This window comes from Blautia sp. MCC283 (assembly GCF_018785565.1).
Lineage (GTDB): Bacteria > Bacillota > Clostridia > Lachnospirales > Lachnospiraceae > Blautia_A.
The window spans coordinates 1-57,671 of sequence record NZ_WQQB01000045.1 but is presented as its reverse complement, the minus strand read 5'-3'; the positions used below and the strand labels follow the sequence as shown (position 1 = coordinate 57,671).

47 protein-coding genes and 1 riboswitch (1 of these 48 running past the window's edge) are annotated in these 57,671 nt (G+C 46.0%); of the genes, 39 read left to right on the top strand and 8 right to left on the bottom strand.

The features are described from left to right. The 4 genes from GPK81_RS12910 to GPK81_RS12895 form a co-directional block, all read left to right on the top strand. A protein-coding gene (locus GPK81_RS12910; protein ID WP_174088217.1) for an ABC transporter permease crosses the window boundary here: on the top strand, positions 1–1,964 show its 3' portion. It extends 352 nt beyond the left edge of the window; 1,964 of the gene's 2,316 nt are visible here — the last part of the coding sequence; the start codon falls outside the window, past its left edge; it ends in the stop codon at positions 1,962–1,964. Positions 1,965–2,138: 174 nt separating this feature from the next. Next, complete coding sequence (locus GPK81_RS12905; RefSeq protein ID WP_119248327.1) at positions 2,139–2,519, top strand: diacylglycerol kinase family protein; 381 nt, start codon at positions 2,139–2,141, stop codon at positions 2,517–2,519. 55 nt (positions 2,520–2,574) lie between these two features. Beyond that, a complete protein-coding gene (locus GPK81_RS12900) occupies positions 2,575–3,012 on the top strand; it encodes a hypothetical protein (protein ID WP_180214433.1) in 438 nt (145 codons plus the stop codon). 39 nt (positions 3,013–3,051) lie between these two features. Then, positions 3,052–4,650, top strand: coding sequence for an ABC1 kinase family protein (locus GPK81_RS12895; protein WP_021976907.1), 1,599 nt, complete (start codon positions 3,052–3,054; stop codon positions 4,648–4,650). 149 nt (positions 4,651–4,799) lie between these two features. Here the strand turns inward: GPK81_RS12895 and GPK81_RS12890 are convergent, their stop codons facing one another. Then, the gene (locus GPK81_RS12890) at positions 4,800–5,627 is read right to left on the bottom strand and encodes an AraC family transcriptional regulator (protein ID WP_174095929.1); all 828 of its coding nucleotides are present in this window, start codon (positions 5,625–5,627) and stop codon (positions 4,800–4,802) included. 1,005 nt (positions 5,628–6,632) lie between these two features. On the opposite strand from GPK81_RS12890, the gene GPK81_RS12885 reads away from it, so the two are divergent. Beyond that, positions 6,633–8,159, top strand: coding sequence for a glycoside hydrolase family 31 protein (locus tag GPK81_RS12885; RefSeq protein ID WP_174095931.1), 1,527 nt, complete (start codon positions 6,633–6,635; stop codon positions 8,157–8,159). Beyond that, positions 8,160–8,351: a hypothetical protein gene (locus GPK81_RS12880; protein WP_174088210.1), complete on the top strand. Its 192-nt coding sequence runs from the start codon at positions 8,160–8,162 to the stop codon at positions 8,349–8,351. Between the two features lie 353 nt (positions 8,352–8,704). Here the strand turns inward: GPK81_RS12880 and GPK81_RS12875 are convergent, their stop codons facing one another. Continuing rightward, positions 8,705–9,349 carry a YesL family protein gene (locus GPK81_RS12875; protein ID WP_148448712.1) on the bottom strand — a complete coding sequence of 215 codons (645 nt, stop codon included), beginning with the start codon at positions 9,347–9,349 and terminating at the stop codon, positions 8,705–8,707. A 556-nt stretch (positions 9,350–9,905) separates the two neighbouring features. Here GPK81_RS12875 and GPK81_RS12870 point away from each other — a divergent pair. From GPK81_RS12870 to GPK81_RS12825, 10 genes are all read left to right on the top strand, one after another. Continuing rightward, positions 9,906–11,159 carry an ABC transporter substrate-binding protein gene (locus GPK81_RS12870; protein ID WP_021650446.1) on the top strand — a complete coding sequence of 418 codons (1,254 nt, stop codon included), beginning with the start codon at positions 9,906–9,908 and terminating at the stop codon, positions 11,157–11,159. Between the two features lie 99 nt (positions 11,160–11,258). Further along, complete coding sequence (locus tag GPK81_RS12865) at positions 11,259–12,161, top strand: carbohydrate ABC transporter permease (protein WP_015526053.1); 903 nt, start codon at positions 11,259–11,261, stop codon at positions 12,159–12,161. 15 nt (positions 12,162–12,176) lie between these two features. Beyond that, positions 12,177–13,016 carry a carbohydrate ABC transporter permease gene (locus tag GPK81_RS12860; RefSeq protein ID WP_015526052.1) on the top strand — a complete coding sequence of 280 codons (840 nt, stop codon included), beginning with the start codon at positions 12,177–12,179 and terminating at the stop codon, positions 13,014–13,016. Positions 13,017–13,196: 180 nt separating this feature from the next. Then, positions 13,197–15,416 (top strand): alpha-galactosidase, encoded by a 2,220-nt coding sequence (locus GPK81_RS12855; protein WP_215707179.1) that lies wholly within the window; start codon positions 13,197–13,199, stop codon positions 15,414–15,416. Positions 15,417–15,566: 150 nt separating this feature from the next. Next, positions 15,567–16,487, top strand: a complete 921-nt coding sequence (locus tag GPK81_RS12850; protein ID WP_021976649.1) for an AraC family transcriptional regulator — start codon at positions 15,567–15,569, stop codon at positions 16,485–16,487. A gap of 311 nt (positions 16,488–16,798) precedes the next feature. After that, positions 16,799–18,124, top strand: coding sequence for an alpha-glucosidase/alpha-galactosidase (locus tag GPK81_RS12845; protein ID WP_118062740.1), 1,326 nt, complete (start codon positions 16,799–16,801; stop codon positions 18,122–18,124). Positions 18,125–18,447: 323 nt separating this feature from the next. Next, positions 18,448–19,542 (top strand): GntR family transcriptional regulator, encoded by a 1,095-nt coding sequence (locus GPK81_RS12840; RefSeq protein WP_129974599.1) that lies wholly within the window; start codon positions 18,448–18,450, stop codon positions 19,540–19,542. 180 nt (positions 19,543–19,722) lie between these two features. Then, entirely contained in the window at positions 19,723–21,222 is a 1,500-nt protein-coding gene (araA, locus tag GPK81_RS12835; RefSeq protein WP_118608113.1) for an L-arabinose isomerase, read from the top strand. An 18-nt stretch (positions 21,223–21,240) separates the two neighbouring features. Continuing rightward, positions 21,241–22,845, top strand: a complete 1,605-nt coding sequence (locus GPK81_RS12830) for a xylulokinase (RefSeq protein ID WP_215707178.1) — start codon at positions 21,241–21,243, stop codon at positions 22,843–22,845. A gap of 145 nt (positions 22,846–22,990) precedes the next feature. Continuing rightward, positions 22,991–23,134 carry a hypothetical protein gene (locus GPK81_RS12825; protein ID WP_174088200.1) on the top strand — a complete coding sequence of 48 codons (144 nt, stop codon included), beginning with the start codon at positions 22,991–22,993 and terminating at the stop codon, positions 23,132–23,134. Between the two features lie 68 nt (positions 23,135–23,202). Here the strand turns inward: GPK81_RS12825 and GPK81_RS12820 are convergent, their stop codons facing one another. Next, positions 23,203–23,730: a flavodoxin family protein gene (locus GPK81_RS12820; protein WP_119247792.1), complete on the bottom strand. Its 528-nt coding sequence runs from the start codon at positions 23,728–23,730 to the stop codon at positions 23,203–23,205. A 313-nt stretch (positions 23,731–24,043) separates the two neighbouring features. On the opposite strand from GPK81_RS12820, the gene GPK81_RS12815 reads away from it, so the two are divergent. Next, positions 24,044–24,844 carry an MBL fold metallo-hydrolase gene (locus tag GPK81_RS12815; RefSeq protein WP_215707177.1) on the top strand — a complete coding sequence of 267 codons (801 nt, stop codon included), beginning with the start codon at positions 24,044–24,046 and terminating at the stop codon, positions 24,842–24,844. A 307-nt stretch (positions 24,845–25,151) separates the two neighbouring features. Further along, complete coding sequence (gene larE / locus GPK81_RS12810) at positions 25,152–25,979, top strand: ATP-dependent sacrificial sulfur transferase LarE (RefSeq protein ID WP_215707176.1); 828 nt, start codon at positions 25,152–25,154, stop codon at positions 25,977–25,979. A gap of 145 nt (positions 25,980–26,124) precedes the next feature. Here larE and GPK81_RS12805 read toward each other — a convergent pair whose 3' ends face one another. Then, positions 26,125–28,089 carry an oleate hydratase gene (locus GPK81_RS12805; protein ID WP_215707175.1) on the bottom strand — a complete coding sequence of 655 codons (1,965 nt, stop codon included), beginning with the start codon at positions 28,087–28,089 and terminating at the stop codon, positions 26,125–26,127. 157 nt (positions 28,090–28,246) lie between these two features. Then, positions 28,247–28,831 (bottom strand): TetR/AcrR family transcriptional regulator, encoded by a 585-nt coding sequence (locus GPK81_RS12800; RefSeq protein ID WP_021976662.1) that lies wholly within the window; start codon positions 28,829–28,831, stop codon positions 28,247–28,249. A 141-nt stretch (positions 28,832–28,972) separates the two neighbouring features. Here GPK81_RS12800 and GPK81_RS12795 point away from each other — a divergent pair, with 141 nt between their 5' ends. The 9 genes from GPK81_RS12795 (at position 28,973) to GPK81_RS12755 (ending at position 40,399) form a co-directional block, all read left to right on the top strand. Continuing rightward, positions 28,973–30,001 (top strand): sugar ABC transporter substrate-binding protein, encoded by a 1,029-nt coding sequence (locus tag GPK81_RS12795; protein ID WP_215707174.1) that lies wholly within the window; start codon positions 28,973–28,975, stop codon positions 29,999–30,001. After that, positions 29,979–31,487 (top strand): sensor histidine kinase, encoded by a 1,509-nt coding sequence (locus GPK81_RS12790; protein ID WP_215707173.1) that lies wholly within the window; start codon positions 29,979–29,981, stop codon positions 31,485–31,487. The genes GPK81_RS12795 and GPK81_RS12790 overlap by 23 nt, the downstream gene beginning before the upstream one ends. Further along, positions 31,465–33,063 (top strand): response regulator transcription factor, encoded by a 1,599-nt coding sequence (locus GPK81_RS12785; RefSeq protein WP_144096175.1) that lies wholly within the window; start codon positions 31,465–31,467, stop codon positions 33,061–33,063. Before GPK81_RS12790 ends, GPK81_RS12785 begins: the two co-directional genes overlap by 23 nt. Positions 33,064–33,068: 5 nt before the next feature. Then, complete coding sequence (locus tag GPK81_RS12780; RefSeq protein WP_252196653.1) at positions 33,069–34,148, top strand: sugar ABC transporter substrate-binding protein; 1,080 nt, start codon at positions 33,069–33,071, stop codon at positions 34,146–34,148. Positions 34,149–34,456: 308 nt separating this feature from the next. Next, positions 34,457–35,485, top strand: coding sequence for a multiple monosaccharide ABC transporter substrate-binding protein (gene chvE, locus GPK81_RS12775; RefSeq protein ID WP_244094493.1), 1,029 nt, complete (start codon positions 34,457–34,459; stop codon positions 35,483–35,485). A gap of 85 nt (positions 35,486–35,570) precedes the next feature. Then, the gene (gene mmsA, locus GPK81_RS12770) at positions 35,571–37,109 is read left to right on the top strand and encodes a multiple monosaccharide ABC transporter ATP-binding protein (RefSeq protein WP_215707172.1); all 1,539 of its coding nucleotides are present in this window, start codon (positions 35,571–35,573) and stop codon (positions 37,107–37,109) included. A gap of 4 nt (positions 37,110–37,113) precedes the next feature. Next, positions 37,114–38,289 (top strand): multiple monosaccharide ABC transporter permease, encoded by a 1,176-nt coding sequence (mmsB, locus tag GPK81_RS12765; protein ID WP_119247797.1) that lies wholly within the window; start codon positions 37,114–37,116, stop codon positions 38,287–38,289. Positions 38,290–39,177: 888 nt separating this feature from the next. Next, positions 39,178–39,969: a ParA family protein gene (locus tag GPK81_RS12760; protein ID WP_215707171.1), complete on the top strand. Its 792-nt coding sequence runs from the start codon at positions 39,178–39,180 to the stop codon at positions 39,967–39,969. Then, the gene (locus GPK81_RS12755) at positions 39,956–40,399 is read left to right on the top strand and encodes a hypothetical protein (protein ID WP_215707170.1); all 444 of its coding nucleotides are present in this window, start codon (positions 39,956–39,958) and stop codon (positions 40,397–40,399) included. The genes GPK81_RS12760 and GPK81_RS12755 overlap by 14 nt, the downstream gene beginning before the upstream one ends. A 140-nt stretch (positions 40,400–40,539) precedes the next feature. Here GPK81_RS12755 and GPK81_RS12750 read toward each other — a convergent pair whose 3' ends face one another. Next, a complete protein-coding gene (locus tag GPK81_RS12750; protein WP_215707169.1) occupies positions 40,540–42,261 on the bottom strand; it encodes an ABC transporter ATP-binding protein in 1,722 nt (573 codons plus the stop codon). Positions 42,262–42,578: 317 nt separating this feature from the next. Here GPK81_RS12750 and GPK81_RS12745 point away from each other — a divergent pair, with 317 nt between their 5' ends. After that, positions 42,579–44,879 (top strand): PTS transporter subunit IIABC, encoded by a 2,301-nt coding sequence (locus tag GPK81_RS12745; protein ID WP_215707168.1) that lies wholly within the window; start codon positions 42,579–42,581, stop codon positions 44,877–44,879. Positions 44,880–45,118: 239 nt separating this feature from the next. Beyond that, a complete protein-coding gene (locus GPK81_RS12740) occupies positions 45,119–45,946 on the top strand; it encodes a PRD domain-containing protein (protein WP_148448678.1) in 828 nt (275 codons plus the stop codon). A 91-nt stretch (positions 45,947–46,037) separates the two neighbouring features. On the opposite strand, the gene GPK81_RS12735 is transcribed toward GPK81_RS12740, so the two are convergent. Continuing rightward, a complete protein-coding gene (locus tag GPK81_RS12735; RefSeq protein WP_173736840.1) occupies positions 46,038–46,916 on the bottom strand; it encodes a LysR family transcriptional regulator in 879 nt (292 codons plus the stop codon). A gap of 166 nt (positions 46,917–47,082) precedes the next feature. Here GPK81_RS12735 and GPK81_RS12730 point away from each other — a divergent pair, with 166 nt between their 5' ends. Continuing rightward, positions 47,083–47,730, top strand: a complete 648-nt coding sequence (locus tag GPK81_RS12730) for a YoaK family protein (RefSeq protein ID WP_118070799.1) — start codon at positions 47,083–47,085, stop codon at positions 47,728–47,730. Between the two features lie 15 nt (positions 47,731–47,745). Next, on the top strand, positions 47,746–48,501 hold the full coding sequence (locus GPK81_RS12725) for a DUF4866 domain-containing protein (protein WP_173739789.1): 756 nt from the start codon (positions 47,746–47,748) through the stop codon (positions 48,499–48,501). Between the two features lie 95 nt (positions 48,502–48,596). On the opposite strand, the gene GPK81_RS12720 is transcribed toward GPK81_RS12725, so the two are convergent. Further along, on the bottom strand, positions 48,597–49,895 hold the full coding sequence (locus GPK81_RS12720; RefSeq protein WP_173722816.1) for a threonine/serine ThrE exporter family protein: 1,299 nt from the start codon (positions 49,893–49,895) through the stop codon (positions 48,597–48,599). A gap of 351 nt (positions 49,896–50,246) precedes the next feature. On the opposite strand from GPK81_RS12720, the gene pckA reads away from it, so the two are divergent. The 8 genes from pckA (at position 50,247) to GPK81_RS12680 (ending at position 57,443) form a co-directional block, all read left to right on the top strand. Then, positions 50,247–51,851, top strand: a complete 1,605-nt coding sequence (pckA, locus tag GPK81_RS12715; protein WP_148448674.1) for a phosphoenolpyruvate carboxykinase (ATP) — start codon at positions 50,247–50,249, stop codon at positions 51,849–51,851. Between the two features lie 231 nt (positions 51,852–52,082). Then, positions 52,083–52,270, top strand: a riboswitch (NiCo riboswitch). A gap of 204 nt (positions 52,271–52,474) precedes the next feature. Further along, positions 52,475–53,404 (top strand): cation diffusion facilitator family transporter, encoded by a 930-nt coding sequence (locus GPK81_RS12710; RefSeq protein WP_021976237.1) that lies wholly within the window; start codon positions 52,475–52,477, stop codon positions 53,402–53,404. A 309-nt stretch (positions 53,405–53,713) separates the two neighbouring features. After that, a complete protein-coding gene (locus GPK81_RS12705) occupies positions 53,714–53,929 on the top strand; it encodes a hypothetical protein (RefSeq protein ID WP_021976238.1) in 216 nt (71 codons plus the stop codon). Positions 53,930–54,162: 233 nt separating this feature from the next. Beyond that, complete coding sequence (locus tag GPK81_RS12700; protein WP_118062721.1) at positions 54,163–54,495, top strand: rhodanese-like domain-containing protein; 333 nt, start codon at positions 54,163–54,165, stop codon at positions 54,493–54,495. 194 nt (positions 54,496–54,689) lie between these two features. Beyond that, on the top strand, positions 54,690–55,232 hold the full coding sequence (yfcE, locus tag GPK81_RS12695) for a phosphodiesterase (RefSeq protein WP_021976240.1): 543 nt from the start codon (positions 54,690–54,692) through the stop codon (positions 55,230–55,232). After that, a complete protein-coding gene (locus GPK81_RS12690) occupies positions 55,229–56,386 on the top strand; it encodes a THUMP domain-containing class I SAM-dependent RNA methyltransferase (RefSeq protein ID WP_021976241.1) in 1,158 nt (385 codons plus the stop codon). Before yfcE ends, GPK81_RS12690 begins: the two co-directional genes overlap by 4 nt. Continuing rightward, positions 56,383–56,967, top strand: coding sequence for an XTP/dITP diphosphatase (locus GPK81_RS12685; protein ID WP_021976242.1), 585 nt, complete (start codon positions 56,383–56,385; stop codon positions 56,965–56,967). The genes GPK81_RS12690 and GPK81_RS12685 overlap by 4 nt, the downstream gene beginning before the upstream one ends. After that, positions 56,964–57,443, top strand: coding sequence for a metallophosphoesterase family protein (locus GPK81_RS12680; RefSeq protein WP_021976243.1), 480 nt, complete (start codon positions 56,964–56,966; stop codon positions 57,441–57,443). The genes GPK81_RS12685 and GPK81_RS12680 overlap by 4 nt, the downstream gene beginning before the upstream one ends. Positions 57,444–57,671 lie beyond the last annotated feature (228 nt).

Sequence of the window (57,671 nt, the reverse complement as noted above, 5' to 3'; positions counted from 1 at the left end):
TGCCATCCGGTCAGGGGGAGATCGCCATTGACCGTATGTATGCGGATAACAACAGCCTTCAGGTAGGGGATACCCTCACCAGGGGCAAAAAGTTCTGGAAGATCACAGGTCTGGTGGCACTTTCGGATTACAGTGCCCTGTTTCAGAATAATAACGATTCCATGTTTGATTCTGTAAAATTCGGCGTGGGAATCGTAACTCCGGAAGAATTTGAAACTCTGGATCAGGAAAAGCTCCAGTACAATTATGCATGGATCTATGACCAGCAGCCGGTAGACGAAAAAGAAGAGAAAGAAGTTTCTGAGGATCTCATGGAAGACATTGGAAAAGTAGTAAACCTGGAGACTTTTGTCCCGCGTTATCTTAACCAGGCGATTATTTTTACGGGTGACGATATGGGCGGAGACAAGGCGATGGTCGTTATGCTTCTCTATATTGTGATCGTGATTATGGCTTTTGTGTTTGGAATCACCATCAGCAATACCATCCGAAAAGAAGCCGGTGTTATCGGTACTTTACGGGCATCCGGTTATACCAGGCGGGAACTGATCCTTCACTATATGACCCTCCCGGTGCTGGTAACCCTGATAGGGGCCCTGATTGGAAACATCCTTGGCTATACTGTGTTTAAGGGTGTATGTGCGGGAATGTATTACGGAAGTTATAGCCTGCCAACTTATGTGACCATATGGAATGCGGAGGCGTTTCTTCTGACAACGGTAGTGCCGGTTATCATTATGATCCTGATCAACTATGCAGTGCTCCGGTACCGTCTGCAGCTTTCACCCCTTAAATTCCTGCGAAGGGATTTTTCCGGAAAAAAACAGAAACGCGCCATGTATTTAAGCCCGAAGATCGGAATCTTTTCCAGATTCCGCCTTCGTGTGATCTTTCAGAATGTCAGCAATTATCTGGTGTTGTTTGTGGGCGTTATTTTTGCCAATCTGCTGCTGTTTTTCGGAATGCTCCTGCCGTCTGCGCTGGATCATTATCAGCTGGAGATCCAGGAGAACATGCTGGCGAAATATCAGTATATGCTGAGCGTTCCGGCAAGTGTTTCTTCAGGAAACAAGCTGGATGGCATGATTTCCCTTCTGGAATATTATATGGATACCAGAACGGACAATAAAGATGCGGAAAAATTTTCCGCCTATTCCCTGAATACCATGCCAGGCAAATATAAAAGCGAGGAGATCGTTCTCTATGGTGTGGAGCCGGAAAGCCAGTATATCCATGCAGATCTTTCCGGGGACGGGGTATATATTTCCAGTGCCTATGCAGATAAATTCCGGATCAAAGAGGGCGATACTATAATTTTGAAGGAAAAATACGAGAAGGATGAATATTCCTTTAAAGTAGACGGGATTTATGATTACACCGCAAGTCTCTGCGTATTTATGGAGCGGGATAAACTGAATGAGGTGTTTGACCTGGGAGATGATTATTTTGGCGGATATTTTTCCAATACGGAGATCAAGGATATCGATTCAAAATATATCGGTTCTGTCATCGACCTGGAATCTCTTACAAAAATATCCAGACAGCTGGATGTTTCCATGGGAGATATGATGGGAATGATGTATGGATTTTCCGTGATCATTTTCCTGGTGGTGATCTATCTGCTTTCCAAAGTCATTATTGAAAAAAATGCCCAGGCGATATCTATGACAAAGATTCTCGGCTATACCGATGGCGAAATCAGCCGGCTGTATATACTTTCCACTTCTCTTGTGGTGGTGATCTGCCTGCTGTTAAGCCTTCCTATTGAGCGGCAGATCATGGAAGTTCTGTTCCGCGAGATGATGCTTTCCAGCATCTCAGGCTGGATTACTATGTGGGTGGATCCGATGATCTATGTAAAAATGATGGCAATCGGAATCGCGACTTATGCAGTGGTAGCAGTGCTGGAATTTCGGAGAATCCGTCATGTGCCTATGGATGAAGCACTGAAAAATGTGGAATAATATAGGATAAGATCGGGAGTATATGTGGTTGAAAGTTGTCTGTGAATAACCGCATATACTCCTTAAATATTCATAAATTTTCTGAAATACTGGAAATATTCCTGCAAACTTGTTATAATAATTCCATAATTCCCAATGGAGGGGATCATTCACACAGGAAATCAGGTGAGGAACATGGCAGGCAGAAAAAAGGACCCGTTATATAAAAGTTTCGGTTATGCGTTTCAGGGAATTTTTACCTGTATCCGCCAGGAAAGAAATATGAAGATCCACTGTACGGTGGCAGTTCTTGTGGTGATCGCAGGGCTGATCCTTGGAATTTCCGTGACGGAGTGGTGTATCTGCCTGGGACTGTTCGGAATGGTGATGGCGCTGGAACTGGTAAATACGGCAGTGGAAGCTGTGGTAGATCTTGTGACAGAAGAACGTCACCCTCTGGCAAAGATCGCCAAGGACACAGCAGCCGGAGCAGTACTGATCGCAGCGATCATGGCAGCGATTGTCGGGCTGATCATTTTTGTTCCGAAAGGGCTTGTTTTTCTGGGAATATGGTAGAAATCGATCAGGTACATGGAACGGCAGTGGCCGTTTTTAGGAAAGGAGAATTATTATGGAATTAGGTGAAGGACTGAAGAAAATCTTATTAGTAGGAATTGGTACAGCAGCAGTAACAGCAGAGAAATCCAAGGAGATCCTGGACGAGCTGGTTAAAAAAGGCGAGCTTACTGTTGAGCAGGGTAAGGTTCTTAATCAGGAACTGAAACACAACATCAAATCAACAGTTAAGACAGCCGCTGATTCTGTAAAAGAATCTGCAGCCAGAAAGAACGATCAGGAAGAGCTGAAAGCAACGATTTCCAAACTGACACCGGAGCAGCTGGCAGCTGTGAAAGCACAGATCGAGAGCATGCAGGCTGAGGCAGCAAAAGAGAAAGAAGAGGCTTCTGAGGCAGCAGAAGAACCGGTTGAGGAGGCTGCACCGGAAGCTCCTGTGGAGGCAGAAACGGTAACAGAAGAAGCCGGGAGCGAAGAGCCGGCAGCAGAGTAATAAGAAATATCATAAAGAAAGCAGTAAATGGAGAAGTTTATGGGCGGAGAAGAACAGGAGAAGAAAGAGAACAGCGGATATGGAGAACGGCTGAGAGAGATCACAGCTGTTCTGAAAAAGCATGCCATTACCCGGGGTGTTTCGCCTGAGAAGCTCCGGCTCATACTGGAAGATCTGGGCCCAACTTATATTAAGTTGGGTCAGATTATGTCCCTGCGTTCCGATATTCTTCCCAAGAGATACTGTGATGAGCTGATGAAACTCTGCTCGGATGTACCACCCATGCCATTTTCCCAGGTCATCGAGGTTCTGGAGGAATCCATGGGGTGTCCGTGGCAGGAAGAATTTCAGCATATTGAGCAGAAACCGCTGGGTGCTGCTTCAATTGCCCAGGTTCACCGCGCTACGCTGAAAACCGGAGAAGAAGTTGTGATCAAGGTTCAGCGTAAGGGAATCTATGAAACCATGGCAAGGGATATCGGCCTGATGCATAAGGCTGTGCGTCTGATGCCGCCGGTAAGCATCAAGGGTATGGTGGACTTGAACATGGTTTTAAGCGAGCTGTGGACAGTGACCCAGGAGGAGATGAATTTCCTGACAGAAGCTGCCAACATGGCGGAATTTGCCAAGAAGAATAAAGATGTGGCTTTTGTTAAAGTGCCAATTCTTTACCGAGAGTATATTTCTCCTCATATTCTGGTGATGGAATATATTGACGGTTTTGCCATCAATGACAAAGCCAATCTTCTAGCCAATGGCTATGACCTTAATGAGATTGGAACGAAATATGTGGATAATTTCATCAAACAGGTCATGGAGGATGGATTTTTCCATGCGGATCCCCATCCGGGAAATGTGCGGATCCAGGAAGGAAAGATTGTCTGGATCGATATGGGAATGATGGGACGGCTCACAGAGCATGACCGTCAGCTGATTGGAGAAGCCATTGAAGGGGTTGCCATGAACAACATCGGCAAGATCCAGGATGCGGTTCTGGCTCTTGGTGAGTTTAAGGGCAAACCGGATTCCAGTAAGCTTTATGAAGATATCCGGGGACTGATGGAGAAATATGGTACTGCGGATATGGGAAATATTGATGTGGCGGAAGTCATGGTGGATCTGATGGAGGTCATGAAGGAAAACAAGATCATGATGCCTCATGGACTGACCATGCTTGCAAGAGGACTGACCCATGTGGAGGGGGTTCTTGCTGAGATCTGTCCGGATATCAATATGACACAGATTGCCGCAGCAAGGATCAAGGAGCAGTTTTTCAGTAATGGGAACTGGAAGCATGAGATCAAAAAAGGTGGCAAAAATCTTGTCTGGTCCCTTCGGCGTGCCATTGATATTCCGTCTCTGGCAGCGGATTTCCTTCAGGGCTGCATGAAAGGGCAGACGAAGATCAATCTGGATCTTCATGCTTCAGATGACCTGGCATGGCTTTTGCGGCGGCTGGTGCGCAACATTGTGATGGGGCTGTGGGTGATGGCGCTTCTGATCAGTTCCAGTATCATCTGTACTACGGATATGAAACCGAAGTTGTGGGGGATTCCGGCTTTGGGGGCCTTTGGGTATGTGTTTGCGTTTATTATTGTTTTGTATGTTTTTCTTAAGCATTTCTTTTCCAGAAAGTGAAAGACGGAGATCATTTGCATTGGGTACGGATGCAGGTTGAGCGGCCGTCTTTTTTTGTTCCCGGAAGAGATGTTCCGGATGTTTGGATGCGGATTTTTTGGGGTGGATTCTTCTGGTGGGCAGTTGAGAAATGGTGAAGTATTGTCTGGTTATGCGTTAATGATTCCGCTGTAGGTTTTTCGGAATTCTTTCGGGGTGTAGCCGGTGCCCTGGCGGAAGTAGTTGCAGAAGGATGGGGCGTCCCGGAACCCGCAGGAAAGGGCTGCTTCTGTGATGGTGCAGGTTGAGGAACAGAGGAGCTGGGTTGCCATCTGGAGGCGGTGTTTCAGGAGATATTGTTTTGGGGAGATATTTTCGTGTTCCATGAAGATCCGGTAGAGGTAGGAACGGTCGATTCCTACGTAGCGTGCCACGTCTGAGATCTGGATGGGGTAGGCGTAATTGTTTTTGATGTATTCAGAAGCTTTCTGAAAGTAGAGGGTTGCGATGTCGGTTCTGCTTTCAGAGGGCTTTTTTTGCACGGAGGATAGCATTAGGAGGAGGTTTCCGGCGATGGCGAGGTCGTTTCCGTTGTTTTCGGAGAAGGTGGCAAGGAGGTTTGTCATGCGGGTGAGGAGGTTGTTTTGCTGGGCTGGGGTTTCGGGGGTAAAGATGAGGGTGTCGGAAAATATGGTCTGCTCCAGGATTTCTTTGCAGGCGGAGCCGTCAAAGCCTGCCCAGGCATAACTCCAGGGGTCGGTGTTGTCGGCGCGGTAGTAGATGGAGTCCATGGGGCGGATGAGGAAGGCGTCGCCGGCTTTTAGATGGTAGGTGTGGCCGCCGCACTGGTAGATGCCTTTGCCGTGGTAGATTACGTGGAGAAGGTAGTGGGGGCGCATGGCCGGGCCAAAGGAGTGGCCGGGGCCGCAGTCTTCCTGGCCGCAGAAGTAGACGGAGAGGGTGTGCTGGGTTTGGGGTTCTTGGTGTGTGTTTTTCATTTGGGTGGGCCTCCTGGTTTCTTGGGGTATGCAACAAAAACGCAATTTTGGGTCACAAAATGGGGTGGGATGTTGTATGAGGTGATTATACAATATTGGGGTGAGAAGGACAAGGATGGGGAGGACGGATATACGGGCTGGTATTTCCAGGAGGTAGGGATAGAGTGAGGGGATGGATATACGGATATACGGACGCCATCAAGACGTGTGCTGTCCGGCGCGGGGCTTCGTCGGGGGCTGTCTTCTAGGCTGCCGAAAATTTGCTAAAAGCGTTTTCCAAAAGTTCGAACTCGCTGCGCTCAGACAGCGAACTTTTGAAAAACAACGCAGATTCCCGCCAGCCAAGAAGCAGCACCCCTCCTGCAGAGCCGCGCCAGCCAGCACACGTCTTGCTGGCTGGTATTTCCAACCGGAAGGGAGATGTGGCTGTACGGAAGGGAAATCCGATAGGATGATGTGAGTGACTGGATAAAAGGGGGATCAGATGGTCTGGTATGAGTGGTTGAAGTGGAAATCTGGTTCAGGGTGAGATGTAGAGTGGTTTCCCGTAAGTTGGATGAGTCATCAGCGCTGCGCTGGATGACCGGGACGAAAGGCTGAGTTTCCCTGTGGTCTGACGGGAGATGTTGGGTCGAGGTGCTGCGCTTTCGACTTGGGTGTAAATCGGCGTAACGTTACATTGCCAGCACCGTAGAATCCATCGCCCCACCAGTACATATTCACATTTCCACAACATACAACAACTGCGTGCCCGGAAAGGGGGAGCGCGAGGGGGAAAAGCGGGCTTCGCTAACTCTGAGTGCTTTCCCCCTCGCATTTCCTCAGCTTTGAAAAGCGAAAAAAATAAATTAATAAAGAAAAAATAACATCAACATTTAACCAAAACTGCGGAGCAGTTATTTGGTTATGAGCAAGTAGCGAAGCGGATTGCGAATATCCGCTTGACTAAAAAATCTCAACATATAAATAAGAACTATAAATTCACATGTAGAAAGGAGCTTCAACATGAAAACAACCATGTTAAAAAACGAATTCTGGTACGGCGGCGCAGTCTACGAAGGCTACCGCCAGCCCGTAGGCGCAGACGACATTGTGGACTGGGATTTCCGCGAAAACCCAACCCACAATCAGATCATGCCATTATTCCTTTCCTCGAAAGGCCGTTACATCTGGAGCAACGCAGGTTTTCATATCTCTTTTCAAAAAGGTGAGATCCTGGCGGAAGGTCCGGAATCTATCGTTCTGGAAAACGGCTTCAATGATCTGAGAGGTGCATACCTGGCAGCCATGAAAGCGCATTTTCCATTTCATGAGATCAAACTTTCAGACAGATTTTTCAAAGCACCGGTATATAATTCCTGGATTGAACTTACCTATTATCAGACCCAGGAGAATATCCTGAAATATGCAAAAGGTATTCTGGAAAATGGTTTTCCATCAGGTGTTCTGATGATCGATGATGGCTGGTCTCCTTATTATGGAAGGTGGCAGTTCAGGGGAGATAATTTCAAGGATGCGAAGGCGATGATCAAAGAATTGCATGAGATGGGCTTTTCTGTGATGTTGTGGATCTGTCCGTTTGTTACTCCGGATACGCTGGAGTTCCGGAAGGCCAGGGATAAGCATTTTCTGATTGAGACTCCGGAGGGGAAACCTCGTATCCTGGAGTGGTGGAACGGGTATTCTGCGGCTCTGGATCTGACGAATCCGGATGCTTTGAAGTGGCTGAAGGATCAGCTGGATGTTCTGATGGATATGGGTGTGGATGGTTTTAAACTGGATGCTGGGGATCCGTGTTATTATCATGCCGGGGATAAGCTGTTCCGGGATGCTTCTACGGATGAGTTGTCCAGGCTTTGGGCTGAGTTTGGGGAACAGTTTGTGTTTAATGAGCTGAGGGTATGTTTCCGGGCCGGTGGTTATTCTCTGATGCAGAGGCTTTGTGATAAGCAGACGAAGTGGGATGAGAGCGGTATTGCGGGATTGATTCCGGATACGTTGATACAGGGGCTTACGGGACATCCTTTTGGCAGCCCGGATATGATCGGCGGTGGTGAGTATACCTGTTTTTTGAATGGAAATGAGAATGCGTGTACGCCGGAGATGTTTGTGCGGTATGCGCAGATTGCGGCTTTGATGCCGGTGATGCAGTTTTCGGCTTCTCCTTGGAGGGTGCTGCCTGAGGCGGATTTTCAGAAGGTTAAGGATGCACTGGCTCTCAGAGAGAAGTGTCTGCCGGAGATTTTGAAGGCTGTAGAGTGTGCGAAAGTTACTGGTGAGCCGATCGTTCGTTCCATGGAGTTTGTTTTCCCTGGACAGGGGATGGAGAGGGTGATGGATCAGTTTATGGTTGGCGAGGATTTGCTGGTGGCGCCTGTTTGGAAGCAGGGGGAGGTTGCCAGAAGTGTGCGTTTGCCTGAGGGGCAGTGGAGGTGTGTTGGCCTTGGTGAGACTGAGGGTGATGTGCTGAATGGTGGCCGGGATGTGATTCTTGGTGAGAATGAGGGATTGGTTGTTTTGAAAAGAGTGTAGATGAAATGGACGCCCGCAAGGTGTATGCTGTCTGTCGCCGGGGGCTGGTCGGAAGGGGAATCAGATGGGGAGAAGTGGTGGGGTGTGAATTCGGTTCAGAGTGAGAAGCAGAGTGGTTTCCCGGGAGTTGGATGGGGCATCAGCGCTGCGCTGGATGACTGGGGCGAAAGGCGGAGTTTCCCTGTGGCCTGACGGTAGAGATTAGGTCGAGGCGCTTCATTTTCGACTTGGAGGTGAGGTGGTGTGGCGTAACATTATCAGTGCTGTAGCATCGTAGTAGCATAGACCGTTTCAGCGTAACATTATCAGCATCATAGTAGCATAGATCGGCTCAACATAACATCACCAACACCTTAGAATTCATCGCCCCACCAGTACATACACACATCCCCACAACGAACAACAACTGCGTGCCCGGAAAGGGGGAGCGCGAGGGGGAAAAGCGGGCTTCGCTAACTCCGAGTGCTTTCCCCCTCGCATTTCCTCAGCTTTGAAAAGCAAAAAATTATATTAAAAAACCAAAAAAACAATTTTCTCCGCTTTTATCACAAAAGCGTAACATTCTCCTCCGGAGGAAGCAGCTTCTTAAAAAATCGATACAACAGCATCGAATTTATAAAAGCTACAAGTCCAAATCCAAAGAAAAACCAGCAGCATGCATACAGTGGCTGCAGTTTCACGTCAAGATAAGTCATATACAGCGGAAAGATCGTGATCACTGCCATGGCAACAGTTGTAGGAAAATGCATAAACGCCAGCAGAAACGCATTCCTGCAAAGCGCTCCTAAGCTATTGGCAAAGGTTGCGATCACCGGGAATATGTATAGGGAAAAGATAACCAGCAGGGTCAGCACTCCAATCGTAAGATAAAAGAGCATATTTGCAGCACTTCCGTTTGCATGAAGCAGGAAACGAAGGTTCAGCACAAGTATGATTCCTGCCACAAGGATCAGCAGCCACACGATCAGGGATTGTTTGAAATTCTCCTTGAAGGCCCGGAAAAAAGTCCTGGTCGTTCCATTGTTATTTCCCTTTACGGTACGCATCATACAATGATAAAGTGCAGTCAGTGCCGGTCCGATAGTGATCACTGGGATGCTGCATAAAATAAAGAGAAGATTGGCGATCACGATGTCTCCCAGCTTGTTGAGGAATACATGAACAACATTATCTTCATTTAAAAGATTCATAACAAAATCCTCCTTAATATAGAATACGAAAAACGTCCAATACAGACAATCTTAGCACAGACACTGATTGCATGTAAAGAGAATGTGTGGAACGCTTTGCAGGACTGTGAAAAAAACATGGAATTTTGCGTGCACATGTAAAAATCGGCGCACGCATAGAAAAATGTGTGTTAACAAAAAGTTCATTTTTGCAAAAAAAAGCATTTTCGACCATTTTGGTTGTTAAAAATATATAAAAACGAACATGTAAAAATGTTGGTTTTGCTACAAAGAAAGAAAAACGTATCAAAACATGCTCGAAAATAGTGATAAATATGAAAATATATCAAAAAAATAAAAGCACATAGGGAAAAATGACGGATATTTAACAAACTATGAATAGAAAATGGACAAAATAAATAAAAAACAACATTTTTCCATATTGAAATGACAATAATCCATTTATCATTTTTCCATGTGCAATTATAATAATATCAACGGTCAGAGACGTGGAAAAATATAAAAACTGACCAAAGAAAGAGGGAAAATAAGAAAGATTTAAAAGGAGGAAGAAGTTATGAATTTCAAAAGAGTAGCAGCATTATTGTTAGCAGGTGCCATGGTAATGACAGCAGTTCCGGTATATGCCAAGGGCGACGATGTTACACTTTCCGTATCCATCTGGGACACCAACCAGGAGCCGGGAATCAAAGAAATTCTCGCAGACTTCACAGAGAAGACAGGAATCAAGACAGAGATCTCCGTTGTTAAATGGGATGAGTACTGGACAATGCTCGAGGCCGGTGCACAGGGTGGTTCCCTTCCGGACGTATTCTGGATGCACTCCAACGAGAGTCAGAGATACATGTCCAACGATATGCTTCTTGATCTGACCGATAAGATCAAAGACAGCGATCTGATCGATCCGGAGAACTATCCGGAGGATATCTGGGGACTGTATACATACGATGATAAATATTATGCAGTACCGAAGGATATAGATACAATCGCTCTCTGGTACAACAAGACATTATTTGACGAGGCAGGACTTGATTATCCGACAGCTGACTGGACATGGGATGATGTTACAGAGGCAGCTAAGAAGCTTACTAAGGATGATGGTTCCCAGTACGGTCTCGGAATGAGAAATGATAACAACCAGGCCGGATACTACAACCTGATCTATGATAACGGCGGATACATCATCAGCGATGACAAGACAAAATCCGGCTGGGATGATGAGAAGACGATCGCAGCTATGCAGACACTGGAAGGATGGATCAAGGATGGCGTGATCCCGTCTCTTGAGACAATGTCCGAGAACAACGAGGACGTACTTTTCGAGGCTGGCAAGATCGCTATGACATGCCAGGGTTCCTGGATGCTTGCAGCATTTAAAGAGAACGAGTACACAGCAGCTAACTGTGATTGTGTAGAGCTTCCTAAAAACGCTGAGACAGGCAGAAGAGCTTCCTCATATAACGGACTTGGATGGGCAGCATCTGCTTCCGGTGAGCACACAGACGAAGCTTGGCAGCTGATCGAGTACCTCGGATCCAAAGAGGCTCAGGAGAAACAGGCTGAGCTTGGTGTTACAATGAGTGCATACAAAGATACATCTGATGCATGGGCTAAATCCGCAGACTTCAACCTTCAGGCTTATCTGAACATGATGGATGACATGGAGATCCGTCCATACTCCAAATCTACTGTAACATGGGAGAACGAGGACAACGAGATCCTTAAAGGCGTATACACAGGCGACATCACAATGGAAGAGGCTTGCAAGCAGATGGCTGATCAGATGAACGAGAAGCTGGCTGAGGAGTAAGCATTAAGAAACACCGATAATTAAGTGCAGTAATGAGAGGGGCCGCCGCACTCAGGTGCAGCGGCCTCATACATAGAAGGAATAGAAGGAGTGATTCTTATGGCTAAAACTACCAAGTCACAGGCACGGACAAAGAGAGAGCGCAGTGAGTTCCTCTGGGGCTGGCTGTTTATTCTCCCAACAACAATCGGACTGATCGTATTGAACATCATTCCGATCTTCCAGACTATTTACCAGAGCTTTTTCAAGACAGGAGATTTTGGTAAAGGAAATATCTTTATCGGTTTACAGAACTACCAGAAGGTTTTTGCAGATAAAGAGATCTGGCAGGCACTGATCAACACATTCAAATATGCGATCGTGGAGGTCCCTTTTTCCATTGTCATCGCACTTGTTCTTGCAGTACTTCTTAACAGAAAGATGAAGGGCCGTTCTGTTTACAGAACCATCATCTTCCTTCCGATGGTAGCAGCTCCGGCAGCGGTAGCCATGGTATGGAGATGGCTGTTCAACTCTGATTATGGTCTTATCAATAACGTTTTCCATGTTCATGTAAACTGGGTTTCTGATCCGAAAATTGCAGTATTTTCCGTTGCGATCATCGGTGTATGGTCTATCATCGGTTACAATATGGTTCTTTTTCTGGCAGGACTTCAGGAAATTCCGAGAGATTATTATGAAGCGGCAGAGATTGACGGAGCTACAGGTGTGAATGCATTCTTCAGCATTACGATTCCGCTTCTGTCGCCAACTATTTTCTTTGTACTTGTTACCCGTGTAATTGGATCCCTGCAGGTATTCGACCTGATCTATATGGTTATTGACAAGTCAAACCCGGCACTTACCAAGACTCAGTCACTGGTTTATCTGTTCTATAAATATGCATTTATCAATAAGAACATGGGATACGGCGCTACGATCGTAGTAGTACTTCTTATTATCACCATGATCCTGACAGTATTCCAGATGATCGGTCAGAAGAAATGGGTATTCTACAACTAAAAAGGGGGATTAACCATGGATAGTATGGAAACAAAAAAGAAATTAACCACTATTTTAATACATGTCATACTGATCATTGTGTCCATAACGATGCTTGTGCCATTTATCTGGATGATCCTGACAGCTTTTAAAACTGTAACGGAAGCAACATCTGTAGATCCTTTCACCATTTTCCCGAAAATATGGAGAAAAGACGCATTTATTTCTGTTATCAATAACATGAACTTCCTGCTTCTGTACAAGAATACACTGCTTCTGATCTTCTTCCGAGTAGTGTGTGCGGTTCTTACAGCAACTATGGCAGGCTATGCATTTGGACGACTGAACTTCAAGGGCCGTGATCTCTGCTTCAGTCTTGTACTGTTCCAGATGATGGTTCCGGTACAGATCTTCATCATCCCGCAGTACCTGATGGTCAGCAAGATGGGTATGCTGAATACGATCTTTGCCCTTGTATTCCCGGGTATTGTCACTGCGTTCGGTACCTTCCTTCTGAGACAGGGATACATGGGACTGCCGAAGGATCTGGAGGAGGCTGCCAGACTTGATGGATGTAACATCGGTCAGACCTTCCTTTACATCATGGCACCACTTACAAGATCCAGTATGGTTGCACTTGGAATTTTCACAGCTGTATTCGCATTCAAAGATCTGATGTGGCCGATGATCGTTAATACAGATAAGGATATGCTGGTACTTTCTTCCGCACTTGCAAAGATGCAGGGCCAGTACGTATCCAAATTCCCGGAATTGATGGCTGCATCTCTGATCGCCTGCATTCCGATGATCGTGCTCTACATGATCTTCCAGAAACAGTTTATCGAAGGTATTGCTACCAGCGGTGGAAAACTGTAATCAGAAATATTACATAAGGTAATACAAGACCGCTGACAATGTATATAACTGAGGATTTGGTTATTGAGATTGTCAGCGGTATTTTTATCGAAGCAAATGCCAAAATGCACAGTTATTTGATGATTCTTAAGGAAAGAGGCGGATATTTTTATCCGCAGTAAACGAAAAAAGGAGAAAATTATGCCGATCAAATTTCACGAGGGATCAAAGACATTCCACATTTATAACAAACATTTAAGCTACATCACCTGTATCATGGAAAATGGCCAGATGGAGAATCTGTACTATGGAAAAGCTATCCGCGATAAAGAGGATTTCAGTTATCTTCACGAGGAGATCATGCGTTCCCTGATGGCTGTATGCGTTCCGGAACCGGGACTTCTTTCCATGCAGTATACCAAACAGGAGTATCCTGTTTACGGAACCGGTGATTTCAGAAGCCCCGCTCTTACTGTTCGTCAGGAGAACGGAAGCGAGATCGTAGATTTCAAATATGTTTCTCATGAGATTTACGGCGGCAAGAAGAAGCTTGCCGGTCTTCCGGCAACCTACACAGAGAACGAGGAAGAGGCAACATCTCTGGACATTACACTTCATGATCCTGTGATGGACACAGACCTTGTTCTTACATATTCCGTATATGAGGATTATCCGGTGGTCACCAGAAGCGCACGCCTTGTTCAGAAAGGGGATCAGAAGATCCGTCTTGAGAATGTGATGAGTGTAGCAGTGGAGTTCCCGGATATGGATTATGAGATGATCCATCTTTCCGGTGCGTGGGCACGTGAGCGCTATGTAAAAACACGCAAACTTGAGATGGGTACACAGGCTGTACAGAGTCTTGCAGGAACCGGCTCCAGCTCTGAGCAGAATCCGTTTATCGCGCTGAAGCGTCCTCATACAACAGAAGATACAGGCGAGGTTTTCGGCTTCAGCTTTGTGTACAGCGGCAACTTCCTTGCACAGGTCGAGGTTTCCACCTACGAGATGACACGAGTTATGATGGGAATCAATCCACAGGGATTTTCCTGGGAGCTTTCCAGAGATGAGGAATTCCAGACTCCGGAGGTCGTTATGGTATACAGCGATAAGGGCTTAAACGGAATGAGCCAGGCTTACCACAGACTGTACCGTGACCGCCTGATGCGCGGAAAATGGAGAAATCATGCACGTCCGATCCTTCTTAATAACTGGGAGGCAACCTATTTTGATTTTGATGAGGAAAAAATCCTTAATATTGCAAAAAAAGCCAAAGAGGTTGGGGTAGAGCTTTTCGTTCTGGATGACGGATGGTTCGGAACCAGAAACGATGATTACCAGGGCCTTGGCGACTGGTCCGTAAATAAGAATAAGCTTCCAAACGGAATTTCCGGACTTTCCCGTAAAATCGAGGAGATGGGCCTGAAATTTGGTCTCTGGGTAGAGCTTGAGATGGTAAACAAGAACAGCGACTGCTACAGAGCACATCCGGACTGGCTCATCGGAGCACCGGATCGTTTTGAGTCCCACTCAAGACATCAGCACGTTCTTGATTTTTCCAGATCTGAGGTTGTGGATTTTATTTATGATTCCATCTCCAAGGTTATCGAGGAATCTTCCATTTCCTACATTAAATGGGATATGAACCGCTACATGTCCGAGCCTTTCAGCCGCGGCGCATCTGCAGCAGATCAGGGCAAGACTATGCATAAATATATCCTTGGTGTATATGAGCTGTATACAAGACTGACAGAGAGATTCCCTGACATTCTCTTTGAATCCTGCGCAAGCGGCGGAGCAAGATTTGATCCAGGAATGCTGTACTTTGCACCGCAGACATGGACCAGTGATGATACCGATGCAGCAGAGAGAGAAAAAATCCAGTACGGTACCTCCTTTGTTTATCCGATCGTCAGCATGGGATCTCATGTATCAGCAGTACCGAATCATCAGCTGCACCGTACCACACCGCTTTCCACAAGAGCAAATGTGGCATATTTCGGAACCTTTGGCTATGAGCTGGATCTGAACCTTTTAAGTGCCAAAGAGATCGAAGAGGTAAAGGCACAGGTGGAATTCATGAAGGAACATCGTGACCTGATCCAGGTGGAGGGTGATTTCTACCGTATCTTAAGCCCGTTCGAAGGAAATGATACTGCATGGATGGTTGTTTCCAGAGACAAAAAACAGGCAGTTGCCGGATACTATGAAAGACTGAACAAGGTCAATGCTTCCTGGATGCGTTTGCGCTTCAAGGGTCTTGACGAGGATCAGCTTTACAAAGTAAAATGGGAAGATAAGTGCCTGAAAGCTTACGGAAATGAGCTGATGTATGCAGGAATCCCGGTTGATCGTGACTACTGCAATAAGACAAACGGTGATTTCCATTCTGTATTGTATACAATTGAAGCAGAGGACTGATTTCTGTAAATGATGGAATAAAAATTATCTGCAGAAAAAACATTCGCCTGACCAGAAAAATAACAGGCCGCCGGATATGGCGGCCTGTTATTGGGTGGCGAAGCAGCTCACAGGCAGAAACATAATATATGACATCAGGGAGGTGACAAGTTGCTTCATACAGTTGGTTTTACAAGCTCGGACAGCTTTAAATGTCTGGAGAATTTAAAGAAAGGTGCGGTGGATCTCTGTCTTACTTATTGTGGATGGGAAAAATGCGATCCGGGACATCGATTTGGACCAAATAACAGGATCTCTCATGTACTTCATATCGTGGAATCCGGAAGCGGAGTTTTTGAGATGGATGGCCATCAGTATCATCTGACAGGTGGAGAAGCATTTCTGATCCCATCCAGTGTGGAGGCCTGGTATGAGGCAGACATGGACAATCCCTGGACATATCGCTGGGTAGGATTTGAGGGAATGACTGCGGAGGAAGTGATCCATGTAAGCGGCTTCAGCCGGGAAAATCCGGTCCGAAGGATCCACTGCATGGAAAATGCTGCAAAATATATTGATGCAATGGTCCAGACCAACAAGCTCGTTTTTGAAAATGAGCTGAAACGGAACGGACTTCTGCTGCTTCTTTTTTCTGACCTGATCACAGATAACCGGGATGCATGTCTGAGAGAAGGCAAGCTTCTTCCATCCCACAGATATCCCAATTCCGTTTATGTGGAGCAGGCAGTGGATTACATTGCAGCCAACTTTGACAAGCGTCTGAAGATCAATGAGCTGGCAGACCGCATTGGTGTCAACCGGAGCTATCTTACCAGCTCGTTTAAAAAAAGCCTCGGATGCTCGCCGCAGGAATATCTTATGAATCTTCGCATCGAGAAGGCAAAGACTCTTCTGAAAAACGGAGATATTCAGGTCAGTGAAGTAGCTGCAAAAGTAGGGTATGGAGATCCGCTGGCTTTTTCCAAGGTATTCAAGGCAAGAACAGGAAGAAGTCCGAGAGAATACAAGGAAGAAAAGAGAAAACTTGTAGTGAAGGGGAAAAAAGGGGATTATACGGAATCTGAGGACTGATTCTGTGATATATTTCACGAAGAAAAAAACTCTCTGTCTGTGCCAGAATATATAAAATTCTGGTATCGGGCAGAGAGTTTTTTATGTCATAAGAAATGTTATAGAAAATTACTTCCAGGTATCTCATGCAACAAAACAACAATTATTAACATCAAAGTACATATTTTAAACAAGTTTCTGGTAGTATGATAAGATCACAAAGAAAACGAAGCGGGACTGCACCGCAGAAATAGCAGAAAATCAGGAATTTTAAAGAAAAATATAACAATTCCGGATAAGAGATCCAACAAAGAAAGCAGGAGGAAACGAACATGATCAAAATTACATTCATGGGAGCTGGAAGCACGGTTTTCGCAAGAAATGTACTTGGCGACTGTATGTGCACACCGGCACTTCGCGAGAGCGAGATCGCACTTTATGATATCGACGAGAAGAGACTGGAGGATTCCAGGATTATCTTAAGTGCCATCAACCACAACGTAAATGAGGATCGCGCAGTGATCAAAACATATCTCGGTGCTGAGAACCGTAAAGATGCACTTCGTGATGCAGACTTCGTAGTCAATGCTATTCAGGTAGGCGGCTATGAGCCATGCACAGTAACAGACTTTGAGATCCCGAAGAAATACGGCATCAAACAGACTATCGCAGATACCCTGGGAATTGGTGGTATCATGCGTGCACTTCGTACCATTCCGGTTCTGGAAGAGTTCGCACGGGATATGGAAGAGGTCTGCCCGAACACTCTGTTCCTGAACTACTCCAACCCTATGGCAATGCTCACCGGCTATATGCAGCGTTTCACAAAGATCCGCACCGTAGGTCTCTGCCACAGCGTTCAGGTCTGCTCCCAGAAACTTCTTGAGGGAATGGGAATGGAAGACAAGCTTGAGGGACGTACCGAGCTGATCGCAGGTATCAACCACATGGCATGGCTTCTTGAGATCCATGACAAAGACGGAAACGACCTGTACCCGGAGATCCGCAGAATCGCCGAGGAGAAGAATACCTCCGGCGAGAAGCATGAGGATATGGTACGTTACGAGTACATCCGTCATCTTGGATACTACTGCACAGAGTCCAGTGAGCACAATGCAGAGTATAATCCGTTCTTCATTAAATCCAAATATCCGGAGATGATCGAGGAGTTCAATATTCCGCTTGACGAATATCCGAGAAGATGTATCAAACAGATCGAGGGCTGGGAAAAAGAGCGCGAGGATATCCTCAAGGATGGCAAGATCGGCCATGAGAGAAGTAAAGAGTATGCTTCTTATATCATGGAGGCTGTTGTTACAAACACACCGTACAAGATCGGTGGAAATGTTCTTAACAACGGTTACATTGACAACCTTCCGCCGGATGCCTGCGTAGAGGTTCCATGCTATATCGACGGAACTGGTGTACATCCGGTAAAAGTCGGCAAGCTTCCTACACAGCTGGCAGCTATGAACTCATCCAATGTCAGCCCGCAGCTCCTTGCTATTGAGGCAGCAGTGACCAAAGATCGCCAGAAGATCTATCAGGCAGCCATGATGGACCCACATACAGGTGCAGAGTTGAACATCAAAGACATCCAGGCTATGTGCGATGAGCTGATCGAGGCACATGGGGATTATATGAAGATGTACCGCTAAATATAAGGTACATCAGGGGACTGGAGAATAGTTTTAACAAATATGGAGAAGGCGTTTTTTCTGAACAAAGACAGCAAGGCGGAGCAAAAGGCCCGCTTTACGATAAGGCAGAAACGTTGAGATAAAAAAGCAGTATATACAGGCCGGAACACCAAATTGGGGAAGGTGTTCCGGCCTTTTTTATATGGAACTTTTGTTAAATAATAAAAAACAACTTGTTCGTATGTATATACAAGTTATAAAATGATTACAGATGAAAATATAAATGTCCGTTTTACATCCGATGTTTGAAGGAAGAATAATACAAACGAAGGGAGGAGCTTATGGCAGAAAACGGAAAAGCAAAATATTATGCACTGATGGAAGAAATGAAAACAGACATTCTTTCCGGAAAGATCCGTCCGGGTGAGAAGCTTCCCTCTGAAAACCAGCTCAGTGTACGCTATGGGCTGAGCAGGCATACGGTGCGAAAGGCTCTGGGGATCCTGGCAGGAGATGGATACATAGAATCCTTTCAGGGAAAAGGAACCTTCTGTGCGGATGTGCTCCGTCAGATTCACGGGACCGGAAACATCGCAGTGGTGACTACATATATCTCGGATTATATTTTTCCAAGGCTGATCCAGGGAATCGATGAGGTGCTGTCCGATAACGGGTACAGTATCATCCTGAAAAATACAGGAAACAGCCGCCAGAAGGAGGCAAGATTCCTGGAAGAGCTGATCAGCAAGGGAATTGACGGACTGATCATCGAACCCAGCAAAAGTGAGTTGTTGTGCAGACATGTAAGCCTGTACGAAACACTGGACAAGTATCAGATCCCCTATATTTTTATCCAGGGACTGTATACGGAGATGCAGGAAAAGCCCCACATCCTCATGGATGACGCAGGAGGCGGTTATCTTGTGACAAAACATCTCCTGGACTCCGGCAGGCGCAACATCGCGGGATTTTTCAAGGCAGATGACCGTCAGGGAATCGAACGGCATAAGGGCTATGTGAAGGCTTTGCAGGAGCATGAAATTGCCTATGATCCGGATAAGGTGGTCTGGTTTCACACCGAGGACCGGCGAAAAAAGCCGGCTCTTATGGTCCGGAACATGGTCCGACAGAACAGCTTTCCGGATGGGATCGTGTGCTACAACGACCAGATCGCTGTCCAGGTCATGGAAGAACTGGAACGTCAGGGCAAAAAGATCCCGGAGGATGTTGCGGTGACCGGTTATGACAATTCGCTGTACGCAAGACAGGGGCAGGGAATCACTACTATCACCCATCCCCAGGAAAAACTGGGTGAGATGGCAGCAAAGCTTCTCCTGGAAAAATTAAGTGGCGTGCCGGACGAAGAGAGTAAGGTGGAACGGCTGATCCGGCCGGAGCTGATCGTACGGGGCAGCAGTGTGAAGACAGGAATATGAACACAAATGCATGAGGGCAGAGAGATAATCACTTATCAGATAATGAAACATGACATATTTTACAGAGAACTTTATAACATTTCAGAAGGCTGGACACATGTTGGAAACAGAAATGTGTTACAGATTTTCAGGAATGTTATGCATATTATATAATTTTATATTTCAAGGAGGAATTTTCACATGAAAACAGGAAGAGATTACAAATTCTGGTTTTGCACAGGTTCACAGGATCTTTACGGAGATGAATGTCTCCGCAAGGTAGCCGAGCATTCAAAGATCATCGTAGAGGAACTGAATAAATCCGGTGTACTTCCGTTTGAGGTTGTATGGAAACCAACGCTGATCACAAATGAGCTGATCCGTAAAACCTTTAATGATGCCAATGCAGATGAAAACTGTGCCGGCGTGATCGCGTGGATGCACACATTTTCCCCGGCAAAATCCTGGATCCTTGGCCTTAAAGAGTATCGCAAACCGCTGTGCCATCTTCATACACAGTTCAATGTGGAAATCCCCTATGACACCATTGATATGGACTTTATGAATGAGAACCAGTCCGCACACGGCGGCCGTGAGTTTGGCCATATGGTAACCCGCATGGGAATCGAGAGAAAAGTCATTGCAGGACACTGGGCAGACAAAAAGGTCCAGGAGCGTCTGGCATCCTGGATGCGTACTGCAGTTGGTATCATGGAGAGCAGCCATATCCGTGTATGCCGTGTTGCGGATAACATGAGAAACGTAGCCGTAACAGAGGGCGATAAGGTTGAGGCTCAGATGAAATTCGGATGGGAGATCGATGCTTATCCGGTTAATGAGATCGCAGAATATGTTCAGGATGTAAGCCAGGGAGATATTGATGTTCTGGTAGAAGAATATTATAATAAATACGATATGATTCTGGATGGACGTGACCCTGAGGAATTTAAGAAGCATGTAGCAGTCCAGGCAGGGATCGAGATCGGTTTTGAGCGCTTCCTCGAGGAGAAAAACTATCAGGCTATCGTAACACACTTTGGTGATCTGGGCTCCCTGAAGCAGCTTCCGGGACTTGCAATCCAGCGACTGATGGAAAAAGGCTATGGCTTCGGTGGCGAGGGTGACTGGAAAACAGCAGCTATGGTTCGCCTGATGAAGATCATGGCAGCAGGCAAAAAGGACGCCAGGGGTACTTCTTTTATGGAGGACTACACTTATAACCTAGTACCGGGTAAAGAGGGAATCCTTGAGGCACATATGCTGGAGGTTTGCCCATCTGTTGCTGATGGCAAGGTCAGCATGCGTGTATGCCCGCTTTCCATGGGAGATCGTGAAGATCCTGCAAGACTGGTATTTACTTCTAAGACAGGTCCTGGAATCGCTACATCCCTGGTTGACCTAGGAGATCGTTTCCGTCTGCTGATCAATGAGGTTGAGTGTAAGAAAACAGAGAAACCGATGCCTGCACTTCCGGTAGGTACTGCATTCTGGACACCGAAGCCGGATCTTTCCACAGCGGCAGAGGCATGGATCCTTGCAGGCGGCGCACATCATACTGCATTTACCTATGACCTTACTGCAGAGCAGATGGGCGACTGGGCAGCAGCTATGGGTATCGAAGCGGTTTATATTGATGGCGATACAACGATCCGGAATCTGCAGAATGAGCTGAGATGGAACAGCATGTATTTCAGCAAATAATATGGGAGGTTTTTTACAATGGGAGTAAATGAGGCAAAAACAGCAATTCTTGAGAATCGCACGGCTCTTGGTATTGAGTTTGGTTCCACAAGGATCAAGGCAGTTCTGGTGGACGATAAGAACCAGCCCATCGCATCCGGAGCCTATGAATGGGAGAACCAGTATGTGGATGGTATCTGGACATACAGCCTGGAGGAGATCTGGAAAGGTCTCCAGGGCAGTTACCAGGATATGGCAGAAGATGTTCAGAAAAAATATGGGATGGAGCTTACAAGTGTAGGTGCTTTTGGTGTCAGTGCCATGATGCATGGATATATGCCGTTTAACAAAGCGGGAGAGCTGATGGTTCCGTTCCGTACCTGGAGAAACAACATCACAGGGGAAGCTTCTGAAAAGCTGGCAGAGCTTTTCCATTACAATATCCCTCAGAGATGGAGCATTGCCCACCTGTATCAGGCAATCCTTAATGGTGAGGAGCATGTAAAAGACATCGATTACATTACTACTCTGGAAGCCTATGTACACTGGAAACTTACCGGAAAAAGAGTTCTTGGTATCGGCGATGCGGCAGGTATGTTCCCAATCGACAGCGAGACAAAGGACTATAACGAAGAGATGGTGCAGAAGTTTGATGAGCTGGTTGCATCTTATGGATTCCCATGGAAACTCCGTAACATTATGCCGGAAGTCATGGTTGCAGGTCAGGATGCCGGAGTTCTTACTGAGGAAGGCGCAAAACTTCTGGATGTAAGCGGAAAGCTGAAAGCTGGAATCCCGATGTGTCCGCCTGAGGGAGACGCAGGAACCGGTATGGTTGCCACAAACAGTGTCCGTCAGCGTACCGGAAATGTTTCTGCAGGAACATCCGTATTTGCCATGATTGTCCTGGAAAAGGCTCTTTCCAAACCGTACAAAGAGATTGATATGGTCACCACTCCGGCAGGAGATCCGGTTGCCATGGCACATTCCAACAACTGTACTTCGGATCTGAACGCATGGGTAAATGTGTTTAAGGAATTTGCGGAAGCCATGGGTATGAAAGTGGATATGAACAAACTGTTCGGAACTCTTTATAACAAAGCCCTGGAAGGGGATCCGGACTGTGGTGGACTTCTTTCCTACTGTTATTTCTCCGGCGAGCATATGACCGGTTTTGAGGAGGGACGTCCTCTGTTTGTCCGCTCTCCGGAGAGCAAATTTACACTTGCCAATTTTATGAGAAACAATCTTTATACCTGTCTTGGAGCTATGCGTGTAGGTCTGGATATCCTTCTCAATCAGGAGCATGTAAAGATTGATAAGCTTCTGGGACACGGCGGCCTCTTTAAGACAAAGGGTGTTGGCCAGCAGATCCTTGCAGATGCGGTAAATGCGCCGGTATCCGTAATGTCCACAGCAGGAGAAGGCGGAGCCTGGGGAATCGCACTTCTGGCTTCTTATATGATCAACAAAAAAGACGGCGAAGACCTTGCGGATTTCCTGGATGAAAATGTCTTCAAAGGAAACGAAGGCAGCACACTTGCACCGGAAGCCGAAGGCGTAAAAGGATTCAACGCATTTATGGACCGATATATGAAGGGTCTTGGAATTGAGCGTGCAGCTGTAGAGTCTGAGATCTGGTAAAACGAAGAACGGATTGAAATGAGAAGGTCAGTTTTTCTGACGGAATGTAAAAGAATGAGAGATTGGTCATGAGCTACGTAACAAATGCGGATTGCGAATATCCGTTTGACAAAGGAAGAAAAATGAAACGGACAGATCAGGAAAAGTGATCGCCATTATCCACCGCCTCAATGATGTGGAAGACAAGTGGGTGGCAGTTCCGGAGGATAAGACCATGACAGCAGAGGAGATCATGGAACAGGTCCGGTTTCAGGAGCAGTATTTTGAGACGGAGATAGAAATGCTGTAATAAGAAAAATGTAAAAGGGGGAGCAGCCATGGTCAACCATGTGACTGCTCCCCTTTGTGATACAAAAATTACAGTCTGGCTGCCAGTTTCTTAACCTCTTCCAGCTGCGGACAGACTTTCATGCTGCCTTTTTCCAGCATATTGGGAACTGTGACAATACCCATATCTTCCCATTTCAGATAAGAGGTCATGGCCTTGTACTGAGCGATGGCTGCATCAAAGACATGATCTGCGCCTGCATCCAGGAGCAGAGCTGTTTTGTGGAACGGAAATCCGATACTTCCCCATGCATACATACGGTCAATTACGGTTTTCAGCTGTGCGGTGATATCAAACCAGTAAACTGGTGATGCAAATACCAGAAGGTCGGTATCAGAAAGCTCCGCAAAAACCTTCTTCATATCATCATCCTGTACACATTTGCCCTCATGGGAGTAGCAGTATTTGCAGTCCATGCATCCGCGGATATGTAAATTTGCAATGTTCAGAACAGTTGCTGTATGACCGTTTTCCTGAGCAGCTTTTGCAAAGGTATCGGCCATGATCTGTGTGTTGCCGTTGTGGCGCGGACTGCCGTTTAAGATTGTGATCTTCATTAGAAATCCCTCCAGTTATAATTATTGATATGGGACCATTGTAACATAAAAATAATGGAGCGCAAAGAAAGCTTTTCTATGTCCAATGTGCAGAGTGCAGGGAGGAAAGAGGCTCTTTTTATAGAAATTTATTGAAAATATTTCTCCATAATGTTATCATTGGACACGAAAAACACAGAAAAAACGAGAAAACATAAGGCTGTTATGCAGGTATCTACAATATGGTCTGAAGCAGCCGGTGAGAGTGTCAGAAAACAAAAGCAATGGGTGGCAGAATGTTTGATGACCAGGGCTATACAGGAGGAGAAAAACAATGAAATTAACCATGCTTGGAACAGGTAACGCACTGGTAACAGAATGCTACAATACATGTTTCGTGCTCAGCGATGAGTACGGCCATTTTCTGGTTGACGGAGGCGGCGGAAATACTGTACTTTCCCAGCTGAAGAAGGCAGGTATTGACCTGATGGATATCCATGAGATCTTTGTTACACATAAGCACGTAGACCATATCATGGGAATCGTCTGGGTGATCCGCATCATCTGCCAGAATATGAAAAAAGGTACTTACCAGGGCGAGGCGAATATCTATGCCCATGATGAGGTGATCGGACTTCTGAAAGACATGGCCTTTAAGCTTCTGAATAAAAAGGAGACACAGTACATTGGTGACAGACTTCACCTGATCGAAGTAAAAGACGGTGAGGAGAGAACGATCCTCAATAAGAAAGTGACCTTCTTTGACATCGGTTCCACCAAGGCAAAACAGTTCGGATTCCAGATGATCTACGACGGTGGCAAGGTACTTACCTGCTGTGGCGATGAGCCATACAACGAGTGCGAGGAGAAATACGCCAAAGGCAGCGACTGGATGTTCCACGAAGCATTCTGCCTGTACGGACAGCGTGATATCTTCAATCCTTATGAGAAACATCACTCCACAGTCAAGGATGCCAGCGAGCTTGCTGAAAATCTTGGCGTGAAAAACCTTGTACTGTATCATACAGAGGATAAGAACATTAAGAAACGTAAAGAATTCTACGGCGCAGAAGGCAGAGAGTATTATCACGGAAATCTGTTTATTCCGGATGATCTTGATGTGATCGAAATGTGATAATTGTAAAAAAGGAAGGATCGGAAGCGTGGCATATGCTGCATTTCCGGTCCTATTTTATATCATGGAAAATTATTTCGTAATGCTCCAATGACATAAAAGAGTCCTCCAGGAAGAAGTCTTTCCTGTTCTGTAAAAATTTTGTGGAAGATAATTTTACGAAAAGCTTATGAGCCGGATAGATCGTCCGGATATACTTACAAATTTCATAGTGTATCCATCAGAAAGAAAATGCTTGTAGGACAAAAAGGTATCGTTTACAATAATACACAAATAATATTTTACAAATTACGAGGTGACAGAACATATGCCAGCAACAGACAATATCACACTTGAAGAAAAATACAGAAAACTCCAGGAGATCCTTCGTTCCCTTGGAAGCGTAGCCGTAGCCTTTTCCGGCGGTGTAGACTCCACGTTTCTTCTGAAAGCCGCACAGGAAACACTTGGCGACAGGGCCATGGCCATTACTGCCTGTCCCTGTTCCTTTACAGACAGAGAACTGAAAGAAACAGAGGATTTTTGCCGGGAAAATCATATCCGCCAGGAAATCTGCAAGATCAACGAATTCGATATCCCGGGCTTTCGCAAGAACCCGCCGGACCGTTGCTACATCTGCAAAAAAGCCATCTTCACCAAACTCTGGGAAGCAGCAAAATCCCACCATATGAACATGATCGTGGAAGGCTCCAATATGGATGACCTGGGAGATTACCGTCCTGGAAAAAGAGCCATTCAGGAGCTTGGGGTCCGAAGTCCTCTCCAGGAGGCCGGCCTCTATAAAGAAGAGATTCGCAAGCTGTCAAAGGGCATGAACCTTTCAACCTGGAACAAGCCATCCTTTGCCTGCCTTGCTTCCAGATTTGTATACGGTGAGACCATCACCGAGGAAAAACTTCACATGGTAGACCAGGCCGAGCAGTTTCTCATGGATCTGGGATTCCATCAGTTCCGTGTCCGTATCCACGGTACCATGGCAAGGATCGAGGTTCCGGAAGAAGATATCCTGAAAATTGCAGATAATGAAACAAGAACAAAGATCACAGAGAAATTCCGCACCTTGGGATTTTCCTACGTGACCCTGGATCTTCAGGGATTCCGCTCCGGAAGTATGAATGAAACACTGGGAAAATAAGTATCAGAAAATAAAATAATCCCCCGGAAATACCGCGCGAGAAGTATTTCGGGGGGATTGCTGCACGAATAGAACCGGAGGCTCCGTTACTGTGTTCAAATCTCAATTTTCGGATTGAGAATATCTGTCTGCCAGGCTGTATATCTTACATATAATCCTTCAGCACATCATGATCCCGCAGTACCTTCTCAACCACAGTACCCTTCACAACATTAAGAAGTGGTTTCTTCAGTGCATTCAGCGGCCCTGGCAGCTGGATCTCCAGCGGGGATTTTCCGTCCATCAGCTTCACACTGCTGTCCAGAAGCTCACGGATATCGTAAACGCTTCCCCATACTTCCGGAACACCACGGTCTACACCGAAAAGTCCGTATACAGCCTCCATTGCAGTACGTACGGAATATTCTGTTGTGAATACGGTATCACGAGGAGTTTCCGCGAACTGGCCCAGGAATGCAAAGTTTACACAGCCATCCGGGATAACATCCGGGCGGTCACCTTTGGTACGCGGCATGAAGAAGGCGGTGATGTACGGCATCATGGTCGGAACGCAGACAGCGCTGTTTTCTGCCATATCGTCGATCTGATCTACCGGAACACCCAGGTGGTACAGCCACTCGGCGGTAATTTCCTTACCGGTACAATCCTTCATCGGCTTCTTGATATAATCACCAGGAACATCGGTGAACAGTCCGTATACCCATACGCAGACTTTCTTCGGATCCTGCTCCTTGAACTGTCCCTGACGGTTGATGGTCCAGCTTAAGAGCCATTTGGAATCCTGGCAGCTTACGATACCGCCGGTAACAACCTTGCCAGAACGCGGGTCACGCTGGCAGATATTGGTGATATACGGGATGATGCGGTCATCCAGAGTCGTGATGGTAGCAGATTCCCAGTTTGTTTTGGAAATATCAGAGCAGAATTTTTCCGGATGTCCGAAGGACGGGTCCTGGGCTGCGATATTTTTCCACAGGGACCATACGCCACTGGTGCGGACTTCTGCGTCACCGTTTGGAGCATGATTCTGGTCGCCATAGATGGTGCCTTCTGTACAGCTTCCGTTTGTGACAAAAACATAATCATTTTCAGTAAGAAGAATGCCCTGTTCCACACCTTTTACCTTACATTCAATGGCGGAGGCGATCTTTTTGCCATCCTTGAAATCAAAGATCACGTTTGTGACCTCGGTATTAAACTGGAAGTCAACACCTGCATCCTCCAGATATTTTTTCATAGGAAGGATCAGGGATTCATACTGATTGTACTTGGTGAACTTCAGGGCACTGAAATCCGGAAGTCCTGCAATGTGATGGATGAAACGCTGGAAGTAAAGCTTCATCTCCAGAGCACTGTGCCAGTTCTCAAATGCGAACATGGTCCTCCAGTACAGCCAGAAAGTGGAATCAAACACTTCATCATCGAAAACATCCTCGATAGTTTTGTCGTAAAGATCCTCATCCTTTGTCATAAACAGCTTCATGATTTCCATGCAGCCCTTCTGGCTTAAGTTAAATTTTCCGTCGGTATGAGCGTCCTGCCCACGGTTAACGGTTGCACGGCACAGAGAATAATTGGGGTCATGTTTATTCAGCCAGTAAAATTCATCCAGAACAGAAGCGCCTGGTTTTTCGAGGGAAGGAATGCTGTGGAAAAGATCCCAGAGACATTCGAAATGATTTTCCATCTCACGGCCGCCACGCATGATATAACCTCTGGACGGATCAAAAATTCCATCGCAGGCACCGCCGGCAATGTCCATGGCTTCCAGGATGTGGATATGGTCCCCGGGCATCTGTGCATCTCTGACCAGGAAGCAGGCAGCTGCCAGGGAAGCAAGGCCGCTTCCTACGATGTAAGCATGCTTGTCATCCACACCCTCCGGCTTCTCCGGGCGGGCAAAGGCTTCGTAGTTGCCGTTGGAATAATAGATCCCCTTGCTGTTTTTGTCATATTTTCCACGTTCGGTATTGCGGTAGTTCTCGGTAGTTTCCTTTACATGGAAAGTTTCCTCTTCATTGATCTCTTTTGTTTTTTTCATCAGCATGGCTGCGCCGGCTCCGGCTGCCGCAAGTGCTGCAAGTCCCATGAATCCTTTTTTATCTGACATATGACATCCACCTTTCGTAAATGAGATACCTGTTTGTATCGGATTAACTGTTCTTTGTTGCTGTTGAGGCTATGATAGCCCATCCGGAAAAAAGATTCTATTTACAAAACACCGGAAATGTTCAGTTTTTTATCATTATGCCTGTTTTGATAAGTTTTTATTCTGTACGCACACCGGCAGTTTTGTTTTTTGCGGCAAAATTGTGGATGGCATTGTCGATACATCCATACAGTGCAGTTGCGGTGTCATCCACGATTCCGTGGTAATCTTCGCGCATGCCATTTTTGATCCAGTCCAGCATAATGCCTACAAAGCTGTATTTATAGAGATCTGCGATAAAAATTTTCTGCTCTTCTGTAATGAGGATGTCTTTTGATTTCTCAGTTACCACACCCATCAGCAGATCACAGGTGAGCGCAAACAGATAATTCTCGATCTGTTCCCGTCCAACGCTGCGGTATACATTTAAGATGAACGGTTTGTTTTCCATTACGGCATCAAAGATCTGAAGAAGTCCCTCATGCCAGGTAGAAGAAGTTTTTTTGCCCTGGAGGGCGATCCTGGCATCCTCCAGACAACTCCACTCCACAAGATCGTAGATATCTTTGAAATGATAATAAAAAGTCATGCGGCTGATCCCGCAGTCTGTAGTCAGGTCGTTGATGGTGATCTTATCTAAAGGCTTCTTAAGAAGCAGACGTTTCAGGGATTCTTCCAGAGCAAGTTTGGTTGCGTTTGTCATGTCTTGCGGCCTCCTTTGGCAATGTTATAGTTACTAATATAACATGAAAGTGCACAGAAAATCCATGTTAAACAGTGACTTTTCTGTGAAATTATGATAAACTGAACCTGGAATATTTTGTGGAACAGAACGGAGTGTACTATGAAGAAAAAATCAGTTTGTATCCTGCTGATCTTTGCTGCCGTGATAGTACTTACTTATGTGACAGGAGAATCCTATTACAGAGGAATCAGTGAAAAAGCAGGGTTGGATAAACAGGAAGAGAAAATATATAAATACCAGTACGACATGATCGTGGACAGTCCCGATTCCCAGTTCTGGCAGGCAGTATATGACAGTGCGAAGAAAAAAGCAGCTCCTAATAATGTACTGATTGAGATCATGGGGCCGGACAGGGAAACATCCTATGATAAACTTGATTATATGAATATGAGCATTGCGGCCAAGGCGGATGGTATTATCCTGCAGTATAATGGAGAAGCCGGTCTGGAAGAAGCGATCAATACTGCAGTAAGAAACGGAATACCGGTGGTTACAGTCATGAGTGATGCGGTGCACAGCCGCCGCCAGAGCTTTGTGGGAGTCAGCGATTATCAGCTTGGCATGGCTTACGGGGAAATTGTTGCCAAATACGTGGATGAGAACACGAAGAATATCCTGATCCTGCAGAAACGGGACATTGATGATATGAACGAAAGTCAGATATACACTCAGATCAGCAATGCGGTGAAGATGGCAGCTGGTTCTGAGGATATTGAGATCAAGGGAAGGAATCTTCTGTCAACAGGAACCTTTGAAACAGAGGAGGCAGTTACTGATATTTTTCAGCAGAAGCGGAATGTTCCGGATATCCTTGTGTGTATGGATGAGGAGACAACGGAGTGTGCAAGACAGGCAATTCTGGATTTCAACCTTGCAGGAAAAGTGAAGATCATTGGTTATTATACATCTGAGGATATTCTGGCGGCAGTTGAAAAAGGTGTTATTTCAGTTACCTGTGATGTGGATACGACCCAGCTGGGACAGTACAGTGTGGAGGCAGTTACCAGCTATATAGAAGATGGAAGAACCAATTCTTTCTACAACGTAGACATTAATTTTCTTGACAGAACAGCAGTGAAGAAGATGAGGAGGGAGGCAGTCACAGATGAAAAAGATCCGTTGGAGTGACTTTTCTCTTGTAAGCAAGATCATGATCGAGGTTGGCGTGCTGGCAGTTTTACTGTTCAGCATCAACATGCTGTTTTATGCGCGGATCAACAACTCCATGCAGGAGATGGATGATGTGTATGCCAGCAATGCCCAGATCACAGAGCTTGGGCAGGTTTTTGACGATGTGCAGGACAGTATGTACCAGTATCTGAAGGTAAAAAGCTCCCAGGCACTGATGGATTATTATCAGAATGAGGCGAAATACAGGCAGGAGCTGGAGAAGTTAAATGAATGGAATATTGATGATTCCGTAAAACTTCTGGAGAAGAAGATACGTAAGATGTCGGAATCATATCTTTCCTGTACCGCAGGAACTGTAGCTGCCAAGAGAGGCAGGAATGTGGAGAAATATAAGCAGGAATATGATGAAAGTCTGGAGCTTTACAGTTATATCCAGAGTTCTATGGATGAGCTGAACAAGCAGCTTTTTAAAGAAAATTCCCAGACTTATGCAGCTCTCCGGGCGGTTATGAGATATCTGGAGATCAGTAATATGATGATCATGCTTCTGGTGGTGATCTGTGGAATGTTCCTTCTGATCATGGCAACAAGGGAGATGTTCCTGCCGCTGACTAATATGGCAGAAACTGCACAGCTGGTAGGTCAGGGGAATTTTAATGTAAAGATGCCCCCAGCAGATTCCAGGGATGAGCTTGGAACGGTAACAAGAGCCTTTAATACCATGGTGGATAATCTTGGTCTTTACATTGCTAGGACAAAGGCCAGCATGGAAAAAGAACAGCAGATGATAGAGAGGGAGCTTTTGATGGAAACACATCTCAAGGAGGCACAGCTTAAGTATCTCCAGTCTCAGATCAATCCGCATTTCCTTTTTAATTCCCTGAATGCAGGAGTACAGCTTGCAATGATGGAGGATGCAGAAAAAACCAGTATCTTTGTGGAAAAGATGGCAGATTTTTTTCGCTACAATGTAAAGAAGGGTGAGGAAGATGCCACACTGGAGGAAGAACTGGAGGCTGTGGACAATTACATTTATATTCTGAATGTACGGTTTGCCGGGGACATCCATTTTTCAAAAAAAGTGGAATGTGATGTGGAAAATGTACGTGTTCCCAGTATGATCCTGCAGCCGGTTGTGGAAAACGCAGTCAATCATGGAATCCGGAATATAGATTGGGAAGGACATATTGATCTCAGTGTGGAGAAATGGAACGACCATATTGAGATCAGTGTTCGGGATAACGGACTGGGCATGACCGGAGAACAGATACAAAGAGTACTGTCAAAAAAAGTCCACAGCAGTTCAGGCGAGGGTGATTCCACGGGAATCGGAATGAATAATGTGATCAGCCGTCTGGAACTGTATTATGAGCGGGACGGATTAATGGAAATATACAGTGAAGGTGAAGGAATGGGAACAGAGGTAGTGATCAATATTCCTCTGGAGAGGAGCGAAAAAAATGTACAGAATCCTGATTGCTGATGATGAGGGGATCATGCTGGAATCCCTGAAAAATATTATAAGTTCCAACTATGGAAATGAATGTGAGATCCATACAGCCAAGACAGGCCGTGTGGTTGTGGAGGAGGCGGAGAAATATCCGCCGGATATCTGCTTTATGGACATTCAGATGCCGGGCTTAAGTGGAATCCAGGCAATCCGGGAAATTCAGAAATTTAACAGATCTGTGGTCTTTGTGATCATTACAGCCTATGATAAATTTAATTATGCCAAGGAAGCGGTAAATCTTGGAGTTATGGAATTTCTTACCAAGCCGGTAAACAAAAAGGTGATTCTGGAAATATGCTCCAAAGCTATGGAAAAGGTAGATTCCACAAGACAGAAGCGAAGCGATGATCTCCGTATCCGTGAAAAGCTGGAGACAGTTGTACCCATGATCGAGAGCGGATATATCAATAATATTCTTCTGCAGGATGATTTTCAGACATATCAGGATAATTACAGGGAGCTTCTGGATATCCGGGAAGAATATGGATATATGATCGTGGCTGAATTCGGGGATTCCACAGAAAATGGCGTTCTTACCAATGCGGTGGGGGCCAGTGTGAAGGCAAACAAATTTTATTCCACATTCCGGGAAATCGCTCAGGGATTTTTTGAATGTCTGGTAGGACCCATTATGGGAAACCGTATTGTACTGCTTGTTCCATACCGTAATTCCAGGGAGTCCTATGAGGAACGTGTGGAGGTTGTAACAAGAACCAGAAACATGGTACATAAGCTGGAAAGCAGGATCGACAGTAAATTTCGCTGTGGTATCGGCCGGGTGAAGGAGATGGGAAGCACCATGAAAGAATCCTTCAAGGAGGCCATGATCGCACTTCGGGAAAGCACCAGCCATGTTATACATATTGAGGATGTTCCGGCTGCACAGAAATATGACGGCGAATATCCAAGAGATCTGGAACGTCGCTATGAAAAGCGGGTGATGGATAAGGATGTGGCAGGAGCTTTAAGCTGTGCCGAGGAATTTATCAGGTGGATGGAGAAGCAGCCGGGAGTAGATCTGGAGGACATGCGCATCAAGATCCTGGAGCTTGTGATGGGAGTGGAAAAAAAGGCCTTTTTTGCAGGTACCGTGAAATATGCGATCAGCTGCCGCAGAAATTATATTCATGAGATCCAGGAATATACAGATATAGAAGGAATGAAAAAATGGTTCCTGGGCAAAACATCAGAAATCTGCAGTAACATGGAAAGTGCAAGGGAAAAAGAAGCGGTTTCTATTATCGAAAAAGCAAAGTCCTATATTCGGGACAATTACAAAAAAGATATTTCACTGGATGAGGTGTCACGGGAGGTGGATATCAGCCCTTATTATTTCAGCAAGCTTTTTAAGCAGGAGACCGGAGGAAATTTTATCGAGTATCTTACAGAAGTGCGGCTTCGGAATGCAAGAGAACTTCTCAAGGATTCAGGGCTTTCCATCAAGGAGATCTGTGCGGAATCCGGATACAGCGACCCCAATTATTTCAGCAGGATATTCAAAAAATACGAAGGCGTGACACCAAGTGAATTCAGAGAGAGGTTGAGGTAGACAATATGAGCGGGGGGAAAATGATCAGGAAGCTGTTGATCTTGCTGTGTCTGTTGACATTGATGCTGAATGGCTGTGCTTCCGAAAAAACAAAGCAGACAGCTGCACAGGAAAACGATACAGAGGAAGACAGTGGTGAAAAGAAAATTCAGATCGGTCTTACAGTGGATTCCTTTGTTATTGAGAGGTGGATTCGTGACAGGGATGCATTCGTGGCAACCGCAAGGGAATTGGGAGCGGAAGTGAATGTTCAGGATGCGGGAGCAGATACAAAAGAGCAGATCAGCCAGATCGACTATTTTATCAGGAAGCATATGGATGTGATCGTGATCATTGCCAGAGACTGCAAGGCATTATCTGAGGCTGTGGAGCGTGCCCACAATGTAGGGATCAGGGTGATCTCCTATGACCGTATGGTAAATGATGCGGATACAGACATGTATATTTCCTTTGATAACCGGAAAGTCGGAGAGGTCATGGCACAGTCCATGATGGAAGCGATCCCTAATGGCGGAAAGATTTTTATGGTCCAGGGATCTGCTTCAGATAACAATGTGGACATGGTAAAAGAGGGATTTGAAGACACTCTGAAAAACAGTGATCTGAAGGTGGTTTACGAAGCCAACTGTGAGGGCTGGGTCGCGGAGCTGGCAGCAGATTATGTGGAGGAGGCACTGGAAGAGTACCCCGATGTAAAGGGAATCATGTGTGGAAATGATGATATTGCCAGTCAGGTGATACAGGTTCTTGCGGAGAACCAGCTTGCGGGGCAGGTGATCGTGGTAGGACAGGACGGAGATCTGGCAGCCTGTCAGCGTATTGTGGAAGGAACCCAGTACATGACAGCATTTAAATCTATCGAAGATCTGGCACGCCAGGCAGCTGAATATGCGGTGAAGATGGCAGAAGAGGGAAAGCTTCCGTCAGATGTGCCAGATACCATGAACGATGGAAGCTATGATATCCCGGCGAAAGTGCTGGAACCGGTTGCCGTTACAAGGGATAATATTGATGAGGTGATCATTGACGGCGGTTTCCACAGAAGGGATGAAGTATATCTCAATACAGATTACGATACAGAGTAATGCAGAACAGATTGCATACCGGCATATATGTGGCGGTGAAATTCTGCAAGTAATGCGACAGTGTATCCATATGCGCAATAATACACAATTATGACAAAAATCAATAGCAGATTTTTGGCGCAAAAATGTCTTGCTTCGTGCAAGGCATTTTTCTTTTGCAAAAAAATGTCTCTGTCATTGCCAACTATGTCCAGACAGTCCTGTGCTATAGTAACATCATCAAAGGAAACGTGATTCCAAAAACAAATAATGAAACGGAGGATTTTACAATGAAAAGAAAAATGGTATCTGCACTTCTTTGCGCGACAATGGTAGCTGGTATGGTGGTAGTTCCGGCAGCAACAGCACAGGCAGCAGACAAGAAACTGATCGGTGTTACCATGCCGACCAAGGATCTCCAGAGATGGAACCAGGATGGCGAGAACATGAAGAAAGAGCTGGAGGCAGCAGGATATGAAGTTGATCTTCAGTACGCATCCAACGATGTAAGCACACAGGTTTCTCAGCTTGAGAACCAGGTAGCAAACGGATGCGACCTTCTGGTTGTGGCATCCATCGATGGAAGCAGCCTTGGCGAGCCGCTGAAACAGGCCAAAGAAAAAGGAATTCCGGTTATCTCCTATGACCGTCTTCTTATGAATTCCGATGCAGTTTCCTATTATGCAACATTCGATAACTACAAAGTAGGACAGAAACAGGGCGAGTACCTGGTAGATGCACTGGATCTTGATAATCAGGATGGACCGTTTAACATCGAGCTGTTCACCGGAGATCCTGGTGATAACAACTGTAACTTCTTCTTCGGTGGTGCGATGGATGTTCTCCAGAAATACATCGACGACGGCAAACTGGTAGTAAAATCCGGACAGACCGAGTTTGAGCAGGTTGCTACTGCAAACTGGGATAGTGCAAAAGCACAGGACAGAATGGACACCATCATCGCAGGTAACTACTCTGACGGAACAAACCTTGACGCAGTTCTCTGCTCCAATGATTCCACAGCACTTGGTGTTGAGAATGCACTGGCAGCTTCCTACACAGGAGAATATCCGATCATCACCGGTCAGGACTGTGATACACCGAACGTTAAGAACCTTGTAGCCGGAAAACAGGCAATGTCCGTATTCAAAGACACAAGAGCTCTTGCTTCCGCAGTAGTAAAAATGGTTGACTCCATCATGAAAGGTGAGGAGCCGGAAGTTAATGATACAGAGTCCTATGACAACGGAACAGGTGTCATCCCGACATACCTTTGCGACCCGGTTGTTGTTACAACAGATAACTACAAAGAGATCCTGATCGATTCCGGATACTACACAGAGGATCAGATCAAATAAGTGAATTTTTAAGGACAGAAATTTATCACATGCAGGCGGGGATCATAACCGCCTGCATGAACAGTGGAAAGGGAGGGAAATTGAGTTGGCTAAGATACTTCTGGAAATGAAAAATATCACCAAAACTTTCCCAGGTGTAAAGGCACTGGACAATGTTAATCTCCAGGTCGAGGAAGGCGAGATCCATGCACTCGTAGGTGAGAATGGTGCCGGAAAATCTACATTGATGAATGTATTAAGTGGTATATATCCGTACGGCTCGTATGAAGGAAATATTATTTATGATGGTGAGATCTGTAAATTTAACACCATCAAAGACAGTGAACATAAAGGAATTGTAATCATCCACCAGGAACTTGCCCTGATCCCGTATATGACGATCGGTGAAAACATGTACCTGGGTAATGAAAGAGGCAAAAGCTTTTCCATCAACTGGAATGAAACTTATGGAGAAGCAGATAAATATTTGAAAATAGTAGGACTGGAGGAGTCCTCCAGAACTTTGATCAAGGATATTGGTGTAGGTAAGCAGCAGCTGGTTGAGATCGCAAAGGCACTTGCAAAAAATGCAAAACTTCTTATTCTGGATGAGCCTACCGCATCACTGAACGAAGACGATTCCAAAGCTCTTCTGGATCTTCTTCTGAAATTTAAGAAACAGGGAATGACTTCCATTATCATTTCCCATAAATTAAATGAGATCTCCTATGTGGCGGATAAGATCACAGTTATCCGAGATGGATCTACCATTGAAACACTGGATAAAAAGAAAGACGATTTTTCTGAGCAGAGGATCATTCAGGGAATGGTTGGACGTGAGATGACAGACCGGTTCCCGAAACGTCCAAATGTAAAGATTGGCGATGTTTCCATGGAGGTCAAAAACTGGAATGTTTATCATCCGCTGTATACAGAGCGTAAGGTGGTAAATGATGTGTCGTTTAAGATACATAAAGGTGAGGTTGTTGGTATCTCAGGACTGATGGGAGCCGGACGTACAGAGCTCGCCATGAGTATTTTTGGCAAGAGCTATGGTACAAAGATATCCGGGCAGATCTTCATGAACGGAAAAGAAGTGAAGCTTAATACCGTCAAGGAAGCTATTGACAACAAGCTTGCCTATGTTACTGAGGACCGAAAAGGAAACGGACTGATCCTTTCCAAATCTATCAAGATGAATACATCTCTTGCAAATATGGCTGGTGTCAGCAACGGAAAAGTAATTGATACGGACAAAGAGTATGCGGTTGCTGAGGAATACAGGAAAAAGCTGAAAACAAAATGTCCTACTGTTGAACAGAATGTTGGTAACTTAAGTGGTGGTAACCAGCAGAAGGTCCTTCTTGCAAAGTGGATGTTTGCGGAACCGGATATTCTGATCCTGGATGAACCTACAAGAGGTATCGACGTAGGTGCCAAATACGAAATTTACTGTATCATCAACGACCTGGTGGCAGCAGGTAAATCCGTGATCATGATCTCTTCTGAACTTCCGGAAGTGCTTGGAATGTCAGACAGAATCTATATCATGAACGAGGGCAGATTTGTCGGTGAGGTAAGTGGTGAGGAAGCTACTTCTGAACTGATCATGTCCAAGATCGTGAAGTCAGGTAAAGGAGAGTAAGAAGATGGAGAAAAAGATTAGTTTTTCAGAAATGTTAAAGAAATATACCATGGTCATTGTGCTTGTTTTTGTAGTGATCATGTTTTCGGTGAACACGAAGGGTGTTATGCTTCTTCCACAGAATGTAAATAACCTGGTAGCACAGAATGCGTATGTATTTATTCTTGCAACTGGTATGTTGTTCTGTATCTTAACCGGTGGTAACATCGACCTTTCTGTTGGTTCAGTTGTATGTTTTGTTGCTGCTGTCGGTGGTAAGATGATGGTTCTCAACAGCATGAATCCGTATCTTACCATGATCGTGATGCTTCTGGTAGGTATTGCCATTGGTGCATGGCAGGGATTCTGGATCGCTTACGTCCGGATTCCTCCGTTTATCGTTACTTTGGCTGGTATGCTTGCTTTCCGTGGTCTTTCCAATGTTGTTCTGGAAGGTCAGACTCTTGCTCCGATGCCGGATGCTTATCTTGGTCTTTTTAATAACTATATTCCGGATTTCCTTGGCGGAGGTGAAGGTTTTAACAGAACCTGTTTTGTAGTTGGTATTATTGTCTGCATCGTTTATGTTGCGCTGGTTATGAAGAACCGTGCGGATCGTGCGAAGAAAGGTTACAGTGTTGAGGCTTTTGGTGGTACTGCGGTGAAGATGGTCCTGATCTGTGCAGTTGTTCTTGCTTTTATGTTCAGACTTGCTCAGTACAAAGGTATTCCGAATTCTCTTCTCTGGGTTGCAGTGATCATCGCGATCTATACATACATTGCTTCCAAGACTACAACCGGTCGTTATTTTTACGCAGTTGGTGGTAATGAGAAGGCTACGAAGCTTTCCGGTATTGATACGAACAAAGTTTATTTCCTTGCTTACCTGAACATGGGTCTTCTGGCAGCTATCGCAGGTATGGTGACAATGGCCAGACTGAATTCTTCCAACCCGCAGGCTGGTACAAACTTTGAGATGGATGCGATCGGTGCCTGCTTTATCGGTGGTGCTTCTGCTTATGGTGGTACCGGTACCGTTCCTGGCGTTATCATTGGTGCACTGCTGATGGGTGTTTTGAATCTTGGTATGAGTATCATGGGTATTGACCAGAATATCCAGAAGGTTGTCAAAGGTATGGTTCTTCTTGCAGCCGTTATCTTTGATGTTGTAAGTAAGAGAAAATCTTTTATCGTAAAATAGTGGTGGTTGATAAGGGACGCCCGGGAGGACAGTTTGTTTCCCTTGCTGTTTCGGAGCCCCGATAGTACTAAGGCCCCGGAGATTTGCTAAAACCATTCTCAAAAATCCGAAACTCGCGGCTTGCCGCTCAGACAGTCGGATTTTTGAGAATAACGCAAATCTCCGGGGCCTAAGTGCTATCAGGGACTCCTGCAAAGGCTGCGGGAAAACAAACTGTCCTCCCGGGCTGTGCTTATGCTGTGGGAGAGTAGGGTGACGGGCTGTTGCCCCTTTGGGGCAAAGCGCATGGTGAGAGGGGAATTCTTCTGACGGTTGTGTGGTTGGGCCATCGGGCGCTTCGCTGGATGGCTGCAAAGGCTGAGTTTGCGCCTGTCTGACGGGAGGGGGTGAGCCGAGGCGCTTCGCTGTCGGCTTGGAGGGATGTGAGATGAAGTGATTTGGTGTTGGCTTGGAGGGATGTGAGATGAAGCGATTTGGTGTTGGCTTGGAGGGATGTGAGATGAAGCGATTTGGTGTTGGCTTGGAGGGATGTGAGATGAAGTGATTTGGTGTTGGCTTGGATGGATGTGAGATGAAGCGATTTGGTGTCGGCTTGGAGGGATGTGAGATGAAGTGATTTGGTGTTGGCTTGGATGGATGTGAGATGAAGCGATTTGGTGTTGGCTTGGAGGGATGTGAGATGAAGTGATTTGGTGTTGGCTTGGAGGGATGTGAGATGAAGTGATTTGGTGTTGGTTTGGAGGAATATGGATTTTTTTTGTTGGTTTGTGTGAGGTTTTTTGTCGGTTTTCTTGGTTTTGTGGGGGTTGTGCTTGTTTTTGGGGGATTGTTATATTATAATAAGGGAAAGTTAAAGATTATAAGATTTTGTGTTGTCGGGAGGCTGTAATGGGGAATACGGTGACGATTTGTTTTGCGAATAATAAGGGTGGCAGCGGGAAGTCTACCAGCTGTTCCAATGTGGGAGCGGCTCTTGCCGGCATGGGCAAGAAGGTTCTTCTTGTGGATGGCGATATGCAGCTGAATCTTTCCCTTTCTTTTTTTGATGAAGAGGAAGTTCTGAAGATGGCAGCTGGGGAAAAGAATCTCTACTATGCCATCGGGCATCAGTCGGATCTCAGTGATTTTATCGTGCATACGAAGTATGAGAATCTGGATCTGGTGCCGTCTTCCACTTTGATGAGTTCTGTGGAGTATGAGCTTTTTACAAAGTGGCAGAGGGAGTTTATCCTTCGGAAGTGTCTGCAGAAGGTGAAGGATTCCGGTGTTTATGATTATATTCTCATCGATGCGCCGCCGACTCTTGGTGGCTGGGTGATGAACATCTTATGTGCATCGGATTACGTTCTGGTTCCGGTGGAGGCAAGTCCGTGGGGCATGTTTGGTCTTGCAAATATGTTTGATTTCCTCAACGAAGTCCGTGAGATCGCTCCGGCGCTTCAGGTTCTGGGGATTGTGGTGACCAAGGCGGATGCCAGAAAGAATTATTTCAAACAGACCATGGAGACACTGAAAGAGATGGAGGGGATTTATCTTTTCAAATCCTTTATCCGGGTGGACAGCTCCATCGAATGGTCACAGGACAGCAGTGAACCGGTTGTGGAATTCAAAAAAAGCAGCCGCAGCGCAAAAGAATACATAGCATTGGCAGAGGAGGTAATGAATCGTGTCAGTAGGTAAAGCAAGCATCGCAAGAGCAGTAAATGCAGAAAAAGCATCCAAAACAGAAACAAAAGCAGAGGTAAAAGAGGCTGAGGTTAAAGCAGCAGAGAAGCCGGCAGAGGTAAAAGCAGAGACAGCTGAAAAAGCTGCAGAAAAGCCAGCTGCCAAGAAAACAGCAGCGAAAGCTCCTGCAAAGAAAACCACAGCAAAGAAAGTTGCCGCAACAAAAACAACCGCAAAGAAAACCACTACCAGAAAAACAACAACACGTAAAACCGCAGCAAAGAAAACAGCTGCAGCAGAAACAACAGGAACCGTAGCCCAGAACGTGATCAGCGGAGGAAACGCCGACGAACTCCAGGCCAAATTCCTCACCCCGAAGAAAGAACAGCCGGACAACAACCAGCCAGTAGGAATTAAGGACGAACTTCCGGTTTATCTGCTGTAATAGCTGATTGAATTAAAAAAACAAGTGACAAATAAAAAACTGCTATATATCTACATCATTATTGATAAGATATACAGCAGTTTTTATTTTTATCCCATAATAATTTCAGTGGGACAGCGAAGCGCCTCCCTCGTACCTTTCTACATATTGTAATATGCAGCATACACCCCATTCTGAGCGAGCAGCTCAGCATGAGTACCCCTTTCAGCGATACCATCCTCCGTGATCACAATGATCTCATCCGCATCGCGAATAGTAGAGAGTCTGTGAGCGATCGTAATCGTGGTACGGTTTTTCGAAAGCTCCTCCAGGCTCTTCTGGATCCACCGCTCGCTTTCGTTATCCAGCGCACTGGTAGCTTCATCCAGGATCAGGATCGGAGGATTTTTAAGGAACACACGTGCAATGGAAATCCTCTGCTTCTGTCCGCCGGAAAGTCTGGTACCACGTTCTCCTACATAAGTGTCGTATCCATCGGGAAGCTCCATGATAAAATCATGGATGCTTGCACATTTGGCGGCTTTGATGATCTCATCGTCAGTAGCACCTGGTTTTCCATAGGCAATATTATCTTTAATGGTTCCATCAAAAAGATAAACATCCTGCTGCACCATACCGATCTGGCTTCGAAGGCTTTTCAGAGTCAGCCCACGGATATCCTTTCCATCTACAGTAATGGAACCGCCGGTCACATCATAAAATCTTGGCAGAAGAGAGCAGATCGTGGTTTTTCCGCTTCCGGAAGGTCCCACCAGGGCAATGGATCTTCCAGCCGGGATATCGATAGAAATATCGGAAAGTACAGGAGTCTCATCATCGCTGTAATGAAAAGAAACATGATCATAACGCACATGCCCTTTCACATCCTTAAGCTCCACAGCATCATCGGCATCTTTGATCTCCGATTCCGTTTCCATCACATCCAGGAAACGGCGGAAACCGGAAAGTCCTTTCTGCATCATTTCCACAAGTTCCACCAGGATCTGGATCGGGCTGATGAAGATTCCGATATACAGGGCATACATGGCAAGATCCGCAGCCTGCATCTCGCCCTGGGCGATCAGATATCCGCCGTAAACCAGAGTCACCAGATACATCATACCCTGGAAAAACAGGTTGGAGCTCATGAAACTACCCATACAGTGGTAATTATCACGCTTGGAAACAAGGAATGCTTCGTTGCTCTTTTTAAATTTTTCCCGCTCAATGTCCTCATTTGCAAAAGACTGCACCACGCGGATTCCGGAAAGTGTATCCTGAAGACTGGCATTCACATCGCCGATCTTACGCCGGTTTTCCATGAAGGTTTCCTGCATTTTTGCATTCTGGCGGAAAGAAAAAACAAACATCACGATCACCAGGATGATCAGCGGCAGTGCCAGCTTCTTGTTGATAAAGAACAGGAAGATAAAAGCACCGACGATTTTTACCAGGGAGATAAAAAGATTTTCAGGTCCGTGATGTGCAAACTCGGAAATATCAAAAAGGTCACTGACCAGTTTGCTCATCATCTGACCGGAATTATTCCGGCTGTAATAGGAAAAAGAAAGCTCCTGATAATGGTCAAAAAGCTCCCGGCGCATATCACGCTCCATGTTTGCGCCCATCATATGTCCCTGATAGGTGACATAATATTTGCAGAGACTCTGCACAATGTACATAACAAAAAGAGAAACTGCGATCACAGGGAGGGCATGAAGAATCATAACCTTATCCTGTGTAAAGAGTGTTTTTGTCATCGTACGAAGGATCTGGGGATAGGCAAGATCCACCAGACTGATAACGGCCGCACAGATCAGGTCAATAAAAAAGACCGCTTTGTACGGGCCATAGTAGTGGATGAATTTCTTGATGGTATTCATCGAAAAAGTACCTCCGTTTTTTATGAAATGTGTGGTCTGACTGCGTCGAAAACATTGCTGTCAGACAGTCTATATTTATCTTAACATAAGAAAGAATAAAGTCAAGCTGGTTCCTTTTTATGGAAAAATCAATTTGCTCCTTGACATATCAATGCAAAAACCGTATAGTGTATTTCAGATTTGGTGTGTAACTGATGAGCAGGCATTAACCAGTCATAGATGTTATTATTTGACGTTTATGGGGGTTGGTGTCTTTTTTTGTTGCCCACTTAAAAGACTCCCGCTCCAAAACGTCGAAAGAAAAGGAGAGAGAAAACATGAAAGACAAGATTTTCGGAGTTTTGCAGCGTGTGGGACGTTCCTTTATGCTCCCTATTGCAATCCTCCCTGTGGCAGGCCTGCTTCTTGGATTCGGCAGTTCCTTCACAAATGAAACCACCATTGCAACTTACGGACTTCAGAAGATCCTGGGAGACGGAACGATTTTACATGCACTCCTGATCATCATGAACAAAGTCGGAAGTGCGGTATTTGATAACCTGCCACTGATCTTTGCGGTAGGTGTGGCCATCGGTATGGCAAAAAAAGAGAAAGAGGTAGCAGCTCTTTCCGCACTGATCGCTTACTTCGTTATGAACGTAGCCATCAATGGTATGCTGGTAGTAAATGGCAAGATCACGGCAGAAGGACAGATCGCAAAAAGCGTTCTGGAAGGTACCGTAACCTCTGTCTGCGGCATCCAGTCCTTACAGATGGGTGTGTTCGGCGGTATTATCGTCGGCCTTGGTGTTGCAGCTTTGCATAACCGCTTCCATAAGATCGTGCTTCCCAATGCACTTTCTTTCTTTGGCGGTTCCAGATTCGTGCCGATCATTTCTACCATTGTATACATGTTTGTGGGAATTCTGATGTATTTCATATGGCCGGTAGTCCAGAACGGTATTTATGCGCTGGGCGGCCTTGTGACAGGCAGCGGTTATATCGGAACCCTGATCTTTGGTATTATCAAACGTGCGCTGATCCCGTTCGGACTTCACCACGTATTTTATATGCCGTTCTGGCAGACAGCTGTTGGCGGAACCATGGAGGTTGCAGGCCAGATGGTACAGGGCGGACAGAATATTTTCTTCGCCCAGCTTGCGGATTCTGCACATGTAGTCCATTTCAGCGCAGACGCAACAAGATATTTCTCCGGAGAATTTATTTTCATGATCTTCGGTCTTCCGGGAGCAGCACTTGCCATGTACCGCTGTGCAAAGCCTGAGAAGAAAAAAGCGGCAGGCGGACTTCTTCTTTCCGCAGCCCTTGCATGTATGCTTACAGGAATCACAGAGCCACTGGAGTTCTCCTTCCTGTTCGTAGCCCCGGCACTGTTTGCAGTACAGGTTGTTCTTGCAGGTGCGGCTTATATGATCGCGCATATGCTGAATATTGCAGTAGGACTTACCTTTTCCGGCGGTTTCCTTGATCTGTTCCTGTTCGGGATCCTTCAGGGAAATGCAAAGACAAGCTGGCTCAGGATTATCCCGGTAGGTATCATTTACTTTATTCTCTATTATGTGATCTTCACCTTCCTGATCAAAAAGTTCAACTTCAAGACTCCGGGACGTGAGGATGACGACACAGAAACAAAGCTTTATACAAAAGCAGATGTAAACGCGAGAAAAGAAGCCGGAAAAGCCGGTGAAGCAGCAGGAAGCACATCCGCAGATCCGGTAAGTGAAGCTATCACAGCCGGTCTTGGCGGAAAGAAAAACATCAGCGATGTGGACTGCTGTGCAACAAGACTTCGTATCACGGTTCACGATGCGGCAAGAGTCAATGACGACATTCTGAAAACCACAGGTTCCAGAGGAATCGTGAAAAAAGGCCAGGGTGTCCAGATCATCTACGGACCACAGGTAACCGTGATCAAATCCAAACTGGAGGATTATCTGGAGACTGTGCCAAATGAGTATTTTGAAAGTGCAGAGAATGCGGATGCAGACAGCACGGGAGATCAGAGTCAGTCTGCAGCACGTACAGCAAATGATCAGAATATGCAGCAGTCAGCAGCCGGTGACAGCCAGAAGGCAGGAAGCACAGGCGAGACTGCTCAGAACGCAGGCCAGACATCCACAGCCAGCGCAGCTCAGTCAGAGAAAAAAGTTCTGAGAACAGCCATCGTCTACAGCCCGGTAACCGGTATCGCTGCAGATCTTTCCACAGCGCCGGATGAAGGCTTTGCGGAAGGAATGATGGGAGAAGGTGCCGTAGTCACACCGAAGGATCCGGTGATCTGTGCTCCGGAAGACGGCGAGGTAGAGTTTATTTTTGACACAAAACATGCTATCGGATTCCAGACAGATACAGATCTTCCGATGCTTCTCCATATCGGAATCGACACCGTGAAACTGGAAGGAAAAGGTTTCGAGATCCTGGTAGAGCAGGGACAGCATGTGAAAAAAGGTGAACCACTGATGAAGATCGATATCCCGTATCTCACAGAAAATGCTCCGTCCTTATGTTCCCCGATCCTCTGCACAGAGATCGAGGACAACCAGAGAGTACGCCTTCTGGCAAACGGAGAGATCAAGGCAGGAGAGCCGTTGTTTGCAGTGGAGACTGTGGAAGAATAAGAAATTTTTCAGCAATAATATAGATGATCATTTTATGGAAAGCGCGCCTAATGCCCGGGCGCGTTTTTCCTGTTCAGTGGTCATCAGAAGAGCTTTACACGAAAGACAGATTCTGTTACGATAAAGAAAATCGACAGCTGCAGACAGAAATGCTGACAGAATATCCGGGGCAGATGGTGAAAAAAATAAGGTAGAATGTGGAAAAGCAGCAGGATATATAAAGATGGTGGGGAAAAAAGATGTACAGAGTGAGCAAGGTATTGAACAATAACGGCGTCATTGCCATAAATATGGAAGAAAACCAGGAATATGTGCTTCTGGGAAAAGGTGTGGGATTCGGAAAAAAGGTCAGCCAGCGTTTTGAGATGCCTTCCGGCTGCACCCTTTACAGACTGGCTCAGGAGACAGAACGCGGTTCGGCAAAAGAGCTGGCAAAAAGTGTGGCGCCGGAGTTCCTTGAGATCGCAGACGAGATCTTAAGAGAAGCGGAGAAAACTTTCGGGGATACCATAGATAAGGGAATCCTGTTTCCGCTTGCAGACCACATTTCTTTTGCAGTGGGGCGTATCCGGGACCATGAGCAGATCAGCAATCCCCTGACGGACGACATCAAGGTGCTTTTTTACAGCGAATTCAAGGTGGCGGAAGTTCTGAAGAAGATCCTGAAAGAGCGGATGGATATTGAGATCGATGATCACGAGGTGGGATATGTGGCTCTCCACATTCACTCTGCACTTGGAGATGAGAAGGTGTCCGTTGCCATGCAGACAGCAAGAACGGTCCGGGAATGCATCGCCATGATCGAGATGGCTACAGGAAAAAAGATTGATGTCATCTCTCTGTCCTACAATCGTATGATGAATCACATCAAATATATGGTAGCCCGTGTCTCCACAGGGGAGACACTGAAACTGGATATGAATGATTATATAGAAGAAAAATATCCGGAATCCTACAGGATCGCAGAAGATGTCTGCGAGAGCTTGGGGAAAAGTCTTGGCAAAAAGCTGGATCCCATCGAGATCGGATATCTTGCCATGCATATCGAGCGTACGGTGGAGCAATAAATGCAAAAAATGCAAATTGCTGATTACTGGTCAATCGCGTTCATGGTCATACAGCAATGGGGAAGGCGGATAACTGATCCGGTACAGATATTTACACAATAAATTCAATGGCTTTTTTGACAGCAGTACTCATGGTAGTACTGCTGTTTGTGACCAGGCAGACTTCTCGCTGGGGAAGTGGCTCCTTAAGCTGAAGGGCAAAAACCTTCCCGTCATCGATCACTTCCTGAGCAAGTGGTTCCGGATAAAAACCGATTCCCAGATTGTGGACAATCATGGGAAGAACCTGGTCTGTAGTTGCTGCCTCAATGTCCGGATGAAAAGAGACACGGTTTTCCATAAAGTAATTCATATACATTTCTCTGGTGCTGGTCCCCTCCGCAAGACCTACAAAAGGCAGATCCTGAAGTTCATGGATGCTGATAGGAGCAGTGGTCAGATCCTTATATTTGCTTCCGCATACAAGAATCTCCCGGTAACGCAGGAGGCTTTTTTTCTGTAAAGGCTTGCGGATGGAGATCGGAGTAGTGACAATGGCGAAATCCACCGCATAATTTTTCAGTGCCTGTACAGCCTGGGGAGTAGAATGGTTGAAAAGGCGCAGGCGCACATGAGGATATTGTTCACGGAACAGCTCCAGCTTTTCCAGAAGGATCAGACGCAGGGCATTTTCACTGGCACCGATGGAAACCAGGCCATGCTCCAGCTCCCCGTTCTGTCGTATCTCCTCTTCCCCAATACTCAGCTGTTCAAAAGCCAGGGCAACGTGTTCGTAGAGCTGGCGGCCTTCCGGTGTAAGAGCGATTCCTTTGTTGGAGCGGAGAAAAAGAGTACATTTCAGTTCCTGCTCCAGGTTGTTCATACAGCGGGTGATATTTGGCTGGTTGTTATGAAGAGCCCGTGCTGCCTTGGTAAAACTTTTATACTGGGCTACATAATAAAAGATGCGGTAGTAGTCGTAAGTAATCATGTATAGTCTCCATCCTGTGATATGATTTTAATATGTTTACGATATTAATAATACTTTTTACATTTGCTTCTGAGCAAACTATAATACACCCGAGGAAAAAAATCAATGACGGGAGTGATTTGGAGTGGTTTCAGGAGGCAGAAAGCTGCAGAGCGCAGACAGGCAGATGTCAGAAGCTTTTATTACAAGTATATTTCTGGCAATGTCCGGCGGATTTCAGGATGCCTACACATATTTTACAAGAGATGAGGTGTTTTCCAACGCCCAGACCGGCAACGTGGTGCTGATGAGCCAGAATTTTATGACAGGACAGTGGGGAGACGGTTTAAGGTACCTGTTCCCTGTTTTAGCCTTTGCCATTGGTGTTGTAGCGGCGGAGCGAATCCAGAATACCTTTAAATATGCAAAAAAACTTCACTGGAGGCAGATGATCCTGCTGATCGAGATCCTGATCCTTTTTGCGGTGGGATTTATGCCGGGAGAATTGGATATGCTGGCAACCGTACTGGTATCCTTTTCCTGCGCCATGCAGGTACAGACCTTCCGGAAGGTGGGCGGTTATTCCTATGCAAGCACTATGTGCATCGGAAATTTACGAAGCGGCACGGCGGCGTTGTCCGTGTATTGTCGTGAAAAACGTCCGGAACAGCTGAAGCAGGCTCTTTATTATTTCGGAATAATTTTCTTTTTTGCCATTGGAGCCGGTGGCGGAGGAAATCTGTCCATGAGGCTGGGGATCCCGGCAATCTGGGTATCGGATGTTTTGCTTCTGATCAGCTTTATTCTGATGTTTTCCAGTAAACATAGAGATTAGAAAGGGTGAGGAATTGTGGAAAACAGCACATTATTCCCAAGAGAGGAAAAGGCGGAGCTTTTATTTGAAAAGATCCTGAAGGATCCGGAGGCGTGCAGACGGCTGACGGAGACCTTCTATGAATCCATGGATGCGGATACAGACATAGAATGCGGATATCTTCCTCCGGAAAAATTCGCCTATGCATTGCTGGACGCATATAAAAACCGTGATCTGACAGCTCTCCTTATGGCAATCTGCCAGAACAGTATGTTTGATCTTCTGCGAAATTCTTTTCTGGCACCGTTCAGGTTCAATGCAGATGGACAGGAGAATCCGGTGTTTCTCACAGATGAAAAAGGAAATTTTCTGCGGGAAAAGGGAATTCATGTAAGTGACAGGGATTACGACCGGTTCCGCAGGATATACAGGGAGAAGCAGGGCGTAAAGATGTATCTGGCGTATGGCTACCGGAAGCGCCATGCCTATGATGAAGATACCATGGAAGTAGAAGAGTACAAAATGGGCGAACATATCGGTGTGCTGCTGGTGTATGAGCTTCCGGACAGCGTAAGGGAAAAGGAAACGGAGGCACAGGCCTATGCGGCTGTATGGGATATCATGATGGCAATTCAGAAGAAGCTTCCAAGAGCTTTTGTGTATTATGGGCAGGATTCTGTGGAGGATGGTGGCAAACGTTATGACGGACTGGGAGTTTTTCTACCCATCCATAAATTTGCGGACCGCCTGGAAAAAATGATCGGGATCGCTGATGAGATCGTAATGAAATAGAGTGTACAAAAAAGGACTGCTTTTGTATTGCTCCGGTTATCAGAAGGATAGCTGATGACCGGAAGCTACAGAAAGCAGTCCTTTTTGTATGCCCATCAGGTGCAGTAGCGGAACATTTTGTCCGTAAGGATCCTGGCGAAAATAAGGCCCAGGGGAAGAGCAACGATGATCAGGATCGCAGCTGCAAACCAGGAGGCGGAAACATTCAGGGACATGATCCCCAGATTGTAGATCGCCCGGTAGAGATAAAGTCCGGGAACCATGATCACAATGGATGGTACGGTAATGGAAATCCTGGGATATCCCACTTTGGTTTTGATGAGGGAGGCCAGAAGTCCGGCTGTCAGTGCTCCGAAAAAAGCCGCGGCAGCAGGTGGGAAACCGGCAAGATCAACAAGCTCCAGACGCAAAGTGTTGGACAGTGCGCCGATGAAGGCGGCAGCTGCGGCTAGACGGACAGGGCTGTTGAACATGACCGAAAAGCCGAATACCCCGCAGAAGCTTGCCAGAAGCCGGAACAGTATCCTCTGAGCTGCCGAAAGCTCCAGAGGCAGGAAATCTACAGGCTTCAGATGAAGAAGCAGTGCCATCAGCCAGGCAGAGACAGCAGCCACCATTACAACAATAATGGCGTAGGCCAGTCGTTCCAGACCGGAACGCATATCCAGCTTGGCAAGGTCGATCCCGCTTGTGATAAACGGAAAGCCCGGAATGATAAACAGCATGGAACAGATGTATCCGGCCTCATGCTGGACGGAAATGTGGAACAGAAGCTCTGCCAGCTTCAGGAAGCCTGCATATACAAGACAGGCTGAGGAAACAGAAACTGCAATGCACATAAACAGAGTAAAATGATGCTTGCCAAGCTTGCAGCGGATGGCGTTTCCGATGCCTGCGCCTGCAAAAGCCAGGATCATTTCCAGCGGGCCACCGCCCAGAAGAAAAGTAAATGCACCACAGGCCAGTGCAGAAGCCAGTCCCAGGGCGGCAGGGGAATAAAGCCCGTGGATCCGCTCGATCTCATCTAACTGACTGTGCAGTGCTTCACCGCTCATATGGATACCCTCCGCAGGAAAATCACTGACAAAATGTTCCAGCCTGTTCAGTCTGGAAGTATTTACGCCGGTGGTAGTCAGACTAAGTGCATGGGAAAAACTGCTCTCACCGTCAAAGCAGGTGTAGCTTATAGACATCAGTCCGATATCTGCGGAGCAGGTGATGCCAAGTGCTTCTGACAATGTATTCATGGAACTCCGTACCCGCCAGGCACCGGTCCCACAGGAGAGAAGCATCATGCCTGTACGGCCGATCAGGGAAGCTTTTTCGGAAAGAGAAGCCTCGGTGATGGGCTGGCTGTTCCTGGCGCTTACGTAGTTGTGCCAGGGGATTTTCATATGATTACGTTTAACCGGAATATCTGACACAGAAATCACTTCTTTCTATATATTAAAATCATATAGTTGCTATTATAAATATATATAATAACTATAATCAGATATATTGTAGCCATTATTCTGAAAAAGTCAAGTATAGATGGAGTAAAATCTGACAGTACCAAAACGTCACTGTTAAAGATTTATCATTTTTTTGCGGAAAATGAATTTTTTTGGTTGCTTTTACGTACAATTTATGTATAATTGTGGATAGGGATGTTGGAATGACCAATTCCTATGGCAGGATGACGAGAACCTGCAAGAGTAGGTGGCTATCATAATTACTATTAAAGAAGAGAGGTAAATGTTAAGATGGCAAAAATCGATTTAACAAAGTATGGTATTACCGGAACAACTGAGATCGTGTACAATCCTTCTTACGAGACATTATTCGAGGAAGAGACCAAACCAGAGCTTGAGGGATTTGAGAAAGGTCAGGTCAGCGAGCTTGGTGCTGTCAACGTAATGACAGGTATCTACACAGGACGTTCCCCTAAAGACAAATATATCGTTATGGATGAGAACTCCAAAGACACAGTTTGGTGGACATCCGATGAGTACAAAAACGATAACCATCCGGCAACTCAGGAAGCATGGGCTGCAGTTAAAGATCTTGCTAAGAAAGAGCTTTCCAACAAGAGACTTTTCGTAGTAGATGCATTCTGCGGAGCTAACAAAGATACACGTATGGCTATCCGTTTCATCGTTGAGGTTGCTTGGCAGGCACACTTCGTAACAAACATGTTCATTCAGCCAACAGCTGAGGAGCTTGAGAACTTTGAGCCAGATTTCGTTGTTTACAACGCATCCAAGGCTAAAGTTGAGAACTACAAAGAGCTGGGTCTTAACTCCGAGACAGCTGTAATGTTCAACATTACAAGCCGTGAGCAGGTTATCGTAAATACATGGTACGGCGGAGAGATGAAGAAAGGTATGTTCTCCATGATGAACTACTATCTGCCGCTTAAGGGCATCGCTTCCATGCACTGCTCTGCAAACACAGACCTTAACGGAGAGAACACAGCAATCTTCTTCGGTCTTTCCGGAACAGGTAAGACAACACTTTCCACAGATCCTAAGCGTCTCCTGATCGGTGATGACGAGCACGGCTGGGATGACAACGGAGTATTCAACTTCGAGGGTGGATGCTACGCTAAGGTTATCAACCTTGACAAAGAGTCTGAGCCGGACATCTACAATGCGATCAAGAGAAACGCTCTTCTTGAGAATGTAACACTTGATAAAGATGGAAAGATCGACTTCGCTGACAAGAGCGTAACAGAGAACACACGTGTTTCCTACCCGATCAACCACATCGAGAACATCGTTCGCCCGGTATCTTCTGCACCGGCAGCTAAAGAAGTTATCTTCCTGTCCGCAGATGCATTCGGCGTACTTCCTCCAGTATCTATCCTGACACCGGAGCAGACACAGTACTACTTCCTTTCCGGATTCACAGCTAAACTTGCTGGTACAGAGCGTGGAATCACAGAGCCTACTCCTACATTCTCCGCTTGCTTCGGACAGGCATTCCTTGAGCTTCACCCGACAAAATATGCTGAGGAGCTCGTTAAGAAAATGGAGAAGAGCGGTGCGAAAGCATACCTCGTTAACACAGGATGGAACGGAACTGGAAAACGTATCTCCATCAAAGATACTCGTGGTATCATCGATGCTATCCTTGACGGATCTATTCTTAAAGCTCCGACAAAGAAGATCCCATTCTTCAACTTCGAGGTTCCGACAGAGCTTCCAGGCGTAGATCCTGCAATCCTTGACCCACGTGACACATATGCAGACGCTGCAGAGTGGGAGACAAAGGCTAAAGATCTTGCTGCAAGATTCGTTAAGAACTTTGTTAAATATGAAGGAAATGCTGCTGGTAAAGCACTCGTTGCTGCTGGCCCGCAGGCATAATCGATCATTCCAACTGAATACAGATCGTAGATTTGACCGGGAGTGGATTTATCCGCTCCCGGTTTTATAATATCTGTAATACCTTAAAATCCTACTATAAAATATAAAAAATCTTTGGCTTGACTAACAGATGGTGCAAGGTGTATCCTTTCTGGGAAGTCAAGCGGAAGACCCGCAAGACTGTAAAAATTCTCTTTGCACTGCATTACATTCGAACAGGATGCGAGATCAACAGTACAAACTGAGCAGGCGACGCCATTCAGAAACAGAGTATTTATCTGAGGGCGTGGGGCCGGGCCGCAGGAAGCGGCAGCGGATATGGATTTGAACGCAAATTGTGAAACAATTGCATTCATGAATATGTAGTGAAGCGGAAGATGAGTATCCGCTTTACTTTCAGACATATCTGCGGGACAGTGTATGTTTCGCAGGTATGTCTTTTTTACTGCAAAAATATGGATGGAACAGAAGGTAGAAACTGGGAGATCCCTATGTAGATAAGAAAGAACACCGGCGGAAATCGCAGTTCAGCGAGTAGTGAAAGAACCGCCGGTTTTTTCACGGAAAATGTTGTGCCATAAGAAAGACCAGAATCATATGCTAATCAAAAGGAGGTCCTGTTTATGGAACACACAAAAAACGAAACGATTATACACGACACAGATAAAGAAAGCTCATGGGAACAGCAGACGGCGATGAAGGTGTCCGGGATCAGTATCCTGGTAAATCTGCTGTTATCCATATTTAAACTTATCGCCGGTATTGCGGCGCATTCCGGAGCGATGATTTCTGATGCGATCCATTCTGCATCCGATGTGGGAAGTACTTTTATTGTTATCATCGGTGTCCGTCTTTCTGCAAAAAAATCGGACAAGGAGCATCAGTACGGACATGAGAGAATGGAGTGCGTTTCTTCCATTGTTCTTGCGGGGATGCTGCTTGTAACAGGTCTTGGCATCGGCATTACCGGTGTCCGTGATATTGTAAAAAGTACATCCGGCGGAACGATCGCCATCCCTGGAACCCTTGCGCTGATCGCGGCAGTGGTATCCATCGTGACAAAAGAGTGGATGTTCTGGTACACAAGAGGTGCTGCGAAGAAGATCAATTCCGGAGCACTGATGGCAGATGCATGGCATCACCGCTCTGATGCACTTTCCTCTATCGGAGCCTTTGTGGGTATCTTCGGAGCAAGACTGGGATACCCCATCCTGGATCCTGTTGCCAGTATCGTGATCTGCTTTATGATCGCCAAAGCTGCGATCGATATTTTCAGGGATGCTATTGACAAGATGGTAGATCACTCCTGTGATGCAAAAACCGAAGAATCGATGCGCCGTGAGATCCTCAAGGTGCCGGGCGTCAGAAGAGTGGATCTTCTTCGAACCCGCCTTTTCGGATCCAAAATGTATGTGGATATCGAGATCGCGGCGGCAGGAGAAATATCCCTCAACGATGCACATGATATTGCGGAAAATGTGCATCATACCATCGAAGATAAATTCAAAGACGTAAAGCACTGCATGGTGCATGTGAACCCCATCAATGGATAAAAAACAGGCCGCCGGAACGACAATGATAAGGTCGTTCCGGCGGCCTGTTCTTTGCATAGAGAAACACCCGGTAGGGGAGCTACCGGGTGTTTCGAGGGGAGTATAAATAATTAAATAAGGGGTTATGTAAAAAAAATTTTTGAAGGGTAAATTCTTTTTACAAGAATGATTATAATATAAACTGGAAAAAAAAGCAATATCATTTTGGCGAATAATCTCCAAACTTTTTGGGATACTATTTCCTGTAATAAAAAGCGGCAGAAAGCTTCAGAAAGCCGCAAAAATCAACTTCATCAGGAGGTAATTCAAATGGCGAAAAATTACGAAACAGACAGAAATGAGTCCAATTATGCGGGAAAAAATTACGGGGAAAGTGATTCCAGAAACTGCGGAAAAAACAGTTCCAGAAACAGCTCCAGAAATTCTTCTAAAAACAGTTCCAAAAACAGCTACGGCAACAGTTACGGAAACAAAACATCCGACGAGTACGATTCAGAGAAAGACAGAGAGTCCGACAGATACTAGATATTCAGGGTAAGTGATCCGGAAGATACTAGGCAGAGGATCAATACGCAATAAGCAGAAGCACCATTTTTATGCGGTACAGGATCCATCAGTCAGTTGGCCGGATCATACAGAAAAAATCGGAAAAAAAGCGGGAAAAAGTCAGAGCTGGCTTTCTCCCGCTTCCATACATATAAGGGAACATTCCTACAGAAGCTTCCATATAATATAGCAAAAAGAGGAGAGATTTTTCCATGTTTCAGATCGAAACTATCTCTGCCAAAATGCTGGATTATTATGTGGAGCGCAGTGACGCCGTTATCATAGATCTCCGGGATCCGGTCTCCTACAAAAAGGGACATGTCCGGAACGCAGTAAACATTCCATACCATGAGCTGGAAGAATATCTTGAGAAAAAACAGGATCAGAGGTACCAGTTTCCAAAAGATAAGATCCTGATACTATACTGTGACCGCGGTGGTGCCAGCATGCAGGCCGCCCGGAGCCTGGCAAGAGCGGGCTGCCGCACCCGGTCTGTGATCGGCGGATTTGCAGCCTACAGAGGCCGGAATCTTGTAAGCGGATAAAACAGAGTAATAGATCAGAGGAAACGGGAAATCGCAGGGCGGCATCGAAACGGAATCACTGTTCGTTCCGTGACCAGCATCGAAGGGGATTACGAATGCATGACTGGCAATGGCTTGTGCTTGTATTTTAAAGGAAATCATGATAATGTAAAGAACAGGAATAAAAATGACACAAACCACAAGGAGAAAAGATTATGAAATATATGTTCGCGTCCGATGTACATGGTTCGGCATACTACTGCCGGAAAATGCTGGAAGCATATGACGAAGAGAAGGCGGAGAGACTGGTACTTCTGGGAGATCTGCTTTATCACGGTCCGAGAAATGACCTTCCGAAGGAATACGCACCGAAGGAAGTCATCCGCCTTTTAAATGAAAGAAAAAATCAGATCTACGCAGTACGCGGAAACTGTGAGGCAGAGGTAGACCAGATGGTCCTTGACTTCCCGGTGATGGCAGACTACTGCATTCTCGCCATCGATGGAAAAACTCTGTACGCCACACACGGTCACATCTACAACAAAGATAACCTTCCGCCAATGATGGACGGCGACATCCTGATCCACGGCCATACACATGTGCTGAAAGCAGAAAACATGGGAAATTATATCCTTCTGAACCCAGGTTCCGTATCCATTCCAAAGGAAGGCAACCCGCCAACCTACGCAATCCTTGAGAACGGAATTTTTACAATCAAAGACTTTGAAGGAAATACAGTACGGGAGATCACTTTATGAATCTGTGGGAATTAACAGCGCCCTGCCATTTCGGAACAGAGGCGGTACTGAAACGTGAAATACTGGACCTTGGTTATGAAGTGACCAAAGTGGAAGACGGAAGAGTAACTTTTGAGGCAGACGCCCAGGGTGTGGCAGACGCCAATCTGTTCCTCCGCACCACAGAACGCGTCCTTCTGAAAGTAGGCGAAGTAAAAGCCGAGACATTCGACGAACTTTTTGAGAAGACCAAGGCTCTCCCATGGGAGAATTACATACCGAAGAACGGTAAATTCTGGGTAGCCAAGGCAAACTCCATCAAGAGTAAACTTTTCAGCCCATCCGATATCCAGTCCATCATGAAAAAAGCCATCGTAGAACGTCTCAAAGGCATCTACGGAATTTCCTGGTTCCCGGAAGACGGTCCGGAATTCCCAATCCGTGTGGCATTTATGAAAGATGTGGCCCTGATCGGGATCGATACTTCCGGCGTATCTCTTCATAAGAGAGGATACCGCCAGATGACCGTGAAAGCACCCATCACAGAGACACTTGCCAGCGCACTTCTGATGCTGACCCCGTGGAAAAAAGACCGTATTCTCGTGGATCCTTTCTGCGGAAGTGGTACCTTTCCCATTGAGGCGGCAATGATGGCAGCGGATATGGCACCTGGAATGAACCGCCACTTCCTGGCTGAGAGCTGGGAACATCTCATCCCGAAGGAATGCTGGGAAGATGCAAGAGAAGAAGCCAGAGAGCGGGTAAATCTTGATATTGAGACGGATATCCAGGGCTTTGACATCGATGCGGCAGCTATCAAGGCAGCACGGGCCAATGCAAAGATGGCAGGAGTGGACAAACTGATCCATTTTCAGCAGAGACCGGTCAGCGAACTCCGCCACTCCAAACCGTTTGGTTTTATTGTGACCAATCCGCCCTATGGTGAGCGAATCGAGGAAAAAGAGAATCTTCCGGCACTGTACCGTGAGATCGGCGAGAGCTATAAGCGCCTGGATCGCTGGTCCATGTATCTTATCACCGCCTATGACAAGGCAGAGAATGATATCGGCCGAAAAGCAGACAAGAACCGTAAGATCTATAACGGAATGATGAAAACCTACTATTACCAGTTCCTTGGACCACGTCCGCCGAAGAAAGGAAGTATAAAAGAATGAAAAAGATCATTTTTGCCACTGGAAACGAGGGGAAAATGAAGGAGATCCGAAGGATACTTGCGGATCCCCAGCTTGAGATCCTTTCCCTGAAAGATGCCGGAATCCATGCGGATATCGACGAAAATGGAAAAAGCTTCGAAGAAAATGCCATGATCAAAGCTGAGGCCATCTGCAAAATGACCGGTGAGATCGTTCTGGCAGATGATTCCGGCCTTGAGATCGACTATCTGAATAAAGAGCCGGGAATCTATTCCGCACGTTACATGGGAGAGGACACTTCCTACCACATCAAAAACGCGAACCTGATCGAACGTCTGGAAGGTGTACCGGATGAGAAACGTACCGCACGTTTTGTCTGTGCCATTGCGGCGGCTTTCCCGGATGGCAGAAGAGAGACGGTCCGTGCCACCATGGAGGGGCGCATTGGATACGAGGAAAAAGGCGAGAACGGTTTTGGCTATGACCCGATCTTTTATCTTCCGGAATATGGCTGCACTTCCGCAGAACTTTCCATGGAAGAAAAAAACAGGATCAGCCATCGCGGAAAAGCCCTTCGCCTTATAAAGGAAGAACTTGTATGAAGGTGCTGATCGTGAGCGATACCCACGGAAGAGATGAAAACCTGGAGATCGCAGTAAACCGGGAAGCTCCTTTTGACATGCTGGTGCATTGTGGAGACGTGGAAGGCAGAGAATTTTATATCGAAGCCCTCGCAGACTGTCCCTGCAGCATTGTATCCGGAAATAATGATTTTTTCTCCGATCTTCCAAGAGAAGATGTGATCGACATTGAAGGAAATAAGGTACTGGTGACACATGGTCACTATTATGGCGTGTCCATGGCTTTTGACCAGCTGGCAGATGCTGCAAAACAGCGTGGCTGCAATGCGGCATTTTTCGGACACATTCACGTGCCGGTCCTGGAAAAAGAAGACGGAATTCTTCTTGTAAACCCCGGAAGTCTGGCCTTCCCAAGGCAACGGGGCAGAAGACCCAGCTATGCAGTTCTGGAAACGGACGGAAACGGCGGGATGGATGTGGAGATCCGGTACTTATAAATAAGAAGTATTATATAGAAAAAAAGAAATGCCGCAGAGTTGTATACTCTGCGACAAACAAAAAGACGCCTGTACAATATTTACAGGCGTCATATGAACTAAAATTATTGGAGTAAATATAGAAACTATATCATTTTATATAAGATCAGGCAAGTTTGGTTCTCGTTCGATAGCACTACTGTGCTAAGCATAAGCGAGCTATCCCCGTGTGTCCCACGGTTGTGTTAT

Coding starts and splice junctions, on each gene's coding strand:
- GPK81_RS12905 (WP_119248327.1), top strand. CDS start 2,139: ATGGCAGGCAGAAAAAAGGACCCGTTATATAAAAGTTTCGGTTATGCG.
- GPK81_RS12900 (WP_180214433.1), top strand. CDS start 2,575: ATGGAATTAGGTGAAGGACTGAAGAAAATCTTATTAGTAGGAATTGGT.
- GPK81_RS12895 (WP_021976907.1), top strand. CDS start 3,052: ATGGGCGGAGAAGAACAGGAGAAGAAAGAGAACAGCGGATATGGAGAA.
- GPK81_RS12890 (WP_174095929.1), bottom strand. CDS start 5,627: ATGAAAAACACACACCAAGAACCCCAAACCCAGCACACCCTCTCCGTC.
- GPK81_RS12885 (WP_174095931.1), top strand. CDS start 6,633: ATGAAAACAACCATGTTAAAAAACGAATTCTGGTACGGCGGCGCAGTC.
- GPK81_RS12880 (WP_174088210.1), top strand. CDS start 8,160: ATGAAATGGACGCCCGCAAGGTGTATGCTGTCTGTCGCCGGGGGCTGG.
- GPK81_RS12875 (WP_148448712.1), bottom strand. CDS start 9,349: ATGAATCTTTTAAATGAAGATAATGTTGTTCATGTATTCCTCAACAAG.
- GPK81_RS12870 (WP_021650446.1), top strand. CDS start 9,906: ATGAATTTCAAAAGAGTAGCAGCATTATTGTTAGCAGGTGCCATGGTA.
- GPK81_RS12865 (WP_015526053.1), top strand. CDS start 11,259: ATGGCTAAAACTACCAAGTCACAGGCACGGACAAAGAGAGAGCGCAGT.
- GPK81_RS12860 (WP_015526052.1), top strand. CDS start 12,177: ATGGATAGTATGGAAACAAAAAAGAAATTAACCACTATTTTAATACAT.
- GPK81_RS12855 (WP_215707179.1), top strand. CDS start 13,197: ATGCCGATCAAATTTCACGAGGGATCAAAGACATTCCACATTTATAAC.
- GPK81_RS12845 (WP_118062740.1), top strand. CDS start 16,799: ATGATCAAAATTACATTCATGGGAGCTGGAAGCACGGTTTTCGCAAGA.
- GPK81_RS12840 (WP_129974599.1), top strand. CDS start 18,448: ATGGCAGAAAACGGAAAAGCAAAATATTATGCACTGATGGAAGAAATG.
- araA (WP_118608113.1), top strand. CDS start 19,723: ATGAAAACAGGAAGAGATTACAAATTCTGGTTTTGCACAGGTTCACAG.
- GPK81_RS12830 (WP_215707178.1), top strand. CDS start 21,241: ATGGGAGTAAATGAGGCAAAAACAGCAATTCTTGAGAATCGCACGGCT.
- GPK81_RS12820 (WP_119247792.1), bottom strand. CDS start 23,730: ATGAAGATCACAATCTTAAACGGCAGTCCGCGCCACAACGGCAACACA.
- GPK81_RS12815 (WP_215707177.1), top strand. CDS start 24,044: ATGAAATTAACCATGCTTGGAACAGGTAACGCACTGGTAACAGAATGC.
- larE (WP_215707176.1), top strand. CDS start 25,152: ATGCCAGCAACAGACAATATCACACTTGAAGAAAAATACAGAAAACTC.
- GPK81_RS12805 (WP_215707175.1), bottom strand. CDS start 28,089: ATGTCAGATAAAAAAGGATTCATGGGACTTGCAGCACTTGCGGCAGCC.
- GPK81_RS12800 (WP_021976662.1), bottom strand. CDS start 28,831: ATGACAAACGCAACCAAACTTGCTCTGGAAGAATCCCTGAAACGTCTG.
- GPK81_RS12795 (WP_215707174.1), top strand. CDS start 28,973: ATGAAGAAAAAATCAGTTTGTATCCTGCTGATCTTTGCTGCCGTGATA.
- GPK81_RS12790 (WP_215707173.1), top strand. CDS start 29,979: ATGAAAAAGATCCGTTGGAGTGACTTTTCTCTTGTAAGCAAGATCATG.
- GPK81_RS12785 (WP_144096175.1), top strand. CDS start 31,465: ATGTACAGAATCCTGATTGCTGATGATGAGGGGATCATGCTGGAATCC.
- GPK81_RS12780 (WP_252196653.1), top strand. CDS start 33,069: ATGAGCGGGGGGAAAATGATCAGGAAGCTGTTGATCTTGCTGTGTCTG.
- chvE (WP_244094493.1), top strand. CDS start 34,457: ATGGTAGCTGGTATGGTGGTAGTTCCGGCAGCAACAGCACAGGCAGCA.
- mmsB (WP_119247797.1), top strand. CDS start 37,114: ATGGAGAAAAAGATTAGTTTTTCAGAAATGTTAAAGAAATATACCATG.
- GPK81_RS12760 (WP_215707171.1), top strand. CDS start 39,178: ATGGGGAATACGGTGACGATTTGTTTTGCGAATAATAAGGGTGGCAGC.
- GPK81_RS12750 (WP_215707169.1), bottom strand. CDS start 42,261: ATGAATACCATCAAGAAATTCATCCACTACTATGGCCCGTACAAAGCG.
- GPK81_RS12745 (WP_215707168.1), top strand. CDS start 42,579: ATGAAAGACAAGATTTTCGGAGTTTTGCAGCGTGTGGGACGTTCCTTT.
- GPK81_RS12740 (WP_148448678.1), top strand. CDS start 45,119: ATGTACAGAGTGAGCAAGGTATTGAACAATAACGGCGTCATTGCCATA.
- GPK81_RS12735 (WP_173736840.1), bottom strand. CDS start 46,916: ATGATTACTTACGACTACTACCGCATCTTTTATTATGTAGCCCAGTAT.
- GPK81_RS12730 (WP_118070799.1), top strand. CDS start 47,083: ATGTCAGAAGCTTTTATTACAAGTATATTTCTGGCAATGTCCGGCGGA.
- GPK81_RS12720 (WP_173722816.1), bottom strand. CDS start 49,895: ATGAAAATCCCCTGGCACAACTACGTAAGCGCCAGGAACAGCCAGCCC.
- pckA (WP_148448674.1), top strand. CDS start 50,247: ATGGCAAAAATCGATTTAACAAAGTATGGTATTACCGGAACAACTGAG.
- GPK81_RS12710 (WP_021976237.1), top strand. CDS start 52,475: ATGGAACACACAAAAAACGAAACGATTATACACGACACAGATAAAGAA.
- GPK81_RS12705 (WP_021976238.1), top strand. CDS start 53,714: ATGGCGAAAAATTACGAAACAGACAGAAATGAGTCCAATTATGCGGGA.
- GPK81_RS12700 (WP_118062721.1), top strand. CDS start 54,163: ATGTTTCAGATCGAAACTATCTCTGCCAAAATGCTGGATTATTATGTG.
- yfcE (WP_021976240.1), top strand. CDS start 54,690: ATGAAATATATGTTCGCGTCCGATGTACATGGTTCGGCATACTACTGC.
- GPK81_RS12690 (WP_021976241.1), top strand. CDS start 55,229: ATGAATCTGTGGGAATTAACAGCGCCCTGCCATTTCGGAACAGAGGCG.
- GPK81_RS12685 (WP_021976242.1), top strand. CDS start 56,383: ATGAAAAAGATCATTTTTGCCACTGGAAACGAGGGGAAAATGAAGGAG.
- GPK81_RS12680 (WP_021976243.1), top strand. CDS start 56,964: ATGAAGGTGCTGATCGTGAGCGATACCCACGGAAGAGATGAAAACCTG.